Annotated in this window: 56 protein-coding genes, 4 tRNA genes, 2 pseudogenes and 1 riboswitch (2 of these 63 cut by a window edge); of the genes and pseudogenes, 41 read left to right on the top strand and 21 right to left on the bottom strand. The window is 71.5% G+C overall.

Annotation, left to right across the window (positions count from 1 at the left end; genetic code table 11):
* The 3 genes from ACZ61C_RS37015 to ACZ61C_RS37005 all read left to right on the top strand — a co-directional run.
* On the top strand, positions 1-427 hold the 3' end of the coding sequence (locus tag ACZ61C_RS37015; protein ID WP_465312559.1) for a PucR family transcriptional regulator. 782 nt of this gene lie to the left of the window's left edge; only the last 427 of its 1209 coding nucleotides appear in the window; its start codon lies beyond the left edge, outside the window; it ends in the stop codon at positions 425-427.
* A 153-nt stretch (positions 428-580) separates the two neighbouring features.
* Positions 581-2911 carry a molybdopterin cofactor-binding domain-containing protein gene (locus ACZ61C_RS37010; protein WP_465312558.1) on the top strand — a complete coding sequence of 777 codons (2331 nt, stop codon included), beginning with the start codon at positions 581-583 and terminating at the stop codon, positions 2909-2911.
* 9 nt (positions 2912-2920) lie between these two features.
* Positions 2921-3397, top strand: a complete 477-nt coding sequence (locus ACZ61C_RS37005; RefSeq protein ID WP_465312557.1) for a (2Fe-2S)-binding protein — start codon at positions 2921-2923, stop codon at positions 3395-3397.
* 34 nt (positions 3398-3431) lie between these two features.
* Here the strand turns inward: ACZ61C_RS37005 and ACZ61C_RS37000 are convergent, their stop codons facing one another.
* The 7 genes from ACZ61C_RS37000 to ACZ61C_RS36970 form a co-directional block, all read right to left on the bottom strand.
* A complete protein-coding gene (locus tag ACZ61C_RS37000; protein WP_465312556.1) occupies positions 3432-4013 on the bottom strand; it encodes a carboxymuconolactone decarboxylase family protein in 582 nt (193 codons plus the stop codon).
* Complete coding sequence (locus ACZ61C_RS36995; RefSeq protein ID WP_465312555.1) at positions 4000-4320, bottom strand: hypothetical protein; 321 nt, start codon at positions 4318-4320, stop codon at positions 4000-4002. Before ACZ61C_RS36995 ends, ACZ61C_RS37000 begins: the two co-directional genes overlap by 14 nt.
* A gap of 43 nt (positions 4321-4363) precedes the next feature.
* Positions 4364-4858 carry an SRPBCC family protein gene (locus tag ACZ61C_RS36990; RefSeq protein WP_465312554.1) on the bottom strand — a complete coding sequence of 165 codons (495 nt, stop codon included), beginning with the start codon at positions 4856-4858 and terminating at the stop codon, positions 4364-4366.
* A gap of 78 nt (positions 4859-4936) precedes the next feature.
* Positions 4937-6151, bottom strand: coding sequence for an RNA polymerase sigma factor (locus tag ACZ61C_RS36985; RefSeq protein ID WP_465312553.1), 1215 nt, complete (start codon positions 6149-6151; stop codon positions 4937-4939).
* Positions 6148-6513: a YciI family protein gene (locus tag ACZ61C_RS36980; RefSeq protein ID WP_465312614.1), complete on the bottom strand. Its 366-nt coding sequence runs from the start codon at positions 6511-6513 to the stop codon at positions 6148-6150. The genes ACZ61C_RS36985 and ACZ61C_RS36980 overlap by 4 nt, the downstream gene beginning before the upstream one ends.
* An 88-nt stretch (positions 6514-6601) precedes the next feature.
* The gene (locus tag ACZ61C_RS36975) at positions 6602-7753 is read right to left on the bottom strand and encodes a hypothetical protein (RefSeq protein WP_465312552.1); all 1152 of its coding nucleotides are present in this window, start codon (positions 7751-7753) and stop codon (positions 6602-6604) included.
* A 46-nt stretch (positions 7754-7799) separates the two neighbouring features.
* A complete protein-coding gene (locus tag ACZ61C_RS36970; protein WP_465312551.1) occupies positions 7800-8135 on the bottom strand; it encodes a twin-arginine translocase TatA/TatE family subunit in 336 nt (111 codons plus the stop codon).
* Between the two features lie 170 nt (positions 8136-8305).
* Between ACZ61C_RS36970 and mobA the strand changes: the two genes are divergently transcribed.
* The 3 genes from mobA to ACZ61C_RS36955 all read left to right on the top strand — a co-directional run bounded on the left by mobA (position 8306) and on the right by ACZ61C_RS36955 (position 10661).
* Entirely contained in the window at positions 8306-9154 is an 849-nt protein-coding gene (gene mobA / locus ACZ61C_RS36965; RefSeq protein ID WP_465312550.1) for a molybdenum cofactor guanylyltransferase, read from the top strand.
* Positions 9155-9622: 468 nt separating this feature from the next.
* Complete coding sequence (locus ACZ61C_RS36960) at positions 9623-10180, top strand: hypothetical protein (RefSeq protein ID WP_465312549.1); 558 nt, start codon at positions 9623-9625, stop codon at positions 10178-10180.
* 40 nt (positions 10181-10220) lie between these two features.
* Positions 10221-10661, top strand: coding sequence for a hypothetical protein (locus ACZ61C_RS36955; protein WP_465312548.1), 441 nt, complete (start codon positions 10221-10223; stop codon positions 10659-10661).
* Positions 10662-10669: 8 nt separating this feature from the next.
* On the opposite strand, the gene ACZ61C_RS36950 is transcribed toward ACZ61C_RS36955, so the two are convergent.
* Complete coding sequence (locus ACZ61C_RS36950; RefSeq protein ID WP_465312547.1) at positions 10670-11278, bottom strand: helix-turn-helix transcriptional regulator; 609 nt, start codon at positions 11276-11278, stop codon at positions 10670-10672.
* A 135-nt stretch (positions 11279-11413) separates the two neighbouring features.
* The gene (locus ACZ61C_RS36945; RefSeq protein ID WP_465312546.1) at positions 11414-12121 is read right to left on the bottom strand and encodes a TetR/AcrR family transcriptional regulator; all 708 of its coding nucleotides are present in this window, start codon (positions 12119-12121) and stop codon (positions 11414-11416) included.
* 96 nt (positions 12122-12217) lie between these two features.
* Between ACZ61C_RS36945 and ACZ61C_RS36940 the strand changes: the two genes are divergently transcribed.
* Entirely contained in the window at positions 12218-13339 is a 1122-nt protein-coding gene (locus ACZ61C_RS36940; protein ID WP_465312545.1) for an FAD-dependent oxidoreductase, read from the top strand.
* 12 nt (positions 13340-13351) lie between these two features.
* Here the strand turns inward: ACZ61C_RS36940 and ACZ61C_RS36935 are convergent, their stop codons facing one another.
* Positions 13352-14863 (bottom strand): FAD-dependent oxidoreductase, encoded by a 1512-nt coding sequence (locus ACZ61C_RS36935; protein WP_465312544.1) that lies wholly within the window; start codon positions 14861-14863, stop codon positions 13352-13354.
* 215 nt (positions 14864-15078) lie between these two features.
* On the opposite strand from ACZ61C_RS36935, the gene ACZ61C_RS36930 reads away from it, so the two are divergent.
* The 4 genes and pseudogenes from ACZ61C_RS36930 to ACZ61C_RS36915 all read left to right on the top strand — a co-directional run bounded on the left by ACZ61C_RS36930 (position 15079) and on the right by ACZ61C_RS36915 (position 17330).
* Positions 15079-15870, top strand: coding sequence for a hypothetical protein (locus ACZ61C_RS36930; RefSeq protein WP_465312543.1), 792 nt, complete (start codon positions 15079-15081; stop codon positions 15868-15870).
* Between the two features lie 45 nt (positions 15871-15915).
* Positions 15916-16191, top strand: a pseudogene (locus ACZ61C_RS36925) (ArsR/SmtB family transcription factor); the annotation flags it as partial.
* Between the two features lies 1 nt (position 16192).
* Positions 16193-16798, top strand: a complete 606-nt coding sequence (locus tag ACZ61C_RS36920; RefSeq protein WP_465312542.1) for an SRPBCC domain-containing protein — start codon at positions 16193-16195, stop codon at positions 16796-16798.
* Between the two features lie 40 nt (positions 16799-16838).
* Positions 16839-17330: an SRPBCC family protein gene (locus ACZ61C_RS36915; RefSeq protein WP_465312541.1), complete on the top strand. Its 492-nt coding sequence runs from the start codon at positions 16839-16841 to the stop codon at positions 17328-17330.
* Between the two features lie 144 nt (positions 17331-17474).
* Here ACZ61C_RS36915 and ACZ61C_RS36910 read toward each other — a convergent pair whose 3' ends face one another.
* Positions 17475-18236 carry a class I SAM-dependent methyltransferase gene (locus ACZ61C_RS36910; protein ID WP_465312540.1) on the bottom strand — a complete coding sequence of 254 codons (762 nt, stop codon included), beginning with the start codon at positions 18234-18236 and terminating at the stop codon, positions 17475-17477.
* A 748-nt stretch (positions 18237-18984) separates the two neighbouring features.
* On the opposite strand from ACZ61C_RS36910, the gene ACZ61C_RS36905 reads away from it, so the two are divergent.
* A complete protein-coding gene (locus ACZ61C_RS36905; RefSeq protein ID WP_465312539.1) occupies positions 18985-20388 on the top strand; it encodes a glycosyltransferase family protein in 1404 nt (467 codons plus the stop codon).
* Between the two features lie 102 nt (positions 20389-20490).
* Here the strand turns inward: ACZ61C_RS36905 and ACZ61C_RS36900 are convergent, their stop codons facing one another.
* From ACZ61C_RS36900 to ACZ61C_RS36890, 3 genes are all read right to left on the bottom strand, one after another.
* Positions 20491-21375, bottom strand: a complete 885-nt coding sequence (locus tag ACZ61C_RS36900; protein ID WP_465312538.1) for an NmrA/HSCARG family protein — start codon at positions 21373-21375, stop codon at positions 20491-20493.
* 77 nt (positions 21376-21452) lie between these two features.
* Complete coding sequence (locus ACZ61C_RS36895) at positions 21453-21878, bottom strand: MarR family winged helix-turn-helix transcriptional regulator (protein WP_465312537.1); 426 nt, start codon at positions 21876-21878, stop codon at positions 21453-21455.
* An 86-nt stretch (positions 21879-21964) separates the two neighbouring features.
* Entirely contained in the window at positions 21965-22798 is an 834-nt protein-coding gene (locus ACZ61C_RS36890; protein WP_465312536.1) for an SCO6745 family protein, read from the bottom strand.
* Positions 22799-23164: 366 nt separating this feature from the next.
* Positions 23165-23311, top strand: a riboswitch (adenosylcobalamin (AdoCbl) riboswitch).
* Between the two features lie 60 nt (positions 23312-23371).
* Between ACZ61C_RS36890 and ACZ61C_RS36885 the strand changes: the two genes are divergently transcribed.
* The 10 genes and pseudogenes from ACZ61C_RS36885 (at position 23372) to ACZ61C_RS36840 (ending at position 34216) form a co-directional block, all read left to right on the top strand.
* Positions 23372-25924 (top strand): hypothetical protein, encoded by a 2553-nt coding sequence (locus ACZ61C_RS36885; protein WP_465312535.1) that lies wholly within the window; start codon positions 23372-23374, stop codon positions 25922-25924.
* Positions 25925-25928: 4 nt separating this feature from the next.
* Positions 25929-26792 carry a hypothetical protein gene (locus ACZ61C_RS36880; RefSeq protein ID WP_465312534.1) on the top strand — a complete coding sequence of 288 codons (864 nt, stop codon included), beginning with the start codon at positions 25929-25931 and terminating at the stop codon, positions 26790-26792.
* A complete protein-coding gene (locus ACZ61C_RS36875; protein ID WP_465312533.1) occupies positions 26789-27742 on the top strand; it encodes an ABC transporter substrate-binding protein in 954 nt (317 codons plus the stop codon). The genes ACZ61C_RS36880 and ACZ61C_RS36875 overlap by 4 nt, the downstream gene beginning before the upstream one ends.
* A complete protein-coding gene (locus ACZ61C_RS36870; RefSeq protein ID WP_465312532.1) occupies positions 27742-28869 on the top strand; it encodes an energy-coupling factor transporter transmembrane component T in 1128 nt (375 codons plus the stop codon). The genes ACZ61C_RS36875 and ACZ61C_RS36870 overlap by 1 nt, the downstream gene beginning before the upstream one ends.
* On the top strand, positions 28866-30458 hold the full coding sequence (locus tag ACZ61C_RS36865; protein WP_465312531.1) for an ABC transporter ATP-binding protein: 1593 nt from the start codon (positions 28866-28868) through the stop codon (positions 30456-30458). The genes ACZ61C_RS36870 and ACZ61C_RS36865 overlap by 4 nt, the downstream gene beginning before the upstream one ends.
* The gene (locus tag ACZ61C_RS36860) at positions 30455-31312 is read left to right on the top strand and encodes an ECF transporter S component family protein (protein WP_465312530.1); all 858 of its coding nucleotides are present in this window, start codon (positions 30455-30457) and stop codon (positions 31310-31312) included. The genes ACZ61C_RS36865 and ACZ61C_RS36860 overlap by 4 nt, the downstream gene beginning before the upstream one ends.
* On the top strand, positions 31309-32328 hold the full coding sequence (locus ACZ61C_RS36855; protein ID WP_465312529.1) for a peptidase: 1020 nt from the start codon (positions 31309-31311) through the stop codon (positions 32326-32328). Before ACZ61C_RS36860 ends, ACZ61C_RS36855 begins: the two co-directional genes overlap by 4 nt.
* Before the next feature lie 91 nt (positions 32329-32419).
* The gene (locus tag ACZ61C_RS36850) at positions 32420-33286 is read left to right on the top strand and encodes a hypothetical protein (protein WP_465312528.1); all 867 of its coding nucleotides are present in this window, start codon (positions 32420-32422) and stop codon (positions 33284-33286) included.
* A 137-nt stretch (positions 33287-33423) separates the two neighbouring features.
* Positions 33424-33696, top strand: a pseudogene (locus ACZ61C_RS36845) (citrate/2-methylcitrate synthase); the annotation flags it as partial.
* Positions 33697-33784: 88 nt separating this feature from the next.
* Positions 33785-34216, top strand: a complete 432-nt coding sequence (locus tag ACZ61C_RS36840) for a citrate/2-methylcitrate synthase (protein ID WP_465312527.1) — start codon at positions 33785-33787, stop codon at positions 34214-34216.
* 286 nt (positions 34217-34502) lie between these two features.
* Here ACZ61C_RS36840 and ACZ61C_RS36835 read toward each other — a convergent pair.
* The 4 genes from ACZ61C_RS36835 to ACZ61C_RS36820 form a co-directional block, all read right to left on the bottom strand.
* A tRNA-Val gene (locus ACZ61C_RS36835) sits at positions 34503-34577 on the bottom strand.
* A gap of 1 nt (position 34578) precedes the next feature.
* Positions 34579-34649 (bottom strand) — tRNA-Cys (locus ACZ61C_RS36830).
* 24 nt (positions 34650-34673) lie between these two features.
* Positions 34674-34746: transfer RNA gene (locus ACZ61C_RS36825), tRNA-Gly, on the bottom strand.
* Between the two features lie 112 nt (positions 34747-34858).
* A complete protein-coding gene (locus tag ACZ61C_RS36820) occupies positions 34859-35284 on the bottom strand; it encodes an SsgA family sporulation/cell division regulator (protein ID WP_033293569.1) in 426 nt (141 codons plus the stop codon).
* A 390-nt stretch (positions 35285-35674) separates the two neighbouring features.
* Between ACZ61C_RS36820 and ACZ61C_RS36815 the strand changes: the two genes are divergently transcribed.
* The 14 genes from ACZ61C_RS36815 (at position 35675) to ACZ61C_RS36750 (ending at position 47444) form a co-directional block, all read left to right on the top strand.
* A tRNA-Val gene (locus tag ACZ61C_RS36815) sits at positions 35675-35746 on the top strand.
* An 826-nt stretch (positions 35747-36572) separates the two neighbouring features.
* On the top strand, positions 36573-38102 hold the full coding sequence (locus tag ACZ61C_RS36810; RefSeq protein ID WP_465312526.1) for a sugar transferase: 1530 nt from the start codon (positions 36573-36575) through the stop codon (positions 38100-38102).
* A 218-nt stretch (positions 38103-38320) separates the two neighbouring features.
* A complete protein-coding gene (locus tag ACZ61C_RS36805) occupies positions 38321-38935 on the top strand; it encodes a malonic semialdehyde reductase (RefSeq protein WP_465312525.1) in 615 nt (204 codons plus the stop codon).
* A gap of 140 nt (positions 38936-39075) precedes the next feature.
* Positions 39076-41103, top strand: a complete 2028-nt coding sequence (gene thrS / locus ACZ61C_RS36800; RefSeq protein ID WP_465312524.1) for a threonine--tRNA ligase — start codon at positions 39076-39078, stop codon at positions 41101-41103.
* Entirely contained in the window at positions 41100-41642 is a 543-nt protein-coding gene (locus tag ACZ61C_RS36795; RefSeq protein WP_465312522.1) for an HIT family protein, read from the top strand. The genes thrS and ACZ61C_RS36795 overlap by 4 nt, the downstream gene beginning before the upstream one ends.
* Before the next feature lie 63 nt (positions 41643-41705).
* The gene (locus ACZ61C_RS36790; protein WP_465312521.1) at positions 41706-42227 is read left to right on the top strand and encodes a MarR family winged helix-turn-helix transcriptional regulator; all 522 of its coding nucleotides are present in this window, start codon (positions 41706-41708) and stop codon (positions 42225-42227) included.
* Positions 42228-42316: 89 nt separating this feature from the next.
* Positions 42317-42943, top strand: a complete 627-nt coding sequence (pgsA, locus tag ACZ61C_RS36785; protein ID WP_465312520.1) for a phosphatidylinositol phosphate synthase — start codon at positions 42317-42319, stop codon at positions 42941-42943.
* Positions 42940-43857: a phosphatidylinositol mannoside acyltransferase gene (locus ACZ61C_RS36780; RefSeq protein WP_465312519.1), complete on the top strand. Its 918-nt coding sequence runs from the start codon at positions 42940-42942 to the stop codon at positions 43855-43857. The genes pgsA and ACZ61C_RS36780 overlap by 4 nt, the downstream gene beginning before the upstream one ends.
* An 18-nt stretch (positions 43858-43875) precedes the next feature.
* A complete protein-coding gene (locus ACZ61C_RS36775) occupies positions 43876-45021 on the top strand; it encodes a glycosyltransferase family 4 protein (protein ID WP_465312613.1) in 1146 nt (381 codons plus the stop codon).
* Positions 45018-45500: an NUDIX hydrolase gene (locus tag ACZ61C_RS36770; RefSeq protein WP_465312518.1), complete on the top strand. Its 483-nt coding sequence runs from the start codon at positions 45018-45020 to the stop codon at positions 45498-45500. The genes ACZ61C_RS36775 and ACZ61C_RS36770 overlap by 4 nt, the downstream gene beginning before the upstream one ends.
* Before the next feature lie 2 nt (positions 45501-45502).
* Entirely contained in the window at positions 45503-45760 is a 258-nt protein-coding gene (locus tag ACZ61C_RS36765; RefSeq protein ID WP_465312517.1) for a hypothetical protein, read from the top strand.
* A 31-nt stretch (positions 45761-45791) separates the two neighbouring features.
* Positions 45792-46061 carry a hypothetical protein gene (locus ACZ61C_RS36760; protein ID WP_465312516.1) on the top strand — a complete coding sequence of 90 codons (270 nt, stop codon included), beginning with the start codon at positions 45792-45794 and terminating at the stop codon, positions 46059-46061.
* A gap of 12 nt (positions 46062-46073) precedes the next feature.
* Positions 46074-46583, top strand: coding sequence for an XdhC family protein (locus ACZ61C_RS36755; RefSeq protein WP_465312515.1), 510 nt, complete (start codon positions 46074-46076; stop codon positions 46581-46583).
* Between the two features lie 57 nt (positions 46584-46640).
* A complete protein-coding gene (locus tag ACZ61C_RS36750) occupies positions 46641-47444 on the top strand; it encodes a class I SAM-dependent methyltransferase (RefSeq protein WP_465312514.1) in 804 nt (267 codons plus the stop codon).
* A gap of 66 nt (positions 47445-47510) precedes the next feature.
* On the opposite strand, the gene ACZ61C_RS36745 is transcribed toward ACZ61C_RS36750, so the two are convergent.
* On the bottom strand, positions 47511-49619 hold the full coding sequence (locus ACZ61C_RS36745) for an elongation factor G-like protein EF-G2 (protein WP_465312513.1): 2109 nt from the start codon (positions 49617-49619) through the stop codon (positions 47511-47513).
* Positions 49620-49749: 130 nt separating this feature from the next.
* Here ACZ61C_RS36745 and ACZ61C_RS36740 point away from each other — a divergent pair, with 130 nt between their 5' ends.
* The 3 genes from ACZ61C_RS36740 (at position 49750) to pdxS (ending at position 53229) form a co-directional block, all read left to right on the top strand.
* On the top strand, positions 49750-51201 hold the full coding sequence (locus ACZ61C_RS36740) for an FAD-binding oxidoreductase (protein ID WP_465312512.1): 1452 nt from the start codon (positions 49750-49752) through the stop codon (positions 51199-51201).
* A gap of 30 nt (positions 51202-51231) precedes the next feature.
* Positions 51232-52215 (top strand): DUF5937 family protein, encoded by a 984-nt coding sequence (locus tag ACZ61C_RS36735; protein WP_465312511.1) that lies wholly within the window; start codon positions 51232-51234, stop codon positions 52213-52215.
* Positions 52216-52305: 90 nt separating this feature from the next.
* Complete coding sequence (gene pdxS, locus ACZ61C_RS36730; RefSeq protein WP_465312510.1) at positions 52306-53229, top strand: pyridoxal 5'-phosphate synthase lyase subunit PdxS; 924 nt, start codon at positions 52306-52308, stop codon at positions 53227-53229.
* A 4-nt stretch (positions 53230-53233) separates the two neighbouring features.
* Here the strand turns inward: pdxS and ACZ61C_RS36725 are convergent, their stop codons facing one another.
* A complete protein-coding gene (locus ACZ61C_RS36725; RefSeq protein WP_465312509.1) occupies positions 53234-53569 on the bottom strand; it encodes a cupin domain-containing protein in 336 nt (111 codons plus the stop codon).
* Between the two features lie 71 nt (positions 53570-53640).
* On the opposite strand from ACZ61C_RS36725, the gene ACZ61C_RS36720 reads away from it, so the two are divergent.
* Positions 53641-54576 carry a GlxA family transcriptional regulator gene (locus ACZ61C_RS36720; protein ID WP_465312508.1) on the top strand — a complete coding sequence of 312 codons (936 nt, stop codon included), beginning with the start codon at positions 53641-53643 and terminating at the stop codon, positions 54574-54576.
* On the opposite strand, the gene ACZ61C_RS36715 is transcribed toward ACZ61C_RS36720, so the two are convergent.
* Positions 54573-55136, bottom strand: a complete 564-nt coding sequence (locus tag ACZ61C_RS36715; protein ID WP_465312507.1) for a helix-turn-helix domain-containing protein — start codon at positions 55134-55136, stop codon at positions 54573-54575. The genes ACZ61C_RS36720 and ACZ61C_RS36715 overlap by 4 nt on opposite strands.
* A gap of 70 nt (positions 55137-55206) precedes the next feature.
* Between ACZ61C_RS36715 and ACZ61C_RS36710 the strand changes: the two genes are divergently transcribed.
* Positions 55207-55446 carry the 5' end (the start) of an AzlC family ABC transporter permease gene (locus tag ACZ61C_RS36710; RefSeq protein ID WP_465312506.1) on the top strand. The gene runs 453 nt beyond the window's last position, so only the first 240 of its 693 coding nucleotides appear in the window; it begins with the start codon at positions 55207-55209; its stop codon lies beyond the right edge, outside the window.

Raw genomic sequence — 55446 nt, 5'->3', positions numbered from 1 at the left:
CGTCTCACTGGTCGTCGACGGGCTCGCCGCCGTGCACACCGCCTACCGCCAAGCGGTCCTGGCGATGCGGACCGTGCCGCCGGGCCGGACCAGCGTCGTGTGCCTGGCCGAACGCCTGCCCGAAGCCTTGCTGCTCAGCTCGCCGGAACTGACCGATTCGCTGCTGCAGACCCGGTTGGGTGGCCTGCTGGACCTGGGTGGGGACGAACGCGGTCTCCTGCTGGAGACCCTCGCGGTCTGGGTGGGCACCGGCGGGTCGGCGACACGCTCGGGGCAGGCGCTGCACTGCCACCGCAACACGGTGCTGAACCGGATCCACCGGATCGAAGGACTGATCGAGCAGCGGCTCACCGGCGGGGAAGTGCCGTTGGAGCTGGCGCTGATCGTGCGCGCGCTGCCGTTCCTCCCGCCACCGCGCCTGCCCTGACGGGCGCGGGCTGTGCACGGTGCACAACGGCACTAGGCCAAACGTAGGCACTCGGGGCATTCTTTCGGCGCCGTGATCTGTGTAACACTCCGGCCGGCGGCGTCCCAGCCCCGCACTTCTCCGACACCGTTGTTCGAGAGGAACCAGCCGCTCATGGCCCACCACGTCCCCGCCGCGCAGCCACCCGAACCCGAACCACGCAGCTTGGGCCGTCGCCGCTTCCTCGGCTTCGTGCTCGCCGCGCCGACGCTCGCCGTCGCCGCGCAGCTGGGCGCCGCCGAACTCGCGCCGGGGCAGGCCGAGGCGTCGATCCCGTCCCTCCCGCAGCCGGAGGACATCTTCGACCTCGGCGACCTGCAGAACCTCGCCGCCCTCCCGACCTCGGGCCTGGTCACCGTCGGTGTCGGCACCGACGGACGCGCGTCCTTCGCCGTCCCGCGGGCCGAGGTCGGGCAGGGGATGACCACCGCGGTCGCGATGATGATCGCCGAGGAGCTCGACCTGCCGCTGGACCGGATCGACGTCACCCTCGCCGACGCGCGGCCCGAGCTGCTGATGAACCAGCTCACCGGCGGGTCGAACTCGATGCGCAGCATCTACACCCCGGTCCGCACCGCCGCCTCGATCGCCCGGCAGCGGCTGCTCGCCGCGGCCGCCGCGCAGTGGGGCGTCCCGGTGTCGCAGCTGACGACGTCGGCCGGGACGGTCCGGGACGCCGGCGGCCGGCAGGCCGGGTACGGCTCCCTGTCGAAGGCCGCCGCGTCGGCCACGACGATCAGCGTGGTCGCCACCTTGAAGGCACGCTCGGAGTTCAAGGTCCTCGGCACCCCGCAGAACCGGGTCGACGCCCACGCCGCGGTCACCGGCCGCAAGCAGTTCACCCTCGACGTCGACGTCCCGGACGCGCTGCCGACCATGGTCGCGCGGCCACCGACGATCAACGGAACGCCGCGGACGATCGCCAACGCCGCGCAGGTCAAGGCGATGCCCGGGATCACCGACGTGGCCGCGATCTCGCACGGCGTCGCGGTGCGCGGCCGCACGTTCGGCCAGTGCATCGACGCGATCCGCGCGCTGAAGGTCACCTGGGGACCGGGCACGGTGGACGGTGAGTCCGACGCGACCGTGCTCAAGAAGCTCAAGGCCGCGCAGCTGCCGATGGCCGTGCCCGGCCTGCTCGACCAGTACATCGACGCGGAGTTCACCTTCGCCGCCGCCAGCAACAGCCCGCTGGAGACCGGCGCCGCGATCGCCGACGTCCGGCCGGACCGCGCGGAGATCTGGTCGTGCCTGAAGGTGCCGATCGTCGCGCAGGAGGACATCGCCAAGCAGCTGGGCCTGCCGCAGGACGCGGTGAAGGTGCACGTGACCCAGGGCGGCGGCTCGTTCGGCCGGCACCTGTTCCACGATGCGGCCGCCGAAGCGGCGGAGGCGTCTCAGAAGATGGGCAAGCCGGTCAAGCTGATGTGGTCGCGCACCGACGACTTCCGCCAGGGCCGCATCCACCCGATGTGCGTGTCGCGGGTACGGGCCACCTACCTGCTGGGCAACGTGATCAGCTTCGAACAGCGGCACACCAGCGTCCAGACCGAGTTCAGCCACGGGCTCGGCGAGATGCTGACGGCCTTCGCGTCGCGGCTGCCGATCGCCGGGAACCTGAGCTTCGCCGAGTCGATCTTCCTGCTGACCCAGTCCTCGCCCTACAACTTCGGCGTGACCACCCAGCTGCTCAACGAGATCCCGCTGAAGTTCAACACCGGCAGCATGCGCAACATCTACTCGCCCAACGTGGTCACCGCCGAGGAGCTCGTCGTCGACCAGCTGGCGAAGAAGTTCGGCAAGGACCCGGTCGCGTTCCGCCGTGAGTTCCTCAAGGACACCCGGCTGCGCGCGGTCCTGGACAAGGCCGCGCAGGTCGGGAACTGGGGCCGGGCCATGCCGGCCGGCACCGCACAGGGAATCGCGCTGCACTCGGAGTACCGCGGCGCGATCGCCGTACTGGTCGAGATCGACTGCCGCCCCGAGACCGTCAACCGCAAGATCCCGGACGCCGTCACCGGTCCGCGGGTGACGAAGGCGCTCGTCGTGGTCGACCCCGGGTTCGCGATCAACCCGCGCGGCCTGGAAGCGCAGATGATCGGCGGGCTCAACGACGGCATCGCGATGTGCCTGACCTCGAGCGTGCACATCAAGGACGGCATCCCGCTGGAAGGCAGCTGGGACAACTACTTCTACACCCGGGAGTGGAACACCCCGCCCGAGACGCAGGTCGTCGTCATGCCGAACACGTCGACCAGCCCCAGCGGCGCCGGTGAGCTCGCGGTCGCGCCGTCGTTCGCCGCGGTCGCCTGCGCCTACGCCCGGGCGGTGGGCAAGATGCCGACGTCGTTCCCGATCAACCACGGCACGCTGAGCTTCGAGCCGTTGCCGCTGCAGCCGTCCACGCCGCCGTCGCCCACCGACGGCCTCGACCACGCCTACTAGGAGCCAGCCGTGCCGCAACACACGTTCAAGGTCAACGGCCGGCAGGTCACCGTCGACGCCGACGACGACCTCCGCCTCCTGTGGGTCCTGCGCGACCTGCTCGGCATCACCGGCCCGAAGTACGGCTGCGGGCTCGACGTCTGCAAGGCGTGCACCAGCCACATCAACGGCAAGGCGTTCAACCCGTGCTCGGTGCGGGTCGCCGACATCAAGGACACCGACGAGATCACCACGATCGAAGGCCTGCCCGCGACCGTCGGGAAGGACCTGCACCCGATGCAGGAGGCGTGGCTGCAGCTGGACGTCGCCCAGTGCGGCTACTGCCAGCCGGGCCAGATCATGGCCGCGGTCGCGAAGGTCAAGCAGGCGACCGCCGCGGGCCACGCGATCACCGACGCCGACCTCGACGAGATCCGCAACATCTGCCGGTGCGGCACCTACGCCAGGATCCGGGAGGCGATCCAGGCGGGGGCCCGGAACATGTGACCGGGGACGGGGTTGCCTGCCTGGCAACAGCTGCTCAGGCGTAGCCGCGTTCGAGCATCATGCCGGCGGCCTTGTCGAACTCGGCGTCGGTCGGGATCGCGAAGCCCAGTGCGTTGGCGTAGCGGGTGATGATGCCGAACACGGCCGCGACCGCGGCCGCGTCCTCGAGTTGTCCCCGGGTGGCACCCGCGGCCAGCGCCGCCCGGACTTGGTCGCCCTGCAGGTCATCGGGGCTCGCCGTGATGGTTTCCAGAACGGCGAGCGTGGCGCGCAGGGACTCCGAGATGGGCGCGGTGTGGTAGTCGGCGAGGACCGCGTCCGCCACGGCCTTGTCCATCCCGTGCACGGCGATGGCCCGGTGCGCCCCGATGCAGAAGGGACTCGAGTTCCACTGGGCGACCATCGCGGCCATCAGTTCCCGCTCCGCCACGGACCAGTCGCTCGGTCCGCGCATCACGTCCTGCGTCCACGTGCCGAGGGCCGTGCCGACGAAACCCTTGTGGTAGAAAACAACCCGGGCCGCGTCCGGGAGACGCGCGCCCAGCGCCAGGGAGATCACCCGGATCAGCAGCCTGCTGCGGAGACCGTCACCGCGTTCGACCTCAGGCAGGCGCATCGGTCGCCTCCTCGATGACCCGGGTAGCGGTGTCCCAGCGAGCCAGACCCGCTCCGACGCAGGCGGACATGACGACTTCGAACGCTGCTTTGTCGCTGCCGGAAGCCTGCCGGACGGCGGCGACCTCGTCGTCGGTCACCCGGTAGGAGGCGACACCGATCTGCCGGGCCAGGGCGTCGTACGGTTCGGCCACCGGCGGCCCGCCCGCCGCCCGGGCCGCGACCGCGGTCCGGAGCGCGGAATCGGTGACTCCGGTGTTGCTCACCGCCGCGCGCAGTTCTTCCGCTCGATCGCGGTGTGTGCTCATGTGGCCTCTCCGCTGTTGCCAGGGTCAGGGGACGGTATCCGCTTCAGGCCTCCGCGGCATCCCGTCGCGTTGCCGCGCGGAACCGGTCGAGGTACCGCGGCCAGCCCGAGCCGGAGCCGAGGCTCGTGAAGCTTTCCCAGCCTTCGCCGTGCCGGTCGAGGTGGTGGTGGTCGAGGGCGACCCGGGTGCGGCCGGCGCCTTCGGCGGTGAACCGGATCTCCACCTCACTGGTGTGGCCGGGATCGGACTCCAGCTGCCAGCGTGGGCTGATGTCCCAGCTGAGGACCAGCCGCTCGGACGGCTCGAAGGCGAGAACCCGCGCCCAAGCGCACCGGCTGCCATCGGTGCCCACGTCGTACACGCTGCCGCCGGCCTGGGGCTCGAAAACCGTCCGCTCGATCGGCACCGCGAGCAGGTTGTGCTCGCGCGGCTTGACCTCGTCGAACCGTTCGGTGAACACGCGGAAGGCCTGCTCGACGGGAAGGTCGACAACGGTGTCGGCCTGAACCGAGGTGGCGGCCGGTGACGTGCTGCTCATGGGTGTGTCCTTTCGGCGAGTCGTCGGTTGACTCACCAGAGGACGAACGGCCGCCCGGCTTCTCGACGGCTCGTCCCGTCAGGTTTCCTGGATCCGGCCGGCGAGATAACGCCGGTCGGCGAGGGTGGTGGCGAGGTCGTGGGCACGCCGGTACGCCGCGGCTGCTTCGTCCGCGCGGCCGAGGCGACGCAGGAGATCGGCGCGAGCCGCGTGCAGCAGGTGGTAGCCGTCGAGACCCTCGATCCGGTCGACCAACGCCAGCCCCTCGGCCGGGGTGGTGGCCATCGCGACGGCCACGGCGTGGTTGAGGGCGACCACCGGAGACGGCGTCAACCCGAGCAGCTGCTCGTACACCGCGGCGATCGCGGCCCAGTTCGTGTCGGCAGCCGTCGGCGCCTGGGCGTGCAGGACCGCGATGGTCGCCTGCAGCACGTACGGCCCGGGCGCGCCGAAGCGCAGGGCCCGGTCCAGCAGGCCGACGGCTTCGGCGATCTCGGCGTGGTCCCAGCGTGCGCGGTCCTGGTCGTCGAGCAGGACCAGGTCGCCGGTCGGCGCGTACCGGGCGGCCGAGCGCGAGTGGTGGACCAGCAGCAGCGCGACCAGGGCGAGGGCTTCCGGTTCGTCGGGCATGAGGGTGGCGACGAGCTTGGCGAGCCGGATCGCCTCTTGCTGCAGTTCGCGGTACTCCGGCTGGTCGCCGCCGGCGGTGTAGCCGCGGGTGAAGATCAGGTAGAGCACGGTGAGGACGCCGGAGAGCCGCTCGGGCAGGAGGCGGTCGGCGGGGACTTCGAGGCTGATTCCCGCGTCGCGGATCTTGCGTTTGGCCCGCACGAGCCGCTGGGCCAGGGTCGGTTCGGCGACCAGGAAGGTCCGGGCGATCTGGCCGGCGGTCAGGCCGGCCACGGCTTGCAGCGTGAGCGCGACTCGCGCCTCTTCGGCCAGGGCCGGGTGGCAGCAGGTGAAGATGAGGCTGAGCCGCTCGTCGCCGATGCCGGGAAAGCGATCTTCGTCGAATTCCACGGTCGTCACCTCCGGTGGTTCGCCGAGCTGCGCGAGCTTTTCGCGACCTCGGCGGGCGCGCCGGAGCCGGTCGATCGCGGCGTTGCGGGCGGCGGTCAGCAGCCAGGCGACCGGGTCGTCGGGCGGCTGGTCCCACTTGCGCAGGGCGAGCGCGCACGCGTCCTGCAGCGCGTCTTCGGCGAGTTCGAAGTCGCCCAGCACGCGGACCAGGGCGGCGAGCATCTTGGCGCGGTGTTCGCGGTAGGTCTCCTGCAGGACGGGCGCGGCCGTCATGCGCCCGTCGACGCGCGGTGGTCGAGGTCCGGGACCCCGGCGATCGGGCGGACCTCGATCGTGCCGTCCGCGGCCATGGGACAGAGCGCGGCCAGCTCGAGGGCTTCGTCGAGGGTGCGGCAGTCCAGGACGTAGGTGCCGCCGAGGTGCTCGTGGGTCTCGGGGAACGGGCCGTCGGTGATCAGCGTCTTGCCGTCACGGACGCTGACGGTGGTGGCGGTGTGCTCACCCTGGAGGGGGTGGCCGGAGACGAACGCGCCCCGCCGGCGGCATTCCTCGGCGAAGGCGTTGACCCTGGCCAGTGCGTCGGGGAAGGCCGGGTCGCCGGGTTCGGGGCGATGGCAGTTGTAGATCAGCAGCATGTACTGCACGTGGCCTCCAGCTCGAGCTGTGGTGCTGTCGTCGAAGAGGATGACGAACGGATCGACCGTAACTCGACACCCCGGCCGCTCACGGGTGCCGGATCAGGCCGGCCGGTGCGGGAGTCAGCGGGAACCACGTGTCCCGCCGCAGGATCCAGGTGCCGTCCGCGGTCGGGTGGGCGGTGCCGAGGTTGATGACCGCCGCGGTGCCGGGGAACCCGCCGGCGACGATGCGGTCGCCCTCGCGCAGCACGCCGGGACCGGCGGTGAGCGTGGTCAGCTCGCCGGGGCCCGTGGCGAGGCCGACCGGGCGATCGCTGGTCGCGGTCCGGGCGCTCAGCCCGGATGTCCGCAGCGTCGTCAGGTCTGTGCCGGCCGAAGCGGTGGGCCCGCCGCTGGTGACGACGCCGATCAGCCCGTCGTGGACCGTGAGCAGGTCACCCGGTTGCGCGTCCGCCGCACCGGTGACGGTGAAGGTGCCGTCGAGACGGGGGTCCGCGGTGACGGTACGAGTGGCCGGGTCGTCGGCTGCCGCGGCCAGGGCGGCGATGCCCCGTTCTCCGCGGTCGCCGAACGCGAGCTCGGTGTTCCATGCGGCTGCCTGCGGCGGCAGGGCCACAGTCAGCAACCCGTTGAGGGGCGAGCCGGCGGTGGCCGCGATCTCTTGCTCGACGGCGCTGGTGCTGTACCGGGCGCCGGGCATGCCTGGCGCGACGAGGGCGGCCGCCCAGCTCGCCGGGGGCTGATCCCCGGGCGCGGGTCTGGAGACGACGAAGCCGTAAGCCGCCGGGACGGGCGCGCTCGTGGAGACGGTCAGCTGGGCTCGCACCGTCACCGTCGTGGTGCCGGTGGTCGACGGCGCGGTCATGAAGCCCAGCGACGTCCTTCCGGTCGCGTCGGTGCGGCGCAGGACGACCAGAGTGGCGTTCTGCCCGCCGAGCGGCCCGGCGTAGAGCACGGCGGCTTCTGATCCGGGCGCGGCTGCGAGGCTGGCGTTCGCCCAAGCCAGTTTGGCGCGGCCGACCAGCGCGGTGTCGCCGGCCAGGGGGCCACGCGCGGGCCACTGGGTCACCGCGATGGGCTGGGCCGTGGCTTGATCACCGTCGAAGGCCGTCGCGAGCGCGGCGCCGCCACCGGCCGCGACGACCGCGGCCACCGCGACTCCCGTCACGGTCCGCCGCCGTCGTAGCGCCCGCGCCTGCAGGACCCGATGCGCGACCGAGGCGGCCTCGCCGTCCACGGAACGGATGGTGTCGTCGATCTTGACCGCGGTCCTTTCGGTTGTGTCAGGTGGCTTCCATGTCCACACCGGCTGCCCGCCCGGTCGGCGGCACCGGGGCGGGGACCGGCTCGTCGGACGGCGGGTCCAGTATCAGCCGTGTCAGGGCAGTGCGGGGACTGAGTGCCCGGAGCTGGTTGAGCTCGCCGAGCGGCTTGCGGAGCTGCTCGAACTCCGGGCCGACCTCGCCGCGGATCTGCTCGTGGGCGTTCGCGAGGGCGTCCTTGGCCTTCTGGGTGGTCTTGCGGACGGTCGCGATCGCGCCGGGAAGTCGTTCCGGTCCGAGGATGAACAGCGCGGCGACCAGCAGGACGAGCAGGTGCTCCGGGCTGAGTCCGAACATCGTGACCTCCGGTCGCGGGTACAGGGCGGGCGATACCCGAGCCAGTCGGCGCTCTTCTCGTTCGAGGCCGCTGGCACAGCGGATGGGTCGGGGCCGGCGCCGCTGCCGTCCGCGGAGCCACGGATTTTCCCACACGCACTTTGAGCCGGCGCGCGGATAGCATCGTCGGCATGCAGACCGCGGCCGGTGTTGTTCTCGCGGGTGGGCGCTCCACCCGCATGGGACAGGCCAAGGCCGACCTCGAATGGCACGGCTCGACGCTGCTCTACCGCACCACCGCCCTGCTGACCCGGACGCTCGACGGCCCCGTGGTCGTCGTCGCCGCGCCCGGGCAGGAGCTGCCCGCGCTTCCGCGCGGCGTGCGCGTCGTGACCGATCCGGTTGAAGGCCTCGGGCCGATGCAGGGCCTCGCGGCCGGATTCGCGGCCGTTGCGCAGGAGGCGCCGGTCGCGTTCGCGTGCTCGGTGGACATGCCGTTCCTGCACCCGGCGTTCGTCCGCCGCGTGCTGCGCGGGCTGGCCGACACCGGCGCCGACATGCTCCTGCCGGTCGCTCGCGGGTTCCGGCAACCCCTCGCCGCGGGCTACCGCGCCGAGCTGGCCGGGCTGATCGCGAAACTGGTGACCGAAGGCGATCTGCGTCCCGGCATGCTGGCCAAGCACTGCACCGTGGCGAAGCTCGAAGAGGACCAGCTCCTCGACGACAGCGCCCTGGAGCGCGACGACCCGACGCTCGAATCCGTCGTGAACGTCAACACCCCCGAGGACTACGCGGCGGCCCGGGCCAGGCCACCGGCCGAGGTCACCATCGAATGCTTCGGCTCCCTGGCCCGCGGCGACGGCCATTGCCCCCGCCGCGTCCCCGCGGCGACGCTCGGCGCGGCCGCCGAAGCGGCCGAACTCACCCTGGACCGGCACATGGTGGCCGCGCTGAACGGCGACCGGGTGACCCGGGACCCGCTGCTCCCGCTGGTCGCCGGCGACGCCGTGGCGTTCCTGCCGGCCGACGCCGGCGGCTGACCAGGCCTGGACAAAGCGCTGTCCTATGTGGAAAAGTTGTTCGGTCCGGACGCCGACATCGCGGTCGTCCGGCTCGTCCACCGCGACCAAGGCCTGCTCGTGGCATCAGGCAATCCGCCACTGTGGACGCTGCTTGAGAATGCGGATTTCCGACAGAGGCGGAGAAACTCGGAGTAATGCCCGATACTCCGTCCGCCGGGAGCGACCACGTGCGTGGTCGGTGCGACACCGAAACCGCCTGCGCCGCCGAAACCGGCGGACTTCGGTCCGGCACCTCGGCACCTCCGCCGGTTACGCGGGGCTCGCGGTCGGCGCGGTCGGCCTCGGCCTGGCGAGGTTCGGTGCTGGCTACGTCCTGATCGGGGGAGCGGTGCCGGTCGCCGATGTCACCGCCGCACCCGCGCCGCGCACGTATTCTCCCTATGGGGCGGGCGATCGTCTGCTGAGACGAACCGATCGGACGTGGGCATGACCGGGTACGGCCGGGACCGGGAACGCAGGCGGCGCACCCGCACGGTGCTCGGCGCCGGTCACGTCACGGCGTTGACGGCCCTGCTCGGTCTCAAGACCGGCTGGGTCCCGGCGGCGGCCACCCTGCTCGGCCTCCTCGCACTGGTGTACGTGGTGTTCTCGCTGATCGCGTGGCGGGACACCCGCGCCGAGCGCCGACGACGTGCCGCGGGGCAGCCGCCGTCGTGGTCGGCTCAGCTGCCGGTGCCGGTCGCCCAGCTCCTCGGCGCCAAGGCGCCCGGCCGTCACGCCCGCCGCGCCGACGAGGTGGGTGAGCTGCTCGGCCGGTTGTCCCTCCGAGACGGCGAACTGTGCTGGGAGCCGCGAAAAGCAGATCGCGACCGTGGCGTCGGCCCGCTGACGTTCGACCGGTCGTGGACAGCGGAGGTCGTCCCGCTTCGGGGCCCGGGAGACCAGGGCTGCCTGACGCTCACCTCCTCCGAGGGCACGGCGGCGGACCTCTGGATCCGCCATCCGGCGGACCTCCGCCAAGCCTTGACGGCGCTCGTCCGGTAGCTGTCTCGGCCACAGCTCGGTCTCCTGCTAGCTTGCTCGGGTGAGTCTCCTCGACGACGTGGCCGAACGTGACGGCTGGCGGTGCTGGGTCTGCGACGAACCCGTCGACCCGGACATGTCGGTCAACGATCCGCGCGGGCCCAGCGTCGACAGCCGTACCGCGGACCGCAAAGCCAAGATCGCCGAACGGCTCGCGCACCGCGGGTGCAACACGCGCAAAGGCGCGGTCAAGGTGGTCATCGCCTGGCCGGACCGCCTGCACGTGGTCGAACCCGCGCCGCTGAGCACGGTCGCCGGCCGGCTGGAGCGCAAGGGCGGCCGCGAGATGGTCGCGCGGTGCCCGACCGAAAAGGACGCCCGGGAGGCGGCGGACTGGCTGGTGGACCGGTTCTCCCGGCTGCTGCCCGGGCTGCCGGTGACGGCCGCGGTCGAGCCGGGCGGCGGTCAGTTCCTCGTCATCTTGGCCGCCGGCCGCCGCTGAGCGGGGCGTCAGCCGAGCCAGCCCGCGTCGGTCGCGACGCGGATGCTGTCGACGAGCGAGCGGGTGCGCAGCTTCGTCTGGATCGCGGTCAGGTGGTTGCGGATGGTGCCGGGCGCCAGCCCGAGCGAGGTGGCGATCTCCTTGGGCGGGCTGCCGGCGGCGGCCGCGGTCAGGACCTCCTGTTCCCGAGGAGTCAGCGGGCTTTCCTTGACCGACCAGGCCGACAGCGTCAAGCTGCTGCTGACGGCGCGCTGTCCGTTGCCGACCGTGGTGATGACGTCGTGCAGCCGGTCGACCCCCTCGTGCAGGAAGACCACTCCGCGCGGTTTCAGGCTGAGGATCTCCTGCGCGTCCTGGCTGGACAACGACGACACGAGGAAGATCAGCCGCTTGCCGTGCGATTCCGGCCGGGGCGAGGGCGGCGGGCGGTGCCGGTCGGCCTCCCGCGGGTGGAGGACGAAGACCAAGCCGTCGGCGGCGGCGAGCGCGGCGCGGGCGAGTGCGAGCTGCCCGAAGCCGAACACCCGCTCCGGGTCGAAGTCGTACGTGCAGGCGAGGAGCGCCGCGATCGCCGCGCGATCGATGCTGTCCGGGCCGATGAGTACGGCGTGCTTCATGGCGGCTCGCAGGGGTTTGCTCTTTAAGGTCTGTTTACTTGATCACGGTGACGGAACTCTACGTGCCGGTACCCCGCGCCGTATTCACCCTTGAGGGTGAAGGTGGATCAAGTGAACGATCGTCGGCGTCCGGGCCTATGTGGACGAACGCTGTCGCGGCTTCCCGGACGGCGCAGCGACTTCCGGCCGCAGGTTGTCCATGAGCCGGCCGAGGGCGAACCGGAAGCGGTCGTCACCGGTGCCGGAAATCAGCTCCGCTGCGTGGCGTCGCGTATGCGGGAACCTCTCGGCGGGCAGTGCGGAGAAGCGGTCCAGCAGCTCCTCGGGGCCGAGCACCCATTCCTGGTCCTGGTGCCGGCGTCGGTGCTCGACCAGTGACCGCTCCAGGGTGTACGCGCTGACGTAGAGCGACAGCGCGTCGCGGGCCCAGCCGGCCGTCCTCGGCTCGATGCCGGCGGCGAGCAGGATCGCCAGGATCCCTTCGCCGACCCGCAGCGTTTCCGGGTGCGTCGGCACCATGGCCAGCGCCGCGCGCGAGACCCCGGGGTACCGCAGGTACAGGTCGCGGATCTGCGTGTAGACCCCGGCCAGCTGCTCGCGCCAGGAAGCGGGGTCCGGTTCGGGGAGCACCACCTCGGCGTAGAGCCTGCCGATCAGCAGGTCGTCGATGTCGCCCTTGGTGACGATGTGCGCGTACAGCGACGACGGACCCGTGCCGAGCACGGCGGCGACCCGGCGGATGGTCAGCGCGTCGTACCCCTCGGTGGCCACGACTTCCAGGGCGGCGTCGGTGATCCGGTCGACGGTGATCGGCTTCCGGCGCTGGCGGGGCTCGGCGGGCATGGCCGTCACTATAGCTTGACACGATCTTAGTTCGTCAGATAGAACTTAGATCGTCAAAACGAACTTAGTTCGTTCCGATCGTCTGGAGGTAGCCGGATGCGAGTGTCCGTTGTCGGGGCCGGCCTGGGAGGGCTGGCTCTCGCGCAGGGTCTGCGTGGCGCCGGGATCGAAGCCGACGTGTTCGAGCGTGACCCGGCGATCGCGGCGCGGTTCCAGGGCTACCGGCTCGTGCTGAACCCGGCCGGTTTCCAGGCGGTGCGCGACTGCCTGCCGGCGCGCTGGCACGCCCTGCTGGACGAGATCGTCATGGAGGCCGCCGCGGAGCAGCTGATCCTGGACCCGCAGCTGAACGAGATCGGCAGGCTCGGCGCGGGCCGGACCGGCCTCGTGGTCGACCGGCAGGTGCTGCGCCACCTGCTGACCACCGGCCTCACCGTGCACACCGACGCCGCGTTGACCGGCTACGACACCCTCGCCGACGGCACCGTCCGAGCCCGGTTCGCCCGCCGCGACCCGGCCACCGCCGACCTGCTCGTCGGAGCCGACGGCGTCAACTCCGCGGTTCGCGGCGTGCTGTCGCCGCGGACCACCCCGGCCGACACCGGCGTCCGGTTCGTCATCGGCCGCACCCCGCTGACCGGCGAGTTCGCCACCCTGGCCAAGGCCTACGGTTCGAAGATCACCGGTGACGGCGTCAGCCTGCTGCTCGGCGCGATGCGCTTCCGGACTCCGCCGAAGCAGGCCGCCGAGCACCTGGCCCCCGAAGTCACGCTGCCCGACATCGGCGACTACGTGCGCTGGGCCATGATCCTGCCGCCGGACGGCTCGCCGGCGGGCCTGACCGCGCAGGACGCCGTGCTGTCCCATGTGGACGGTTGGCACCCGGAGCTGCGGGCACTGGTCGAACAGGCCGACCCGGACAACAGCACGCTGCTGTCCATCCGGGTGGTCCGGCCCGGAGCGCGCTGGGCGCCCGGGCCGGTCACCCTGCTCGGCGACGCGATCCACGCGACGTCCCCGACCGGCGGCAACGGCGCGAACACCGCACTGCGCGACGCCGACCTGCTGCGCCGCTGCCTCATCGAGGCCGGCGAAGGCCGCCAGGACCTGCTCGACGCGGTCGACGGCTACGAGCGGCAGATGTTCGAGTACGGCGCCGAAGCCGTGCGCAGCAGTCTCGAGAAGCTGCCCGCCTTCGTCCCTGAAGCAAGTCGCTAGGAAGGGGTCACATCAGACGCTCGCCTCGCCGAACCAGCGCCGGGCGGCTCGTTCGAAGGAGCCGCGATCGGGCACGTGCTCTCCGGTCCAGGCGACGACCCCGTCGGGGCGGACCAGGAGCGCACCGAGGCCGAGGTCGTTTTCCGCGGTTCCCGCGGCGTACCGCAGCTCGCTTTCCCATCCCGCCGCGGAAGCACGCAGGTGCTGGTCGGGGCTGAAGTCGAGCGCGGCGCCGCGGCCGTCCCGCATGAGGTCGGCGAGGCTCGTGCCGTCGTCCAGCCGGAAGTCCGGCGCGACGCGGCCGACCAGCGGCCGGTCGTCGCCGAGGTCGTGGCGGGCCGACATGCCGGAAAGCTTCTCGAACACGTAGGTCGTCCCGTTCCGGGTCCGGAGCAGGTCGCGCAGCACGCTCTGGACGGCCTGGGCGTGCGGATCCGGCCGCATCGACGCCACCTGGGCCCGCGTCCAGCCGAGCGCCCAGGCGCCGACCGGGTGGCGCTCGCGGGTGTAGGTGTCGAGCAGCCCGTCCGGGGCCTGGCCGCGCAGGGTCGCCGCGAGCTTCCAGCCCAGGTTGGCGGCGTCGCCGATGCCGGTGTTGAGCCCCTGCCCGCCGAGGGGCGAAACGATGTGCGCGGCGTCGCCGGCGAGCAGGACGCGGCCCCGCCGGTAGGTCGTCGCCTGCATCGCGCGGTCGGTGTAGCTCGAGGCGAGGTGGACCTCCGTCAGTGTCACGTCGGTGCCGGAGACGCGCCGCAGCACTTCCTGGAGGTGTTCGCGGGTGACCTCCCGCGAGCGGTCGAACGCGCCGCCGTCGAAGTCCATCACGCCGATGTGCCCCTCCGCCGCCATCCGGATGTACATGCCGCGCGGCGTCGGAGTGAACCCCGGCCTCAGCTTTTCGACGTCGGGGATGGTGGCGAGGGCGACGTACCCGGTGAACTGCGGCTCGGTGCCGGTGAACTCGAAGCCCGCGAGCCGGCGCACCGCGCTGCGCCCGCCGTCGCAGCCGACGGCCCAGCGCGCCGGGTACTCCCGTGCGCCGGCGCGCACGACGACGCGCCCGTCGTCCTGGGTGAGACCGTCCACGGCGACCCCGCGGCGGATCTCGACCCCGAGCTTGGCCGCCCGCTCGGACAGCACCGCTTCGACCGTGTCGAGGCTGGTCATGACGGCGTCCGGCACCGAGCCGGGCAGCCGGAACGGCAGGGCGGCGAGGTCGACGTCGGCCGCGTCGAGCACGATCCCGGCGAAGTGCCCCGCGAACCGCGGCCGAGCCGGGTCGTCGTCTTCGGCGGCGCCGAACGCGGGACCGGCCTCGGTCAGCAGTGGCTCGAGGAGCCCGCGCCGGTGGAACGCCGCGACGGAAGCGGCGAACAGCCCGCGCCGCCCGAGCGGGGCCGTCCGCCACGGCGCGCCAGGCTCCGGCTCCCGCTCGAGAACCAGGACCGAGCAGCCCGCGAGGCCCAGTTCGCAGGCCAGGAACAGCCCGACGGGCCCGGCGCCCACGATCACCACGTCATGCATGAGAAATCCCCTTCCGCTCACCGGATCTCGGCGACCGGTTCAGGCTGCGGCGGGCCGCGCTCAGGGCGCGCACACGGCGCTGGCACGGGGGTGTCAGGCGCGCACAGCGCTGACGCCGGAGAGGGCGCGCGGGCTCCGGAGCGGGCAGGATGGGGTGCGGGGGAGTCGTGCTCGCCGGACGCACGATCCCTTTCCGGCCCGAGGATTGGACGCAATTGGGACGCTCGTCGGTGTTCACCTTCCAGTACATCGCCATCGACACCGAGGCCGGTGTCACGCCGGAAGAGTTCGAGTCTTTCGTGCGTGCCGAAGGCGTTCACCTGCCCTTGTACCCGGGGTGGCGGTGGACTCTGCTGCGCGGGTTGCGCGGCGAGCGGACCGGCCAGTACCTGATGCTGTACGAGATCGAGAGCGCCGAGCAGCGCGACCGCTACGTCACGGCCCGGGGTGAGCAGACCGAGCAGGCCCGGCTGTTCTGGGCGCAGCACCCGGAGGCGGAGGCGGTGCTGGCGCGGTGGCGGCGGCTGGGCACGTTCGCCGGGCTGCCGACGTTGTTCACCGACTACCGGCTGCTGGCCGACAACCCGCGGAGCACGGTCACGCCCGGCCCCCGCTACCGCGACCGCCCGGGGGAGGAGCCCGTCGCCCGGGTCGTCGGGATCCACAACCTGGCGTTGCGCGCCGGCGTGACCGAGGAGATGTTCGACCGCTTCATCGCCGAGAACCACCACCGCATCGACGACTACCCGGACTGGCGGTTCCACGTGCTCAAGGGCGAGCGGGGCAACCGCCTCGACCAGTACGTGATGATGATGGAGATCGCGAGCCTGGACGCGCTGGACGTGTTCTACCCCGAGCCCGACATCGCCACCGGCGAGGCGGCGGAGTTCGCGTCCGCCCATCGTGACACCAAACAGATGTACGAGGAGTGGAAGCAGCTGGCCTCGTTTTCCGGCTCACCGCAGATCTACACGGACTACCTCGCCGTCGCGGAGAATCCCGCGTAGTCCCGCACGCCAGGATATCAGCACTGGCTTATATAAGGCAGATGTGGCGCGATCACGGAGGTGATCCGGGCCGAGTTCGCGCTGTCGCAGCCGGCTGTCTCCCAGCACCTGCGCGTTCTGCGTGAGAGCGGATTCGCGTCGGTCCGGGCTGAGGGGGCTCGCCGGTTCTACGCCGTCGATCCCTTGCGGCTGAGGGAGGTTGACGTGTGGCTGGACCGGTTTCGCGGGTTCTGGGACCAGCGGCTCGATGCCCTGGGAACCGAGCTGGCCCGCGGCAGACGCGCATCCCGGACCTCGGGTGCCGGCGAGAAAGGACCATGACATGAAGGACGTGCTCGACGAACTGGCCGCTGCCCGCCGGGCGATGGGCACATCGACCCTGCCCGCCGGCGACGCGTACACCATCGAGCTGCGGCGTCGCTACGACGCGCCGGTCGAAGACGTGTGGGACGCCATCACCGACCCCGAGAGACTGGGCCGCTGGTTGAAGCCGGTCACCGGGGACCTGCGGCTCGGCGGGTCGTTCGTGCTGGACGGCGGTGAGCACGGCGAAATCCTCCGGTGCGACCCGCCGCGGCGGCTGCGGGTGTCGTGGCTCTTCGGACCGGACGCCGACGAGTGGCCGGGGACGAGCGAGGTCGAGGTACGCCTGTCCCGGGCCCGGCCGGGGACACCGAGCTCGAACTGGTCCACGCGGCAGCCGTCGGGGAGCCCCTGTTCCCCACCTACGGCCCCGGTGCCGGCGGTGTGGGCTGGGGCCTGCATCTCCTCGCCCTGGCCGGGTTCCTGGCCGACGGCGAGACCCTGGACCACGAGGAGTTCCGGACTTTGCCCGAGGGGCGCGAGTTCGCTCGGCGCAGCGCCGCGGCATGGGGCGAAGCGCACCTGGCGGCCGGCGCCCATCCGGATCACGTGGCGGCCGCGGTAGCCGCCACCACCGCGTTCTACGCGCCCGAAGGGAACGCGCGATGAAGTACACCACCTCGATCGAGATCGCCCTGCCCCGCGAGAAGGTGGTCCAGCTGGTCGCCGACCCGGCGCACCTGCCGAAGTGGCTGCGTGGCCTGGTCCTGCACGAGCCGGTGAACGGGGTGCACGGCCAGGTCGGCACCACCTCGCGAGTCGTGTTCCAAACGGGGAAGCGGAGGATGGAGGCCACCGAGACCATCACGCGCCTGGAACCTGCGGACCTGCACGCGGTTCCCAGTTCGGTCGTGGTGCACTACGACCGCGAGATCGTCGGCGAGGGGATGTGGCAGGCCCAGCGCGACCGGATCATCGCCGCCGGTCCGGGCACGACGCTGTGGGAGAGCGAAAGCGAGTTCCGGTTCGACGGGTTGCCGATGCGGCTGATGGGGCGTCTGATGCCCGGCGCCTTCCGCAAGCAGTCGCGGCAGCACATGCAGGACTTCAAGGCGTTCGCCGAGCAGGGGACGGACGTCCGCCAAGAGACGAACTGATCTGTCACTCGGTGGAGAGCGCGATCGCCTACGACGTAGGCGTTGCCGCTTCTGCTGAAGGGCGACCTCGCTGACTGTCAACGCGGCAGGAACGGTCCCCGCAACGGCGTTCCACAGGCTCCACGTGGCGCAGTCCAGCCGGACTCATCGGAGTACCTTGCTCGCGACCACCATGTAGTTCTCGGCCTCAAGATCGAATGTGCTCAGTTCCCTCTGGAGTCCGACCCGGTGCAGCTCGACTTCGAGTTCCTCGTACCGGTAGGGCCAGCAGGACAGCAGTTCCGAGCGGACGAGAACCGACCCGGTCACATCGACTTGCGCGATCGCGATCTCGATGTGGTGCTCCTCCTCCCAATGCTGCGCGATCTCCCAGCGGTAAACCACGACGGCATCGCGACCGTTCCGGCGGACGAGCCGGTCACCGATGTCCAGCCGGGAACCCCTGGCCCTCACGAGTTCCCAAGTGCGGGATGTGAGTACCAAGCGCCCGCCAGGGCGCAGAAGCCGTGACATCGACTCCAGAGCAGCACCTCGGCCTGTCGCGCCCGCGGCATGGTGGAGCGAGTTGCCGACGCAGAACACCATGTCGAACGTGTTGTCCTGGAAATGGCCGGGTAACTCTTCCCAGTTCGCCCGCACGGCCCGGACGGATGCCCCGAACTCCTCGGACAACTGTGCGGTCCGACGAACCATCGCCTCGCTGGCGTCGGTTGCGACGACCTGCATGCCACGACCGGCGAGGCCGACCGCCAGCTGTCCGGTTCCGCACGAACAGTCGAGGACGTGAGCGTTCGGCGGCAGCAGATCGAGGACGTCGCCGAACGACGCAGCGAACTCGGCCGGAGGCAACTTCGCCTCCGAGATGAGCCATTCGTACACCTCGGCAAGCACGTCATAATCTGTCACGACTATCACCTCCGTCGCGCGGCAGACTCACGGTGGGACACAGTCCATCAGCGGAGCAACCCGGGCACCAATGGTTTTCGCAAGGATGGCTCCGACGGTGTTCGTGGGTTGTCAGCGCCCAAGTGCCGCTCGGTCCTTGACAACCAGTTGCTGCGTGGCCGAACGCCTCGTGGCGACGGCTGCGATGGCCTTGCGGGCGGCGATGCGGCTCTACGAGCTGGGCCTGGGCATGCGAGGGCGTTTATTGCGGTGCTCTGCAAGGAGTCGATGGAGAGCCATCGGGAGCCGAACGACGCGGCACCTTGGCGACGGCGGTCAGGAATACGACGCGTCGCGCCCATGCCATCGTCGCGCTGCCCTCGGTCCGCCGAGCGGTCCTGTGTGGAGCGACGGCACCCGGCTGCGCGCGGACGTGGTCAGCCGGTGCACCGGATCCGCCCGGCCCTGTTCCACCTCGCGGACAGGTTAGGCGAGTAGCACGTCGAACCCGGGCGCCGCGTTTCAACGGCGCATCGCCGGCACCTTTCCCAGGGATGTGCAGGTTCAAGATCGCTGCCCGCTCTGCTTGCCGCTGGTCCGGCGAGCCGTAGTCGGCATCCGCGCCTACCTCGAAGACGTCCCGTTCGGTTCGCCCGGCCGGGCCGAGCATGCGTGGCGCCGTCCCGTCCCGATCGGCGGTGTGCCGGGGACTGTGGTGGCATGGGGACCGAGTGACCGGACGAACGGGAGGCCAGGAGTGGGGCAGAAGATGCGCTGGGCTGTTGTCAGCGGAGACGGGTTGCCGGTCAGCGGGCTGCTGACGATCTTCCGCAACATCGTCGACCGGGCGCGCGCGGCGGACCTGCTGGAGTTCCCGGTCACCGCGGACCTCGGCTATTCGTGGCGGGCGGACAAGCAGCGGTTCTTCCCGCGTGGCCTGCCGGGCGCGGAGTACCCGTCGTGGCTGCGGGTCTCCGACGCGGTTCCCGTGCCGATGGACCCGGCGCCGTGGATGGAAAAGCTCGACACGCTCCGCCGGACCGTGGCCGCGCCGGAGGAGCTGGACGAGACCGAAGCCGCCGCTTTGCGGCGCGAGATCGAGATCTACAGCGCGTACTACGAGGAGTACTTCTACGACTGGTTCACCGAACACGACGTCGACTGGGTGGTCGCGATCAACCTCACCCTCTCGGACGCCGTCCCGGTCACCACGGCGCTGCACCGCGCCGCGGCCCGCCGGTGGGCGGGGGACCGGCCCGGCGGAGTGCTGTACTGGGACCACGACCTGTTCGGCAGCTGCGCGATCTTCGAGGACGGCAAGCGTTTCTACCCCGCCGCGCCCAACGACTTCACGCCCGTGCCCGGCACCACGGAATCGGACCGCTGGGCGGTGGTGTCGCCGGCGCTGCTGACCGAGGCGCAGAAGTACCCGTCCGAGCTCGAGCCGGAGCTGCTCACCAACGTCCTCCCGCTGGTCCCGGACGGCCCGCTCGAGTCCCGCCACCAAGAGTTCCTGGCCGAACGCGACATCGAGCCGGGACGCCCGGTCGTGCTGGTGCCTGTGCGGGTCTTCGCGGTGAAAGGGGTTGAGATCTCGGTGCGGGTGTTCGCCGGAGTGCGTGAGGAGTGCGCGCGTCTCGGTGTCCCCGACCCGGTCCTGCTGGTGTTCGGCAGCCTCGACGAGGAGCCGGGGTACGCGGAGGTGGTGCGCGAAGCCGTGGCGGAGACGAGCACCGCCGACGCCGTCCGGTTCCTCGACGGGGTCCCGATTTCGAGCCACCGCGACAGCAGCGGCACGTGGCGGCTGGACGAGATCGACCTGCTGCGGGTGGCGCGAGCCTCGCACGGCGCGGTGCTGTTCACGCCGAGCTGCGTCGACGTCGAGACGGTCGGGCTCGGGCCGGCCCTCGCGGCGCTGGCGGGCATCCCTTGCGCTGTAACGCCTTACGACGCGTTCGGCGCGCACTTCGGCCCCGGCTTCGCCCGCGTCGAGGTGGACCCCGAGGAACCGCGCCCGGCCGGCCGGGAACTGGCGCGGCAGCTGTCGGCCTTGCGCGAAGGCGACGAGTCTCTGGCTGTGGTGATGCGGGCCAACTTGGCGCGGGTGGAAGAGCGTTTCCCGGACGGCCCGTGGACGGCTTTCCTGACCGCGATGGCCGACGGAACAGCCTGACACCGTGAAAGCGGGGCATGCCGGATCACCACCGGGTAGCGGCTCCGGGTTCGCGAACATCCGCTCCGCTGCCATCCCCGGCTGCAGGCAGTTCCCCGGTGTTCAGCTCATGCGCGTCGGTGCGGGCGCGCTCCAGCCGCTGGAGCGGATCCACTCGGCCAGGTCCCAAGTGGCGGGCTCGATCGCCCGCACTGCTGCGAGGTCCGACGGGTGTTCGGACGCCTCGGCGAACTGGCGGAACATCGCCTTGTCGAGGTCGTTGCCGAGGACGCTCAGTGGCAGGGCCTCGTAGCGCGCCGGGAGCCCGGCGTGTGCGCCGAACGCGGCGGCGATCCGGCTACCCGTCAGCTCGTCGCCGACGACCTCGACTGCTCCGCTCGGCACGTCCGCCGTGCCGAGCAGGATCGAGGCGGCGACCCGGCCGATGTCCTTGATCGAGATCATCTTCAGGGCGATGCCGTCCGGCAGCGGCAGCCTCAGCACGATCGTTCCGTTCTCCAGGCGCGGCGCCATCACGGTCGCGAAGTTCTCCATGAAGGCCGTCGGGCGAACCATCGTGGCCCGCAGGCCGGAAAGCTTCAGGTATTCCTCGATCCGGTGCTTCGAGTCGTGGTGCGGCACGCCCGTTTCGCGATCCGCCCCGAAAACCGAGTTGAACACGACGTGCGGCACGCGTGCCGCGGCCGCCGCATCGACGAGGGCGGTGCCCACTCGGATTTCCTCCTCGATCTCCTCGAGGCTGTTCGCCTCCGGGGTCATGAAGTAGAAGGCAGCAACCGACTCCAGCGCGGCGGCCGTTGACGCCGGGTCGTCGATCCGGATGGCCGACAGTTCGACGCCCCGGGCGGCCAGCGCCCGCGCCCGCTCGGACTCGGGGGAGCGGACGAGGGCCCGCACCCGCGCTGCTCGGGCGAGTAGCGCGTCGACGACCGCCCCGCCCTGTTGCCCTGTCCCACCGAAGACCGCGATCGTGCCGTTTTCCCGCATGTCGACCACCTCTCATCAGTTCATGTCGTGAACCATATTAGTTCACGGCATGAACTGATGGCAACCTGCGCGGTGAGTCAGGGCGAGGCGGACCCCGGGACGCCCGCCGCGTCCACGATGGCGGTGGCGACGCGTTCGAAGTCGCGCTGGTCGTCGGCGTCGAGGTTCTCCGCGATGTCGGGGAGGCGCTTGGTCGTCTCGGCGTAGATGGCTTCGGCGAGCACCTTCCCCGTGGGTGTCACGCCGAGCATGATGACCCGCCGGTCCTGCTCCGAGTTCGCCCGGCTGACGAGTTCGCGCCGCTCGGTGCGGTCGACGAGCTGGCTCAGCGCGTTCTTGGTCATGCCGAGTGAGCTGGCGAGGTACGCCATCCGCTTCGGCTCGTCTTTGATCGCGCACAGCAGCGTGGCTTGCGTGGGGGTCAGGTCGTATTCGGCGCAGATCTCCGCGTACCTGCGCTGGATCAGGACCGAGAGCCAGAAGAGCTTGTCGCCGTAGTCCACGCCCGCCTCCTGTCTCCCGATGCTGAACGTCCAGCCTACCGGCCGCGGGCCGGCCCGCCCGACGTTCAGGTCTGCGCTGTCCACCGCTACATCGGGAACTTCGCCCGGAAGGCAGCCGAGATCGGTTCGAGGTCGGCGACGAGGCGGTCGAGATCGCCGGGGCTCAGTGCGTGGTACGGCGCCTCCGCGAGCCGGTCGGTCAGTGCTTCGACCCGTTCTTTCGTGGCCCGGCCGGCGGCGGTGAGCCGGCCGTCGGGTCCGACGAGGTCGCGGGCGCGCATGCCGTCGATGACCGCGTCCAGCTGCGCGGCGGGGAGGTGCCAGACGCGGCCGAAGTCCTTCGCGGGCATGTCGACGGACAGGGCGTGCAGCACGTGGGCTTCCGTGCCGCCGATGCCCTCGGTCAGCAAGGCGACGGTGTGGCCGTCACCGCGGTGCTCGCGCAGCAGCGTGGCAGCGTGCCACAGCCGCGCGACCGGCTCGTGCGGCGCCGGGAGCGCGCGCAGGGCGGCGTAGAGGGCGCGTCCCTCCACCGGTGCGCTGGCCGCCGCCTTCAGCAGGAGGTCGCCGGCGCGGGCGACGGCGGGGTCGTCCGCGAGGTCGCCGAGGATCCGCCGCATGCCCGTGACGCAGCCCCGTTCGCGGGCGGCCAGCGCCGCTTCGGGGGTGGTCAGGTCCCACACCCGGGGGAGGTGGCGGGCCACCTCCCCCGGGGCGAAGTTGTAGAAGATCGCGTGGACCACCTCGGCCGGCGCCGTCCGGCCGAACGGCGCGGCCCGTCCGGCGAAGTAGGCGTCCCACGGGTTGCGCAGTCCCAGCGCCAGCAGGGCCTCGTCCGCCTCGTCGGCGAAGTAGGGCACCAGGCCGATGGGCTCGACCAGGTCGTACATGCGGCGGGCGACGGGTTCCGGGTGCGACATCTCGTCTCCTGTGGGTTCCGGCGGCGCCCCTCATGGCGGCCGCTCACCTCCTCCACGAACGGCTCACTCCCGATTCGACACCCGGCTTCCACCCGATTTCAGGACGAGTTTGCCGCCGGCGGTCCGGTGAGCAGGCGTACTGGACGCCGTCGAGCTGTATGACGGCGATCGGCACCGCACGCGGATTGCCTGTCGTGCGGACGGCGACGGTCAGCACCCGCAGCGCGTGGCGGCCGTCGGTCCTGTGGGGCGGATCACCGAAACGGATCGGCGGCCCCTGACGACACCCCAGACGTCAAGCCGACGTGAGTTTGCCGTTCCCGTCCGGCTGACCAGGTGTTACTGTCGGTTCGTTTGGCCAGTACAACTTCATGATTTTTCTGCCCGTGGCAGGGGAAGCCGGTCGAAGTCCGGCGCTGTCGCGCAACCGTAGGTCACCTTGGGTGACGAGTCGGGTTACCTCCTCGGGCAGGTGTTGTCGAACCGCTGTCGCGTAAACAGTGAGTGACGCCCGGCCCTGAGGGTCGGTCTCTCTCGTGGTGCGCGCCGGCGTCTGGGGAGAGGAAAGAGCAGGTGGCCGGCAAGCGGTTCAGGCCCGTCGCGGCCTTGGCGTCCGCCATCGTCGTGTTCGCGGTGGGCTCGTTGACCCCGGCTTTCGCCGGTGATGTCGCTGCTTCGAAACCCACGTCGACGTGGCTGGCTGCGCAGCTCTCGCCCGAGGGGACCCTGCAGAACCCGCTCGGCGGGGAGCTGCCCGACCACGGCTTGATGATCGACACCCTGTTCGCGATGTATGCCTCGGGTGACGGGTCCCTGGCCGCGCCGATCGTGAAGTACCTCGACGACGACCATCACGCGACCGACTACTACACGTGGGACGGCCTCGTCCCGGGCCAGGGCTACGACGCGATCATCACCGGTGGTGCCGCGGCGAAGGTGCTGGTCGCGGCGGAAGTCGCCGGGCGCGACCCGCGGAACTTCGGCGGGCACGACATGGTCGCCGAAACCCTCGGCACGATCATGCGTTCGGGCGTCGACAAGGGCCGCGTCAGCGACTACTCGAAGAACCCCGACTTCAAGGACTTCGTCAGCAACAACGCCAACATGTTCGGCCAGGCTCTGGCCGTGATCGGGCTGGCGGGCGCGGGCCTCACTGACCGGCTCGCCATCGACACGATGCTGAAGCAGCAGTGCTCGGAGGGTTACTTCCGGATCTTCTTCGGCCTCATCCCGACCGCCGAGACCGGCGACCAGGTGACCCCGGACGGCCACAAGATCTCGACCTGCGACGAGGGCAAGCCGTTCGACCAGTCGGCACCGGACGGCGACACGACCGGCGTCGCGCTTTCGGCGATGCTCGCCGCCCGCGACGCCGGCGCGGCGGGCCTGGACGCGCCCATCACCAAGACCGTCCGGTGGCTGAAGGCGCACCAGACCGCGACGGGCGGTTGGGGCGGCGGTGTCGGGACAGAAGCGGCCAACACCAACAGCACCGGCCTGATCCTCCAAGCGCTCGCGGACGCCGGGTGCGTGGACGCCGCGATGACCTCGGGGACGGCGTTCCTCAAGTCCGCGCAGGTGACCGCGGCCGACTCGGGTAACCGGCTCGCGGACCAGCTCGGCGCGATCGCCTACACCCCGGCGGAGTACCAGGCGGCGCGGGCGAACGGGATCGGCGGGCTCGACACCTGGATCCGCGCGAGCGCCCAGGCCGCGCTCGGCCTGTCCCAGGTCGGGTTCCACGACCTCACCCTGCGACACGCCCCCGTCGCGAGGCGACCTGACCCCGGCTGCCTCCCGCCGCCACCTCCTCCGCCCTCCGGTGAGAAGCCCCCGGCGACCGGCGGCCCCGCCGCGACTCCGCCGGTCAGCAAGAAGGCCGGCACCCCGGCCGTGCGGCCCGGTTCATTACGCGGCACCGTGGTGACGCCTCCCGGCGCGCCCGCGCAAGTCGCCGGTCCGACCCCGGCCGACCGCCTCGGCGGCTACCTCGCCGGACGGCTGGTGGACGGCGACCACGTCGAGGTCAGCCAGGACGGCAAGACCTTCGTCGACTACGACCTCACCGCCGACCTCGTGCTCGCCCTGCGCACGCTGGGGCAGCAGCCGGACGCCGTGGCTCGTGCCTCGCGCTTCCTGCTGAACCCGGACTCGATCGAGGCCTACGCCCACGGCGCCCCCTACGAGAAGGGCGCGGCGAATTACGCCGAACCCTTGGCGAAGCTGCAGACCATCGCGCGATTCCTCGAAGCCGGCGAGCAAGACCTCACGCCGGTCACTGCCCAGCTGACCCAGGACCTCACCGCGCTGCGGACCCCGGCCGGCGAGTTCACCGACACCGGCGAATTCGCCGACGGCACCCATTCCCTCCAACGCCACGCCTGGGCGACCTTGGCCACCACCGCGGGCGCGGATCCGGCGGCGGCAAAGGCTGCCGTCGACGCGCTGGTGACGCACCAGTGCGCGGACGGTCTCTTCCCGGCCGCGTTCACCACGGAGCCGTGTGCCACGGGGGACCTGGCCGCGACCGCCGCCGCGGTCCAGGCGTTGAACGCCGAGCCTCGCACGGTGAGCGAACCGGTCAGCGCCGCGGTCGGAATGCCGGGCAACGCCGCACCGGCCGCCTGGACGTCCGGACACCGGCGCGCCCTCGAGTCCGCCGCCGCGGCTCTGACCGCGCGCACCCGCACGGACGCCACGATCTCCGGCACCGACGGACAGCCGGATCCCGCGCTCACCGCGGTCGTCGCCGGAGGCCGCCAGGCAGCCGGACTCGACGCGAGCAAGGCCGCGCAGGCGCTCGGTGCGCTCGTGCTGGCCGACGGCGGGCTGCCGAAGGCACCGGGCGGGCCGAGCGACCCCGGTGTGAGCATCGCGTCGGCTCCCGGGATCGCCGGCCGGACCTGGTTCGATGCTGACGGCTCCCCGCTCGTCACCGCCGCGCGGCTGCCTCTGACCGATCAGCCGCCGGCTGCCGGACACGGCCCCGCCATCGCGCAGTCGGCGACGAGCACGTCCGCGGTCTGGCTGGCGGCCCGTTTCTCGGGCGCGGTGGTCCTCTTCGTCTTCGCGCTGGCCTTGGGTCTGCGCCACCTCGTCCACCGCACATCACGCACCAGGGGGTAACACCATGAGACGCATTCCTTCGCTGCTCGCCGGGCTCGCCGTCCTGGCCGGTCTCGTCGTCACCGCGCCGACGCCCGCGTCGGCGGTCGATCCGACCAAGGGCTACAACGGGATCTGCACCGGCAACGACGCCCTCACCGGCGTCACCGTCGTCATCGACTTCCAGGAGCTCAACGGCAACGGCGGAACGGCAGCCCCGACGATCACCCGCTGCTCGCCGAACGCCACCCCGGGCACCGACCGCAACGGTATCCAGGCCCTGCAGGACGCCGGAATCGCCGTTGCCGGCGTCGCGCAGTGGGGCCTGGGATTCGTGTGCCGGCTGGAGGGACGGCCGTCGGCGACCGAGCCGATCCCGGTCTCGGGCAACCCGACCTACAAGGAAGCCTGCGTGCGCACCCCACCCGCGGGCGCGTACTGGTCGTACTGGAACGCCACCGGCGCGAACACCACCTGGACCTACAGCAGCTACGGCGCTCTCAACCGCAACGTCGTTCCGGGCGGTTTCGAGGGCTGGTCGTTCTCGCTGAACAAGTCCGCCAGCACTAACCCGGAGCCGCGAGTGACGCCGCGCAACTCGGCGGTCAACGCCACCAACCCCACGGTGAGCCTTTCGGTCGACGACCTGGACCGCAAGATCACCCTCGGCCAGAGCACGACGCTGACCTGGACCTCCACCAACTCCACGACGCTCACGGCGCAGTCGGTGTCCCCGGCCACCGGCGGCGGCTCCTGGACCGGCTCGCTGGCGGTGCCGGGCGGCACGAAGTCGATCACTCTGACGGCCAAGGGCACCTACGTCTACACGATCAAGGCGACCGGTACGGGCGGCACGGTGTATTCGACCGCGTCGTTGACGGTGCAGTGATCCGACGCGCAGCCGGCGTCGCGGCGGCCACCGTCCTGGTGGCCGCCCTGACGCCGGGCACCGCCCAGGCCATCGACCAGAGCAAGGGCAAGCCCGGCTTCTGCACCGACGGCGCCGGCGTCACGGTCGTGATCGACTTCCAGCAGCTCGGCGGCACGACGATCGTGCGCTGCGACCCGCAGACCGGCCGCGGCACCGGGCTGGACGCGCTGAAGAACGCCGGGTTCCAGATCGCCGGGGTGCAGCGGTGGGGTGAAGCGTTCATCTGCCGGATCGAGAACCGGCCGTCCGCGGTCGAAGAGATCCCGGTCAAGGGCAACGAACACTACAAAGAGACCTGTGTGGACACTCCGCCGGCGGCGGGGTACTGGTCGTACTGGCACTCGGGGAACAACTGTGCCTGGGAGTACAGCCAGTGGGGCGTGAAGAACCGCGACTTCACCCCGGGCGGGTTCGAGGGCTGGTCGTTTTCCCTCAACGCGACCGCAGACTCCAACCCGGTCCCGCGGATCGCCCCGGTCCGGCCCGGCAGCGCCGGCGAGGGCTGCACGACCGCGGCCGAGCCGGTGCCGACGTCCGATGACCTCAACGAAAAGCAGCCGGGCAGCGTCGCCGGGGGACAGCGGGGCGGCGGCACCGCCGCCACCCCTGGCGCACCGGCCGGAGGAACGCAGACGGCCACGCCGGGGCAGCCGGGTGAGGATCCGGCGTCCTCGCGGGCGTTGCCGCCGCCGAAGCCGCGGCCGGGCGGCGGCGCGCAGGGCGCGCCCGATCCCGCGAAGAACGTCGCGTTCACCGGCGGTGAGAGCGCGCCGGACGTCAACCAGGCGATCAAGGAGCAGGCCGGAGCCAGCGACTACGCGCCCTGGGTCGCCGGGGGAGCGGTCGTGCTGCTGGGCGCGGCGGCGTGGTTCACCGCCCGGCAGCGCAAACGCGCGCGGGAAAGGTGATGCTCGCTTCCTGGTTCCTGCCCCGCGACCTGCACCCGGCGGCGTGGTGGGTGTGGGCGCTCGGGCTGGCCGTCGCGGCCGGCCGGACGACGAACCCGTGGCTGCTGCTGACGATCTGCGCGGTGCTCTGCTACGTCGTGATCGCGCGGCGGGCGGACGCGCCGTGGGCGATGGCGTTCCGGATGTACGCCTACCTGGCCGCGGTGATCATCGGGGTGCGGGTGTTCTTCCGGATCGTCTTCGGCGGCGCCGAGGGCTCGACGATCATCCTGCGCCTGCCGGAGATCCCGCTGCCCGCGTGGGCGGCGGGCATCCGGCTGCTCGGCGACGTCTCGGCCGAGTCGGTGCTCGGCGGGCTCTACGACGGCCTGCGACTGGCGACCATGGTGCTCTGTCTCGGTGCGGCGAACGCGCTGGCGAACCCGAAACGGCTGCTCAAGGCCATGCCGCCGGCGCTGTACGAGATCGGGACGGCGGTGATCGTCGCGCTCTCGGTGTTCCCGCAGCTGGCCGAAAGCGTCCAGCGCGTGCACCGCGCGCGGAAGCTGCGTGGCGGCGCGAAGGGACGGCGGTTCCGCGCGTTGCACGCCGTGATCATCCCGGTGCTGGAAGACGCGCTGGACCGGTCGTTGCAGCTGGCGTCCTCGATGGACTCCCGCGGCTATGGCCGGGCCGGCGTGGTGAAGGCCCGGGCGCGGCTGCTCACCGGAACGCTGATGATCACCGGGCTGATCGGTATCTGCGTCGGCGTCTACGCCACGCTTGACGGCTCGACGCCGCGGTTCCTGGCCACACCGTTCCTGGCGGTGGGGCTGGTGCTCGGCCTGATCGGCTTCCGGACCGCCGGGACCCGGGTCCGGCGCAGCCGCTACCGGCCGGACCGCTGGCACCCGGCCGAGTTCGTGACCGCGGCGAGCGGAATCGGCGTGGCCGTGGTGCTGTTCACGACGTCCAGTGTGGACCCGACGAACCTCAACCCCTCGCTCAGCACGCTGTCCTGGCCGCTGCTGTCCTGGCTGCCTCTCGCGGGCGTGCTGCTCGGCGTGCTCCCGGCCTTCCTGACCCCGCCGCCCGCGCTGCCGTTCGAGGCGGAAGCGGTGCCCGAGAAGGAGAAAGTCCCCGCATGATCGAGCTGGACCACGTGTCCTTCTGGTACCACGGACAATCGGAGCCTGTCCTCGCCGACGTCTCGTTGACGATCGGCGAAGGCGAGCTTGTGCTGGTCGCCGGCCGGACCGGGTCGGGCAAGTCGACGCTGCTCGGCACGTTCAACGGCCTGGTCCCGCACTTCACCGGCGGCCACCTCGAAGGCACGGTGTCGGTCGAGGGCGTCACGACGCGCGAGCGGCCACCGCGGGAGTTCGCGCACCTCGTCGGCGTCGTCGGGCAGGACCCCTTGGCGGGGTTCGTCACCGACGTCGTCGAGGACGAACTGGCCTACGGCATGGAACAGCTCGGCCTGGCGCCGCAGGTGATGCGCCGCCGGGTCGAGGAAACCCTGGACCTGCTGGGCATCGCCGAGCTGCGCCGCCGTCCACTTCGGACACTCTCAGGTGGTCAGCAGCAGCGGGTCGCGGTGGGTTCGGTGCTGACCATGCACCCGAAGGTCCTCGTGCTCGACGAGCCGACGTCCGCATTGGACCCGATCGCGGCCGAGGAGGTGCTCGCGACGCTGGCGCGGCTCGTGCAGGATCTCGGCACCACTGTCGTGCTGGCCGAGCACCGGATGGAACGGGTGATCCCGTTCGCCGACCGCATGCTCTACGTCCCGGGCGACGGCAGCGTCCTCGACGGGACTCCGCCGGAGGTGTTGCGGACGTCGCCGATCGCGCCGCCGATCGTCCGGCTCGGGCGGCTGGCCGGGTGGGACCCGCTGCCGATGTCGGTGCGCGACGCCCGTCGCGTCGCGAAGCCCTTGCGCGACCGGCTCGGACCGGCGGAAGCCGCGCCTGCCGCGCCCGTCGCCGAGCCGGTGCTCACCGCGTCCGACGTGGTGGTGCGGTACGGGCCGGTGGTCGCCGTCCGCGGCCTCGACCTCGACCTGCGGCCCGGCCGGGTGGTGGCGATGATGGGCCGCAACGGCTCCGGGAAGTCGTCGCTGCTGTGGGCGTTGCAAGGCTCGGGCCCCCGGCAGGGCGGCAAGGTGCGTGCCGCCGGCGTCGATCCGGGGGAGCTGCCGAGCGCGAAGGCGCGCAAAGTCGTCGGCCTGGTGCCGCAGACCGCGAGCGACCTGCTCTACCTCGAGTCCGTCGCCGCCGAATGCGCCGCGGCCGACGCCGAATCCGGTGCCGAACCCGGCTCCTGCCGGGGCCTGCTCGACCGGCTCGCCCCGGGTATCGACGACGGCAAGCACCCGCGTGACCTGTCCGAAGGCCAGCGGCTCGCGCTGGTGCTGGCGGTGCAGCTGTCCGCGTCGCCCTCGATCATGCTGCTCGACGAGCCGACCCGCGGCCTGGACTACACCGCCAAGGCCGCGCTCGCGGACATGGTCGCCGCGATGGCCGCCGAGGGACGCGCGGTGGTCGTGGCCACGCACGACGTCGAGTTCGTCGCGACGATCGCCGACCGGGTCGTGGTCATGGCGGAAGGCGAGATCGTCAGCGACGGCTCGACCGCCGACGTGCTCAGCGGCTCCCCGGCCTTCGCGACGCAGGTCGCCAAGATCCTCGGCGGCGGCTGGCTGACCGTCGCCGAAGTCGAAGCGGCCGTCTCGTGATCCGTCACTGGGGGCGCGCCGACCAGGCCGTGCGCGTCGGCCCGCGGTCGGCCGTGGTGCTCGGCTTGGCGTCGCTGGCCGGGTTGATGATGTTCGTCTGGCCGTTGTTGGTGCGCGTCGAGCCGCAGAGCATGCAGCACGGGCCGGACGCGCCGTTCATCTTCTTCGGCATCCTGCCGATCCTGATCGTCATCGTGCTGGCCGAGCTGTCCGAAGGCGGCATGGACGCCAAAGCCCTCGCCATGCTCGGCGTGCTGTCCGCGGTCAACGCGGCGCTTCGGCCACTCGGCGCGGGGACCGCGGGCATCGAGACGGTGTTCTTCATGCTCGTGCTGGCCGGACGGGTGTTCGGCGCGGGGTTCGGGTTCGTGCTCGGCTGCACGTCGCTGTTCGCCTCGGCGCTGCTGACCGCGGGGGTCGGGCCGTGGCTGCCGTTCCAGATGCTGTGCTCGGCCTGGATCGGCATGGGCGCCGGCCTGCTGCCGCGGAAGGTGACCGGCAAGGCCGAGATCGTGATGCTCGTCGGCTACGGCATCGTGGTGGCGTACCTGTTCGGGTTCCTGATGAACCTGTGGTTCTGGCCGTTCATCACCGGCGCCGAAGTCCCTTACTACCACGGGCACATCTCGTACGTCCCGGGCGATCCGGTGCTGGAGAACCTGCACCGCTTCGCCGTCTTCACGCTCTTGACGTCGACCGCGGGCTGGGACACCGGCCGGGCGATCACCAACACCGCGGCGATCCTCGTCCTCGGCCCCGCGGTGCTCGCCACCCTGCGCAGGGCGTCGCGCAAAGCCTCCTACGGCGTCGCACCGAGCTTCGCCGAACTCCCGATGGAAAGGCAGAACCAGTGAAACTCCGGATCCTCACGGCCGCACTCGCGCTCACCTTGGCGTTCCCGGCGGTCGCCTCGGCCACCCCCGCACGGCAAGCCGCCGACGACGCCTCCGGCTGGCTCGCCAGACAGCTGGTCGACGGCGACCACCTCGTCACCGTCTTCGGCGGCGTGGCCTACCCGGACACCGGCCTGACCATCGACGGCATCTTCGCTTTCGCCTCGGCCGGCGTCGCGAACACCGCCGCGGGCCGCGCGACCACCTACGTGGCCAGCAACCTGGCCGGCTACATCGGCGACGGCGTCACCGAGTCCTACGCAGGCGCGACCGCCAAGGCTGCGCTGGCCGCGGAAGTCCGGGGCCTGAACCCGGCGTCGTTCGGCGGCACTGATCTGCCGACGCGGCTGCGTGCGTTGCTCACCCCGTCCGGACGCTTCTCGGACAAGTCCGCGTTCGGCGACTTCAGCAACGCCTTCTCCCAGTCCCTGGCGATCCTCGCGCTCGACCGCACGCCGGGCCACGCGCCCGCGTCGGCGGTGAACTTCCTCGCGGGCACCCAATGCGCGGACGGCGGCTTCCCCCTCGACCTCGCCGCAACACCGTGCGTGAGCGACACCGACTCGACGGCGATGGCGGTCCAGGCGCTGCAGGCCACCGGCCGAATCGGCACGTCCCAACAGGGCCTGACCTGGCTGGCGGGCAAGCAGCAGGCCAACGGTGGCATCTCGGTCGGGACCGGCGACCCGGCGGTCGCGCCGAACGCCAACACGACCGGGCTCGCGGGCCAGGCGTTTCGCGCGGGCCTGCGGCTCGCGGCGGCTCGGAAGGCCAAGACGTTCCTGACCGGCCTGCAGGTCGGCTGCGCAGCTGTTCCGGCGAACCGGGGCGCGATCGCCTACGACGCCACCGGCTACAACGCCGACACGGTCGTCCGCGCGACCACGCAGGGAATCCTCGGCCTCGGCGGGCGCGGGTTCGCCCAGCTGACCTCGGCCGGTTCGTCGGCCGCCGAGCCGGTGCTGGTGTGCGCGTGAGGCGGGTCCTGGCCGGCTGGCTGGCCGGGCAGCTCACCGCCAGGGCACGCTGGAGAACCCGTTCGGCGGGCCGCAGCCCGACTACGGCCTGATGATCGACACGCTGTTCGCCCTGCACGCAGCGGGTCACGACGCGCAGGCGCACCGATCGCGACCTATCTCGACGAGAAGCGGCACGCGACCGACTACTACACCTGGGACGCACTGGTCCCGAACCAAGGCCACGATCCCGCGCTCCGGTCCGGACAAGGGCCGGGTCAGCGACTATTCGAAGAACCCGGACCTGGCCGACATGGTGAGCAACAACGCCAACATGTTCGGCCAGGCGCTCGCGGTGATCGGGCTGGCCGGCGTCGGCGAGAACGACCGGCTCGCCATCGACACGATGCTGACCCAGCAGTGGTCCGAGGGCTACTTCCGGATCTTCTTCGCCCACGACCCCACCGGCCGGCGGATCACGACCTGCGACGAGGGCAAGACGGCCGGGGCCTCGGCGCCGGACGACGACACCACCGGGCTGGCGCTCTCGGCCCTGCTCGCGGCCCGTGACGCCGGAGCCACCGGGCTCGGCGTGCCGATCGCTCGCGCGGTGTCGTGGCTGAAAGCCCACCAGACGGCGAGCGGCGGCTGGGGCGGCGGGGTCGGCACCGAAGCCGGGAACACCAACAGCACCGGCCTGGTCGTGCAGGCCCTGGCCGACGCGGGCGGGGCGGGCCAAGCGGTCGGCCGAGGATCGGCGTACCTCGAGTCCGCGCAGGTGAACCGGAAAACGGATCGCGCCAACGCTTTGCGCGAGGAGATCGGAGCGATCGCCTACACCCCGGAGGAGTACGTGGCCGCGCGGGAGACCGGGATCGGCTCGGTGGACACGTGGATCCGGGCCGGCGCACAGGCGACGCTCAGGCTCGCTCATGTCGGCTTCCACGACTTGACGCGGAACTGCGTTCGACACCCGTGAGCCCGCGGCCGCCGGACCACCGCCCGGTCCGGCGGCCGGGGCTACGATCCGGGACATGACCTCGTCCCGCGACGACCTGATCGAGCTGTCCGGTTTCGCCTGGCACCGGCTGCGCGGGCGCATGGACGGGCTCAACGATGTCTGCACCCACCATCCACAAGGGACTCGCCGGGGTCGTCGTCGACACGACCGAGGTGTCGATGGTCAACCCCGACACGAATTCGCTGACCCACCGCGGCTACCCGGTCCAGGAGCTCGCCGCGCAGTGCAGCTTCGAAGAGGTGGCCTACCTCCTCTGGCACGGTGAACTCCCGACGCCCGGCCAACTCGCGGCCCAGAACTCGGCGGAACGAGCCCACCGAGCACTGCCGAACGACCTCGTGCTGACGCTGCTCTCGTTGCCCGCAACCGCGCACCCGATGGACACGCTGCGCACCGCCGTCAGCGTCCTCGGCGCCCACGAAGGGCCCGCTGCACGGTGGCGCGAACGAGGCCGTGATGGCGACGTTCGAGGAGATCGGCATTTCGGGCAACGCCGAAGCCTGGTTGGGGAAAGCGCTTGCCGACAAGCGGAAGATCATGGGGTTCGGCCACCGTGTCTACAAGAAGGGCGACTCCCGCGTCCCAACGATGCGCAAAGCGCTGCAGGAGGTGGCCGAGCTGCGCGGCGGACATGAGCTACTCGACTTGTACGAGGCCCTCGCCGAGGCGATGTACGCGGCCAAGGGGCTGCACCCGAACCTCGACTACCCGGCCGGGCCGGCGTACCGCCTGATGGGCTTCGACACGCCGGTGTTCACGCCGGTCTTCGTCGCTGCCCGGATCACCGGCTGGACGGCGCACATCATCGAGCAGCTGTCGTCCAACAGCCTGATCCGTCCGTCGAGCACCTACCGCGGCAAGCCGCAGCGAGCGATCACCCGGTCATGAAACGCTCAGCTGCGCAGAACGCCCGCGCGATGACCGACTCGTCAATCGCGGTCGCGGCCCTCGCCGAGGGGATCCTCGGAATTCTCAGCCGCGCTGGATGCCCTGGAAGAACATTGGTTGCGATCTGTGGCGTCGCGGTACCCGGGGGAGTGGGCTGTCCTGGTGTCCTGGTGCCCGCACCTGCGGTCCCGGCGGGTCTGGAGCCCGGCCCGGGGCCCGTCGCCATCTGACGACTGAAGCCCTGCCCCTCCGAGGAGGGACAGGGCTTCTGACCTGCAGTTTCAGGTGGTGCGCGATACTGGGATTGAACCAGTGACCTCTTCCGTGTCAGGGAAGCGCTCTCCCGCTGAGCTAATCGCGCGAGGTGGAGACGGGATTCGAACCCGTGTACACGGCTTTGCAGGCCGTTGCCTCGCCTCTCGGCCACTCCACCGTGCCAGGCCTCGAGAGCCTATCGAGCGGATGACGGGATTCGAACCCGCGACCCTCACCTTGGCAAGGTGATGCGCTACCAGCTGCGCTACATCCGCACTCCGCAGCTCCAGGTGGTGGAACCCCCGTCGCCGTGGTGTGGGAAAACCATATCGGACCCCGAAAACGGCTTCGACACCGGGGTGTCACTCAGCCGTTGCGGGCTCGTCATCAGGCCAGATCGTGCGGGATGAGGTGGGTGAGCGCGTCGTCGACGTCGACCCACAGGTGCTCGTTGCCCGGGAGGACCACGTCGTACGTGCGGTCGAGGAAGTCGGCGAGCTCCTGGGCCGACGCCTCGAACATGGCGTGCCCGGAGGGCGAGTTCAGCTCGATCAGCACGGACTCGGGGTCCTCGACCGAAGGGCGGATGCGGACGTCCCCGTCACCCGCGTCGGCCAGGAGGCCGTCCGCGAGGAGGTCACGCGCGTACACCCACTCGACCCAGCCGGCGCGGCCGGTGCGGAAGGCGGCGACGACCGCGTACGGGTCGCGTGTGTCGTAGCGCAGCTCCACCTTCACCGGAACCGCGGGAGTCCGCGGCGCCAGCAGGTCGAAGACCGCCGTCGAGCGGAGCGTCACGTGATCGTTGCGCATCGTCCTACCCTTCGTCTCCCTTCCCGGCCCGGCCCGGCCGAGGGCGTCACCACTGGGACGCATCGGGAGGCCCGATCCGTCGCGGATGCGCCACAGATCACCCGTACGGACTCATGGCCCCCGTCTGTCACCCCGTGATCACCCGCGGCGCGCAGCAGACCGGCGTGCCCCGCGGGACCCACGCCTCCATACTGCGCGGTTTAGTCGCCGGGCGATAGCACCGTCGCACGGATGTCGAACGTGGTGTCGGGCGGCCCCCGGCCGCCACAACCCCGGCTAGCTCGGGGTTGTTCGTTCCGTACTCGCCGGTAAGCGGAGTGTGGTCGACGAGGACCACCCGTTTGCAGGCGTCCTGAAGTAGTGCGCTACAGTTGTCTGAACACCCCGAGCGGGCGATTAGCTCAGGGGGAGAGCGCTTCGTTCACACCGAAGAGGTCACTGGTTCGATCCCAGTATCGCCCACCCGAATCGCAGAAGAGCCCTGCTTGCGAAATGCGCAAGCAGGGCTCTTCTCGTTGTGCCCTGGGGGCTGAGCCCTGCCGGTAGCACGCCCCCGGACCCCCAGGTCGGGTCACCTTTTCGATGCGTCCGCCAACCGGGACGTCTCAGGTCCTCCAGCGGCGCCGCGAAGCGGAGTGAACGGTCCGTTCGGATCCTGCGTATGTGCTGACGAGGGTTGTTCGGGCGTCCTGTTCGGAGCCGTGGGCACCTTCCTCTGAAACCTGCCGTTGCGGCCGGCTTCTGTCGCACCGAACCTTGCTGGAGGTCTGCATGTGATCCTCGGCACGCCTTGTCACCGCAGGGCGTGCCGACGGGGTGTCGCGACGTGTGACGGAAACGCCGCGCGTGACGACTTGATGATGAGTGTCACGCTGTGATCATCCCGTGGCGGCACGGAGCCGGATCGCGGCCCGTCCTGGTCCACTGTGGACCGCCTCGGCGCCGCAGTGTCCACAGTAGATCCGCGGCGGGCCGTTCGGCCGTTCGGAAGCACGTGGTCCACCCGAGTGCGGGTACCGTCTTTTTTGGCTACATTCCGTGATTTTTCCCGGGATACGCTTTATTACGCATCGTCATCATCTTGTTATCTTGCGGCCATTTTCTGGCGGGGAAGACGCGCAGCATGTGGCTGGAAATCGTTGTAACGATGCTGAGAGAGTCGCCGATACCTTGCCTTGTGAAGCCTCTGCGGGCACTGCGCGACCACTGAGTTGTGATGACTCTCCGAAATCACATTCGGTGACGCTGCGTACCTGCGAGATCAACCGATCCTGGTCCGGGAGGTCAGATGGAAGAGTCGGTGCGGCCTTCGTACACGGTGAGCCAGCCACCGCCGCACATCGACCTCCAAGCCATCCCGCGCCCCGCCCAGCGGGACGAGCGCCCGGCCGCCGAACCGGCCGGGACGCCGTCCCCCAAGGCGTTGCCGGCGGCCTGGGAAGCGAGGTACAGAGCCTGGGTCATCGGCAGCGACGTGTTCATCACGCTGCTGGTGATCGCGATCAGCGCGTTCGTCATCGATCGTGTTGCCCCGCACGACATGCACGCCTTCGGGACGATGCTCGCCATCTTCGTCTCGCTGCCGGTGAGCCGGGCGTGGAGCTCGCGGGTGCTCGGTGAAGGCGCGGAGGAGTACCGCACCCTCGGCCGCGGCTTCATCACCGCGGCCGTCCTGGTCGCCCTCGGCGGCCTGCTCTTCGGCGCGCTCGAGGTCCAGGTCTGGGTGTTCGTCGTCGTCCCGGCGATCGCGCTCGTCGCCTTCCCGCAGCGCTACCTGCTGCGCCAGGTGCTGCACCGCAAGCGTGCCAAGGGACTCTGCCTGCTGCCGGTGATGGCCGCGGGCAGCCCGGAGACCGTCGCCGACCTGATCGCGCGCACCCGGTCCGAGGTCCACGTCGGGTGGCGCGTCGAGGCGGCCTGCACGTTCACCGGCCACGGCGCCGACCGCGACAGCGGCGAGATCGACGGCGTCCCCGTGGTCGGCCGGCTCGAGGAGCTTTCCCGGCACGTGCGCCGCGGCGGCTACCGCGTCGTCGCCATCACCGCCGACCAGTACTGGAGCCCGAAGCGCCTGCAGCGCCTGGCCTGGGACATGGAGGGCACCGGCGCCGAGATGGTCGTGGCGCCCGTGCTGATGGAGGTCGCCGGGCCCCGGCTCAACGTCACCGGCGTGCTGGGGATGCCGCTGCTGCGGGTCACCGCGCCGATGTTCACCGGCGGGCGCCGCGTGGTGAAGGAGGTCGTCGACCGCGCCGGCTCGGCGCTGCTGCTCACGATGATGTCCCCGCTGCTGCTCGTCATCGCGCTCGCGATCAAGCTGAACGACCGCGGCCCGGTGATCTACCGCCAGCGCCGCGTCGGCCGCGACGGCGCCGTGTTCACGATGCTGAAGTTCCGCACGATGGTCACCAATGCCGACGAAATCCGGAAAACGCTCGAGACGGCGAACGAAGGCGCGGGTCCGCTGTTCAAGATGAAGCGCGACCCCCGTATCACCCGTGTGGGTGGTCTCCTGCGTCGATATTCGCTCGACGAACTGCCCCAGCTGTTCAACGTCGTCTCCGGGAAGATGTCGCTCGTCGGCCCGCGGCCGCCGTTGCCGGAGGAAACGGCGAAGTACGCGCCGGACGCCCGGCGCCGGCTGCTGGTGAAGCCGGGGCTGACCGGGCTGTGGCAGGTGAGCGGCCGGTCGGACCTGACGTGGGCGGAGAGCATCCGGCTCGACCTGCGCTACGTCGAGGACTGGTCACTGGCCCTGGACCTGGTGATCCTCTGGAAGACCTTCCGCGCGGTGATGGGCGGGCAGGGCGCCTACTGACCCGTTCGCACCGCGCGCCGCGCACCACGGCCGCCGATCCCCGCCGCAGGGGTCGGCGGCCGTGCTCGTGGTGGTGAAATCCGCGTGAGGCGATGCACCTTTCTCAGGGAAAGTGACGTTGTGATCCACTTCACCGCCCCGAAGTAGTTGAGCGCGAAATAGTTCAACGCTCAACCTGGTTCCTCCTGGTACCGACCCACGGAAGGAACCACAGCCCCATGACCACCTTTGCCGAGCAGACCGAAGCCCTTCAGCTGCCCTCGGACGTGCAGAACCTGCTGTTCCGCGAGGCGCGCACGGCCAACAGTTTCAGCTCCGAGCCGGTGACCGAGGAGCAGGTCCGCGCGATCTACGACCTCGTCAAGTGGGCCCCGACGTCGATGAACACCCAGCCGCTGCGTGCGCTGGTGCTGCGCACCGCCGAGGCGAAGGCCCGCCTGCTCCCGCACATGGCCCCGGGCAACCGGGACAAGACCGAAGCCGCCCCGCTGACCGTCGTGCTCGCCGCGGACGTCGACTTCCACGAGAACATCCCGCAGGTCTTCCCGCACGCCCCGCAGGTCAAGGACAACTTCTCCGACGAGCAGGGCCGCGTCGAGTTCTCGAAGCTGAACTCGCTGCTGCAGGTCGGCTACTTCATCATCGGCGTCCGCGCCGCCGGCCTGGCCGCGGGCCCGATGACCGGCTTCGACGCCGCCGGTGTCGACGACGAGTTCTTCGCCGGCAAGAAGTGGCGCTCGCTCGTCGTCGTCAACGTCGGCAAGCCGGGCGAGAACCCGTGGTTCGACCGCCTGCCGCGGCTGGACTTCGACCAGGTCGTCGAGACCCTCTGAGCGCCACCCCCTGATCGGGCAGGCCGCTTCCGGAACCGGAGGCGGCCTGCCCGTGCGTTCGCGGACGCGCGTGAGGCGCGCGCGGGCCGCCGACTAGCATCGACGGGGTCATCTTTCTCACTGAAGTTCGAGGAGCCATCGTGTCCCAGTCGCCCCCCGTTTCCCCCGTGGCCGCCTCCCGCGTGGTGGTACCGGCGGGCACTACGGCGGGCTCGGCGGTCCGCGAGGCCGGCCTGCCGACCAAGGGCGAGGAGACGGTCGTCGTCGTGCGCGACGCCGAGGGCAAGCTCCGCGACCTCGCCTGGGCGCCGGAAACCGACACCGAGGTCGAGCCGGTCGCCGCGAACACCGAGGACGGCCGCAGCGTCATCCGCCATTCGGCGGCCCACGTGCTCGCCCAGGCCGTCCAGCAGCAGTTCCCGAACGCCAAGCTGGGCATCGGCCCGCCGGTGAAGGACGGCTTCTATTACGACTTCGCCGTCGACACTCCGTTCACCCCCGAGGACCTGCAGGCGCTCGAAAAGCGCATGAAGCAGATCGTGAAGGGCGCTCAGCAGTTCTCGCGGCGCGTTTTCGACTCCGTGGACGAGGCGAAGAAGGAACTGGCGGACGAGCCGTTCAAGCTCGAGCTGGTCGACCTCAAGTCCGAAGTGGACACCTCCGAGGTGATGGAGGTCGGCGAGGGCGAGCTCACCATCTACGACAATCTCGACCCGCGCACCAAGGAACGTGTCTGGAGTGACCTCTGCCGCGGTCCGCACGTGCCGACCACCAAGTTCATCCCCGCGTTCAAGCTGACCCGCGTCGCCGCCGCGTACTGGCGGGGGAGCGAGAAGAACCCGCAGCTGCAGCGGATCTACGGCACGGCGTGGGAGTCGGCCGAGGCGCAGGACGCCCACCTCGAGCGCATCGCCGAGGCCGAGCGCCGCGACCACCGCAAGCTCGGCGCGGAGCTGGACCTGTTCTCCTTCCCCGAGGAGATCGGCTCCGGCCTGCCGGTGTTCCACCCCAAGGGCGGCATCATCCGCCGGGAGCTGGAGAACTACTCGCGTCGCCGCCACGAGGAGGCCGGCTACGAGTTCGTGAACACCCCGCACATCAGCAAGGGCGAGCTGTTCCACACCTCCGGCCACCTGCCCTACTACGCGGACACCATGTTCCCGCCGGTGCAGTTCGACGAGGAGAACTACTACCTCAAGGCCATGAACTGCCCGATGCACAACCTGATCTTCCGCTCGCGCGGGCGGTCCTACCGCGAGCTGCCGCTGCGGCTGTTCGAGTTCGGCACCGTCTACCGCTACGAGAAGTCCGGCGTGGTGCACGGTCTCACCCGCGTGCGCGGCCTGACGATGGACGACTCGCACATCTACTGCACCAAGGAGCAGATGCCGGGCGAGCTCCGGTCGCTGCTGAAGTTCGTCCTCGACCTGCTGGCCGACTACGGCCTCTCCGACTTCTACCTCGAGCTGTCCACGCGTGGTGACTCCGACAAGTTCATCGGCGAGGACTGGGAGTGGGAGGAGGCCACCGAGACGCTGCGGCAGGCCGCCGTCGACTCCGGCCTCGAGCTGGTCCCGGACCCGGGCGGCGCGGCCTTCTACGGCCCGAAGATCTCGGTGCAGGCCAAGGACGCCATCGGGCGCACCTGGCAGATGTCGACCATCCAGCTGGACTTCAACCAGAACAAGCGGTTCGAGCTCGAGTACACCGCGCCGGACGGCACCCGCCAGACGCCGGTGATGATCCACCGCGCGCTCTTCGGCTCGATCGAGCGGTTCTTCGGCGTGCTGACCGAGCACTACGCGGGCGCGTTCCCGGCGTGGCTCGCGCCGGTGCAGGTGGTCGGCATCCCGATCACCGCCGACCAGGTCGGGTTCCTCGAAGACGTCGAGAAGGCGTTGCGCGCCAAGGGGATCCGCGCCGAGGTCGACGCGAGCGACGACCGGATGCAGAAGAAGATCCGGACGCACACCACGCAGAAGGTGCCCTTCATGCTGCTCGCCGGTGCGAAGGACGTCGAGGCGGGCGCGGTGTCGTTCCGCTTCCGCGACGGCGGTCAGATCAACGGTGTGCCGGTGGCCGACGCCGTCGCCGCGATCGCCGGCTGGATCGAGCGCCGCGAGAACGCGTCGCCGTCGGCCGGGGCGCTGGAGACGGTCGTTCGGTGAGTGACGGTCCCGAACTCGTCGAGCAGCAGGGTGTCGGGGTCCAGGACGCGTTCCACCGCCTTTGGACCCCGCACCGGATGGCCTACATCAAGGGCCAGGACAAGCCGGAGGACGACGAAGACACCGGCTGTCCCTTCTGCCGCATCCCGTCCCTGGACGACAAGACGGGGTTGATCGTCGCGCGCGGCGAGACGGTGTACGCCGTGCTGAACCTGTACCCGTACAACCCCGGGCACCTCATGGTGGTGCCGTACCGGCACGTCGCGGACTACACCGACCTGACGGTCGAGGAGACGCGGGAGGTCGCGGAGTTCACCCAGCACGCGATGAAGGTGATCCGCGCGGTGTCCGGCGCGCACGGGTTCAACATCGGCCTGAACCAGGGCGTGATCGCGGGCGCGGGCATCGCCGCGCACCTGCACCAGCACCTGGTCCCGCGGTGGGGCGGCGACGCGAACTTCATGCCGGTGATCGGCCAGACGAAGGTGCTGCCGCAGCTGCTGGGCGAAACGCGGGACCTGCTCGCCGACGCCTGGTGAAACGCTCGAATGCCGTAACCGGCAAAGCCTGATTGAGTGTTCAACCGCGAGTATGATGGGGGTATGTCCGAAACCCGATGGCTCAGCGACGACGAGCAGCGCGTCTGGCGTGAGTTCAACATGGCCACCCGCATGCTGAGCGCGCACCTCGAGGGTCAGCTGCAGCACGACTCGGGCATGCCGCACACGTACTACGAAGTCCTCGTGTCGCTCTCGGAAGCGCCCGGCCGCCGGCTTCGGATGAGCGAGCTCGCCGACGCGCGCCAGGCGTCGCGAAGCCGGCTCTCCCACGCTGTCGCGCGCCTCGAAGCGAACGGCTGGGTGCGCCGGGAGGCCTGTCCGACCGACAAGCGCGGCGCCTGGGCCGTCCTGACCGACGCGGGGTTCACCGCGCTCGAGGCCGCCGCGCCCGGGCACGTCGAGGCCGTCCGGGAAAGCCTCTTCGACCCGCTGACGCCGGAGCAGGTGACCGCGCTCGGTGAGATCAGCGCCGCGATCCGCAACCAGCTCTCCCCGAAGTGCGCCGCGGCGCAGGCCGCCGAAGAGGCGCGCGAACACGAGGGCGAGCTCACCAAATCGGGCTGACGCGGGGCGGCGCGTCGGGGTCACCGGTGCGGGTCGATAGGCTGCCATCGCCCACCCGACCCTCGTAGCCAGGTGCCTCAGACGAACCGATGCTCAATATCTTCGCGCGTGCCTCCGTTTCCCGCGTCACCGATCCGATCGGCCGGGCGCTGGTCCGCGTCGGGCTGACCCCGAACGCGATGACCGTGCTCGGCACGGCCGGCGCGGTCGTCTGCGCCCTGATCTTCTTCCCGACCGACCACCTGCTCTGGGGCACCTTCACGGTGTGGGGCTTCGCCATGCTCGACCTGCTGGACGGCGCCATGGCGCGGGCCCGCGGGTACGGCACCCCGTTCGGGGCGGTGCTCGACGCGACCTGCGACCGGCTGGTCGACGGCGCCCTGTTCGCCGCCATCGCCTGGTGGTGCTTCGTCGTCGACGACAACCGCCCGGCCGCCGCCGCGGCACTGCTGTGCCTGGTGCTCGCCCAGGTCATCTCCTACGTCAAGGCCCGGGCCGACGCCTCCGGCCTGCCCGTCGACGGCGGGCTCGTCGAACGCGCCGAGCGGCTGATCATCGCGCTCGTCGGCACCGGCCTGCACGGCTTCGGCATCCCGTACACCGTGGACGTGACGCTCTGGCTGCTCGCCGTGCTTTCGGTGATCACCCTGCTGCAGCGCACGGCCGGCGTGGCGAAGGCGGCCCGCGAGGCCGCCGCCGGGGAGCAGCGGGCATGACCAGGCTGACCGAGCGGCTGAGCGCCTTCGGCTACGCCGCGGGCTGGCGGCTGGCCGGCTGGCTGCCCGCCGGGTTCGGCAGCACGGTCTTCTCCCTCGGCGCCGACCTCGCCGTCAAGCGCGACAGCGGCGGCGTCCGGCAGCTGCGCGCCAACCTCGCGCGGGTCGTCCCGCAGGCCGACGCGGTCGAGATGGACGAGCTGACCCGCCGCGCGATGCGCTCCTACGCCCGGTACTGGCACGAGACGTTCCGGCTGCCGTCGATGGACCAGAAGGAGGTCAGCGAGAAGGTCGCGGCCTCGATCACCGGCGTCGAGAACCTCGACGCGGCGCTGGCCGAGGGCAACGGCGCGGTGATGGCGCTGCCGCACAGCGGGAACTGGGACATCGCCGGCGTCTGGCTGGCCGACTACCTCGGCGGGTTCACGACCGTCGCCGAGCGGCTGAAGCCCGAGTCGCTCTACCGCCGGTTCGTCGAGTACCGCGAGTCGCTCGGCTTCGAGATCGTGCCGCTCACCGGCGACAGCTCGGCGATGCGCGTGCTGCTTAAGCGGCTGCGCGAGAACAAGGCCGTCTGCCTCGTGGGAGACCGCGACCTGACCACCAGCGGCATCCCGGTGAAGTTCTTCGGCGAGCCGGCCCGGATGCCCGGCGGCCCGGCCCGGCTGGCCGCCACGACCGGCGCCGCGCTGATCCCGGCCGGCTGCTGGTTCACCGAGGACGGCTGGCAGATCCGGCTGCACCCGCGGATCCGCGTCACCGCGCGCGCCGAGGTCCCGGCCGCGACGCAGGCCCTGGCGGACATCTTCGCCGGCGACATCGCCGCCCACCCGGCCGACTGGCACATGGTGCAGAAGTTCTGGCCGGCCGACCTCGACGCCGGTGAGCAGCCCGACCTGGAAGAAGCGAGCTGAGGCGTGGCCACGCGTCCGATGCGGGTCGGGATCGTCTGCCCCTACTCCTTCGACGTGCCCGGCGGGGTCCAGGGGCACGTGATCGACCTGACGAAGGCGCTGCTCGCGCGCGGGCACCACGTGTCCGTGCTCGCGCCCGCCGACGACGACGCCGACCTGCCGGAGTTCGTGCACCCGGCCGGCAAGGCGCTCGGCATCCCGTACAACGGCTCGGTCGCCCGCCTCCAGTTCGGCCCGGTCTCCTACGCCCGGGTGCGCCGCTGGATCCGTGAAGGCGACTTCGACGTCCTGCACCTGCACGAGCCGGCCGCACCGAGCCTTTCGCTGCTGGCGCTGCTCATCGCCGACGGCCCGATCGTGGCGACGTTCCACACCGCGACGACCCGCTCTCGCACGCTCTCGGCGTTCCAGCCGGTGCTGCGGCCGCTGCTGGAGAAGATCACCGCGCGGATCGCGGTGTCCGCGCTGGCCCGCCGGGTCCAGGTGGAACACGCGGGCGGCGACGCCGTGGAGATCCCCAACGGCGTCGACATCGGCTTCTTCTCTTCCGCGACGCCGTTGCCCGGCTATCCGCGAGCCGGCGGCACGGTCGGGTTCGTCGGCCGCTTCGGCGAGCCGCGCAAGGGCATGGGCGTGCTGCTGGAGGCGCTGCGGCGGATCCTGCCGGAGTTCGAGGACCTGCGGCTCGTGGTGGTCGGCCGCGGCGACGAGGACCAGCTCCGCCGGGACGCCGGTCCCGAGCTGGCGCCGCACCTGGAGCTGCTCGGGCAGGCCTCCGACGAGGTGAAGGCCCAGGCCCTGCGCAGCGTCGACGTCTACTGCGCGCCGAACACCGGCGGGGAGAGCTTCGGGATGATCCTCACCGAGGCGATGGCCGCCGGGACCGCGGTCCTGGCCAGTGACCTCGACTCGTTCCGGCGGGTGCTCGACGACGGCCGCGCCGGGATGCTCGTCGAGACCGGCGACCCGGCCGCGCTCGCCGACGGGCTGCGTGAGCTGCTCGGCGACCCGGCGCACCGGGTGTCGCTGGCCGCGGCGGCGGGCGAGCGCGTCACGATGTACGACTGGTCGGTGGTCGCCACGCAGGTGCTGCGCGTCTACGAGACGGCCGTCGCCGCCGACCCGCGGCGTGTCGCGGCGCCGGAACGGGAGCTCGCCCGGTGAGCGTGCTCGGCTGGCTGCTCCCGGTGCTGGCGCTGGTCGTCGTGCTGGGCGGGCTGTTCCTGCTCGCGACGGCGAACCGGCTCGACCGGCTGCACGTCCGCACGGACGCCGGTTGGGCCGCCCTGGACGCGGCGCTGGCCCGCCGGGCGGTCGTGGCGCGGGCGGTCGCGGTCGTGCTCGGCGACACGGCCCTGCGGACGTCGGCCGAGCGAGCGGAAACGGCGCCCCGGGCCGACCGTGAAGGCGAGGAGAACGAGCTGACGCTGCACCTGAGCCGCGTCGACCGTGCGGGCCTGGCGCCCGAGCTCGCCGAGGAGCTGACCGACGCCGAGCACCGGGTGGTGATCGCCCGGCGCGTCCACAACGACGCCGTGCGCGACACGCTGCGGCTGCGGCGACGGCGGAAGGTGCGGTACTTCAAGCTGGCCGGCACCGCGCCGCTGCCCGAGTACTTCGAGTTCGCCGAGCCGGAGGTCTGAGCGTGGGCTGGTACGTCGTCGTCGAGGAGCAGCGCGGCGCGGGTGACGGCCGGAGCTGGTCGCTGTCGGAGACGTTCCCGGTCGAGGGCCAGGTCATCGCCGAAGCCGAGGCCCTGCGGCTCGCGCGGGAGTACCAGCCGGCCTACCCGTGGTCGCCGAAGTCGCGGAAGGTCCTGCGGGTCGCGGGCGGTTACCTGGTGATCGTCGACGGCCGGACCTCGACGTTCCACTTCCGGCTGACGGTCGGCGAAGAGATCTGAACCCGGCGGCCCCCGCGCGCGTCGGAGGGGTATGAGCGCGACGTGGTGGGTGGTCATCGAAGAGCAGGGCGGCCTGGGTGACACCCGGGGCTGGGGCGTCGCGGACGCGACGCCGTACCCCGACCGCGTCAGCGCGGAGGACGACGCGTACCTGCTCGCCAAGCAGCACCGGCCGCCGCGGCCGTCGTCCCCGCAGAGCCGGCTGGTGCTGCGCGTGACCGACGGGTACCTGGTGCTGGTCAAGGGCAAGACCGACCTGTGGCAGTTCCGCGTCACGGTGGGCGAACAGGCCGGCGGCTGACAGACTGGCGGCATGAGCGAACCCGAGGCCTGCGACGTCGCCCACGGCACGGCTCCGGCGGACCCGGACACGCGGACGCTGGTGGCGGTGTTCGCGTCCCCGGTGTCGCGGTACCTGCTGAAGTTCGCGCGGGACCTCGGTTTCCACGTCGCGCTGTTCGAACCGGACGCCGCGCGGGCGACCGACGTGCCGGACGGCTTCGACGCCGTGACCACGCTCCCGGAGCTCGACGGCACCGCCGACGTCGTGGTCACCGACCACCACCGGCCGGAGCTCGGCGACGTCCTCAAGCTCGCGCTCGACCAGGCGCCGCGGTGGATCGGCGTGCTCGGCAACCCGCGTCACCCGGGTCCGCACGTGGCCGCGTTGCAGGGGCTCGGCGTGGCGGACGCCGAGATCGCCCGGGTGCACCGGCCGGTCGGGCTCAACATCGGCTCGCGGACCCCGCCGGAGATCGCGGTGGCGACGCTGGCCGGTCTGCTGGCCGACCACAACCACCGCCCGGGTGGTTTCGCCTTCTGACCGCCTCGCCCCACTGGCGGTTCCTCACCGCCGGGGCGGATCCATAGCGTCGGTCCTATGGTGACTGCGGCCCAGGCTCGGGCGAAGTACGACCGGATCGCCGACCGGTACGAGGAAATCTTCTTCTACGTGGGGGATGTCGGCGCGCGGCTCGCCGCGTTCGCCGGTCCGCGGCCGGGCGCGCGGGCGCTGGACATCGGGGCCGGCCGCGGCGCGGTCGCGCGCGCCCTGCTGGCGCACGGATGCGTGGTGTCGGCGATCGACGCGTCGCCGGAGATGGTCGCCCGGCTGGCCGCCGACCACCCGGAGCTGACCGCCCGGACGATGGACGCGGCCCACCCGGACTTCCCCGACGGCGCGTTCGACTTGGTCACCGCCGGGTTCGTCGTGCAGGTCCTGGACGACCCGGCGGCCGTGCTGGCCGAGGTCCGGCGGGTGCTGGCGCCCGGCGGCACGGTCGCGCTCTCGCTGGAACGGCAGTCGGTGGGGCAGCTGGGCTGGTTGCAGGATCTCAGCGTCGAGTTCTTCTCGCCGGACGCCGCCGCGGAGCCGGAGCCGTCGCCCGAGCCGTCGCCCGGTGCGGGGCCGATGGACGCGGACGGCCTCGACGCGCTGCTGACCGAGGCGGGGTTCACCGGCCTGGCCCGGGAAGAGGTCGAGATGCCGTTGCCGCTGCGAGGCCCCGACGCGCTGTGGGAGTGGCTGCAGCCACGCGGCGGAACCGAGCTGGTCGCCGCCCTGGGCGAGCGGGCCGGCGAGTTCCACGCGCGGTTCTTGGACGGCGCCCGGACGATGCAGGAGGGCGACACGATCGTCCTCGACTTCGCGGCCACCCTGCACCGGGCCCACCGCCCGGCCTGACCGGACGACACGGCGACCGGCTCCGGCCCCGCGCCGTGTCGTCCGTTCAGGTACGCGTGTCGTCCGTCAGTGGACCGCCATCCCTTCCGGCATCGGCTCGAACCGGGCGTGGTGGCGGGTGAACGTCGCCGTGCCGGAGGTCATCGAGCGCAGGTCGATGAGGTAGCGGACGAGCTCCGTCGCCGGGACCTCGGCTCGGATCAGCGTCCGCCCGCCCTGGCCGGCTTCCGTGCCCAGCACCCGGCCCCGGCGGGAGGAGAGGTCGCCGAGCACGGTGCCGAGGTGCTCGTCCGGCAGCCGGATGGTCACTTCTTCCAGCGGCTCCAGCATGGTGAGGTGCCCGGTCGCCGCGGCCTCCCGCAGCGCCAGCGCGCCGGCGGTCTGGAACGCGGCGTCGGAGGAGTCGACGCTGTGCGCCTTCCCGTCGACCAGCGTGACCTTCACGTCGACGACCGGGTGCCCGTCGGCCAGCCCGCGCTGCAGCTGAGCCCGCACGCCCTTCTCGACGCTCGGGATGAACTGGTGCGGCACCGAGCCGCCGACGACCTTGTCGACGAACTGGAACCCGCCGCCGCGCGGCAGCGGCTCGACCACGATGTCGCACACGGCGAACTGGCCGTGCCCGCCGGACTGCTTCACGTGCCGGCCGTGGCCCTTGGCGGGCTTGCCGAACGTCGTGCGCAGGCTGATCTTCACCGGTTCGGTGTCGACGTCCGCGCCGCCCGCCCGCAGCCGCGAGAGCACGACGTCGGCGTGGGCCTCGCCCATGCACCACAGCACCAGCTGGTTCGTCTCGGCGTTGCGGTCGAGCCGCAGCGTCGGGTCGCCGGCGACCAGCCGGGACAGGTTGCGCGCCAACGTGTCCTCGTCGCTGCGGGTCTTCGCGACGACGGCGACCGGCAGCAGCGGCTCCGGCATCGCCCAGGGTTCCATCAGCAACGGCTCTTCGGGCGAGGAGACGGTGTCGCCGGTCTCCGCCGATCCGACCTTCGTCAGCGCGCAGAGGTCACCCGCGACGCAGTAGGGCACCTCGCGCAGGTTCGCGCCGAGGGGGGAGTAGAGGTGCGCGACGCGCTCGTCGGCGTCGTGGTCCTCGTGGCCGCGTTCGGCGAGGCCGTGCCCGGACACGTGCACCGGCCGCTCGGGGCGCAGCGTCCCGGAGAACACCCGGACGAGGGACACCCGGCCGACGTAGGAGTCGACGGCCGTCCGGACGACCTCCGCGGCGAGGGGGCCCGCGGGGTCGGCGGTGATGGCCGCGTGCGCCCCGCCGTCCGGCGTGGTGACGTCCGGCGGCTCGTGCTCCAGCGGCGAGGGGAACGCCCGGACGATCCCGTCGAGCACCTCGGCCAGGCCGATCCCGCTGGTCGCGCACACGGGGATGACCGGGTGGAACGACCCGCGCGCGACGGCGGTCTCGAGGTCGGCGATGAGCGTCTCCTCGGGGATCTCCTCGCCGCCGAGGTAGCGGTCCATCAGGGACTCGTCCTCGCTCTCGGCGATGACCCCTTCGATCAGCTCGTTGCGGGCTTCGGCCATCCGCTCGAGGTCGGCCGGGTCGGGTTCGCCCACCTTCGGCGGATGCCCGGCGGAGTAGTCGAAGTACCGCTGGGTGATCAGCCCGACCAGGCCGTCGCCGGCGGGCAGGTAGAGCGGCAGGACGCCGGCGCCGAACGCGGCCTGGCAGGCGGCGATCTCGGCCATCGGGTCGGCCCGGTGGTGGTCGAGCCGGGAGACGACGACCGCGCGCGGCATGCCGACCGCGGCGCACTCCTCCCACACCGCGACCGTCGCCGCGTCGACCCCTTCGGCCGCGCAGACGACGAACAGCGCCGCGTCGGCCGCGCGCAGCCCGGCCCGCAGCTCCCCGACGAAGTCGGCGTACCCCGGCGTGTCGATCAGGTTGATCTTGTGACCCCGGTGCAGCACCGGCGCGACCGAGAGGCCGACCGAGCGCTGCTGGCGGACCGCGGCCGGGTCGTGGTCGCACACCGTCGTTCCGTCGACCACCGAGCCCGCGCGCGGGACGGTGCCGGACGCCGCGAGGAGCGCCTCCGTGAGGGTCGTCTTCCCCGAGCCGGACGGGCCGACGAGCACCACGTTGCGGACCTTCGCGGGGTCGTCCACAGCGACGGCGGCCCCGGTGTCGGCGTTCTTGGCTTGTTTGTCGGCCATGACGACTCCTCGGCGAACGGCTGGTGTACGTGATGTGTCCTCGATCACACACCCGCTACCCTGGTCACGGCAAGGCACGGGTCCCGGGACCAGCCGAATGCCCGGGGGAGCAGGGGCAAGGGGGAGTTTCATGACGGTGGACAGGCGGACCTTCCTGCGGATCTCCGGGGCGGTTCCGGTGGCGGGACTGGCGGCGGGGTGGCCGCCTCCGGACGATTGGGAGCGGCTGCGACGCCGGCTGGCCGGGCCGTTGTTCCGGCCGGGCGACGCGGGTTACCCCGAGGCCAAGCAGGGCTTCTTCACGATGTACGACGCCCGGATGCCGGCGGCCGTCGTGGGCGCCACGCGGGTCGAGGACGTTCAGGCCGCTGTCGGCTTCGCGGCGCGGCACCGGCTGCCCGTCGCCGCCCGCAGCGGCGGGCACAGCTATCCCGGGTACTCCACTGTGGACGGCGGGATCGTGGTGGACCTGAGCCGGTTCTCGGCGATCGAAGCGCGCCCGGACGGCCGCGCGGTGATCGGGGCCGGGGCCCGGCTGGGGCCGATCGCGACCACGCTCGCGGCGGCGGGCCGGGTGCTGCCGGCGGGCAGCTGCGACACGGTCGGCATCGCCGGGCTCGCCCTCGGCGGCGGCGTCGGTGTCCTCGACCGGAAGTACGGCCTGACGTGCGACCACCTGGAAGCGGCCCGGATCGTCACGGCCGACGGCCGGCTGCGCACGGTTTCGGCGACGGCGGAGCCCGACCTGTTCTGGGCGCTGCGCGGCGGGGGCGGCGGCAACTTCGGGATCGTCACCGGGTTCACGTTCCGGACCGTGCCGATCGCCGACGTCGCCACGTTCGACCTCCACTTCCCGCCGGGCACGCAGACCGCGCTGTTCGCCGCCTGGCAGGACTGGCAGCCGGCGATGCCGGACGAGCTGTGGTCCGGGATGGGCCTCGGCGCCGACCACGCCAACCTCGGCGGCACGTTCCTCGGCCCGGCCGCGCGGATGAACGAGCTGCTCGACGACCTGATCCGCCGGGTCGGCACCCCGCCGGTCGAGCAACGGCGGCGGGTCATGGACCACGTGTCCGCGATGCGGTCGTTCGACGACCACGACTCACGGCCGGCGGTGGCCGCGAACCGGGGCACCTACGTCGGGACGTCGCGGATGCTCCTGCGCCGGGCCGCCGACCCGGCCGCGGTCGTCGAGGTGCTGACCGGGGTCCCGAAGGTCGACACCATCATCGACGCGGGCGGCGGCGCCATCGCGCGGGTCGGCGTCCGCGAAACGGCGTTCCCGCACCGGACGGCGCTGGCCAGCTTCCAGTTCCTGCACGGCGCGGAGCCCGAGAACGGCGGTGAGGACGGCGCCCGGCGCGCGGTGGCCGCCGTGCGCGACGGGCTCGGGCCGGAGTTCGGCGCCACCGGCTACGTCAACTACCTCGATCCCGAGATGCCGGACTGGGCGGAGGCGTACTACGGGGTGAACCTGCCGCGGTTGCGCGCTGTCGCCCGAAAGTATGACCCGCGAGGAATTTTCGCTTTCCCGCAAGGACTTTCCGCGCCCCACTCGACTGTCCACATCGGAGAGACATAGACTGCGCCGAACCCCACGCAAAGGAGGCGCGTGCTCGACCTGGCATTCTCCACAGAGGACCTGGCGCACACCCGGTTCGCGTTCTCGCCGGCGTGGGAGATCGTGGCGAGCGTGCGCGTCCTGAACCGGCCGGGGGAGCACGCGCTGCACCTGCCGTGGGTCAAGCGGGCGACCGCGGCGCTCGACGGCGCCGGCCTGGACATCACGCTGCTGCGGGAGCTGGTGCCGCTGCGGCACCTGCCCGGCTTCCTGGCCGGCACGCCGTCGACACCGCTGCCCGAGCTGGCCGACGAGCTCGCCGACCTGCGCGACGTGCCGGGCCGCGTCGTCCGGCGTGAGCTCGACGCGATGTCCGGGCCGCGCCCACCGGTGCTGAACCGCTTCCACCGCGACCCCGAAGCCGGGCTAGAGCGGCTCGCGACGCTGATGGAGCGGTACTGGGAGCTCGTGCTCGCCCCGGACTGGCCGCGCATCCGCGCGCTGCTCGAGGCCGACGTGCTGCACCGGTCCCGGCTGCTGGCCCACGGCGGCGCCGCCGAGCTGTTCAACGACCTCACCCCGCTGGTCCGCTGGCTGGACGGCACGCTCACGGTGGCGCACCGCCACCTGCACGCCGCCGTGCCGCTCGACGGGCGCGGCCTGGTGCTCGTGCCCTCGGCGTTCGTCTGGCCGCGCGTGTTCTCCAAGACCGACCCGCGCTGGCAGCCGGTGCTGCGCTACCCGCCGCGCGGGATCGCCACGCTCTGGGAGACCGGGACGGCCGTCGCGCCCGGCGCGCTGGCCGCCGTCATGGGCCGCGGTCGCGCGATGCTGCTCGCCGAACTGGCCGCGCCGGCGTCCACCTCGGAGCTGGCTCGCCGGACCCGGCTCAGCGCCGGCGCGGTGTCGCAGCACCTCGGTGTCCTGAAGGCCGCGGGCCTGGTCAACGGGCATCGTGCCGGACGTCACGTGCTCTACGCACGCACGGAGGCCGCGGAAGTCCTGGTCGCCGGGGTGCCGAAAGTGGACTCCTGAGATTGCCGCGCACTGGCCTGCCTGAAGGGTCCACCGCCGACCTACGCTCGGACCGGTAACCCCCGGTTCATCGTGTGGAAAGGCCCCGTCGTGTCCGAGCAGCAGCCCAGCCCCTCCAACGGCACCGTCCAGCCGGTCACCGGCACCGCCAAGGTGAAGCGCGGCATGGCCGAGATGCTCAAGGGCGGCGTGATCATGGACGTGGTCACCGCCGAGCAGGCCAAGATCGCCGAAGACGCCGGCGCGGTCGCGGTGATGGCGCTGGAGCGCGTGCCCGCCGACATCCGCGCCCAGGGCGGCGTCGCGCGGATGAGCGACCCCGACCTGATCGACGGCATCATCGAGACCGTCTCGATCCCGGTGATGGCCAAGGCCCGCATCGGCCACTTCGTCGAGGCGCAGGTGCTGCAGTCCCTCGGCGTCGACTACGTGGACGAGTCCGAGGTGCTCACCCCGGCCGACTACGCCAACCACATCGACAAGTGGGCGTTCACCGTCCCCTTCGTCTGCGGCGCGACCAACCTCGGCGAGGCGCTGCGCCGGATCACCGAGGGCGCGGCGATGATCCGCTCCAAGGGCGAGGCCGGCACCGGCGACGTCTCCAACGCCACCACGCACATGCGCAAGATCCGCGGCGAGATCCGCCGCCTGCAGTCGCTGCCGGAGGACGAGCTGTTCGTCGCGGCGAAGGAGCTGCAGGCGCCGTACGAGCTGGTGCGCGAGGTCGCGGAGAAGGGCAAGCTGCCGGTCGTGCTGTTCACCGCGGGCGGCATCGCCACCCCGGCCGACGCGGCCATGATGATGCAGCTCGGCGCCGAGGGTGTGTTCGTCGGCTCCGGCATCTTCAAGTCGGGCAACCCGGCCCAGCGCGCCGAGGCGATCGTCAAGGCGACGACCTTCTACGACGACCCGGACGTGCTGGCGAAGGTCTCGCGCGGCCTGGGCGAGGCCATGGTCGGCATCAACGTCGAAGAGCTGCCGGAGCCCCACCGCCTGGCCGAGCGCGGCTGGTGACGGCCTAACCCTCCGGGTAGAAGAGGAAGAGCGTGCAGCCCGTCGTGCTGGCGGGCACGTGCCACGACCCGGCCGGGGCGTGCAGGAACGTCCCGGCCGGATGGTCGCGGGCGCCGTCGTGGAACGTGCCCGCGACGACGTAGACCTCTTCCGGGCCCGGCTCGTGGACGTCGCGGCATGGCCAGGACGTGCCCGGGTCCATCTCGAGGACGTTGGCGTGCGCGCCGTTCGCGCCGGTCCACAGTGGACGCAGCCGGATCCCGGGGAAGAGCTCGCGGACGGGGGCGTCCTCGACGGACACGGACGTGTAGCCCTTCTGGGCGAGGATCTCGGGGTGCATGACCCCACGGTGCCGGGCGCTCGCGGGGCCGGGACAGCGTCAAGAAAGACACCCTGGGGTACTTTCCTGCCATGCATCGTGTGGTGGCCCTGGTGCGGCCGGTGCAGTCGACGTTCGAGCTCGGCATCGCCGCCGAGGTCTTCGGCACGCCGCGGGCCGTAGTGCCGCGGCACTACGAGTTCGACGTGTGCGCGGAGGTTCCCGGTCCGGTGCCGACGACGGCCGGATACGCGATGTCGGTGCCGGCCGGGTTGTCGGCTTTGGCTTCGGCGGACACCGTGCTCATCCCGGGCTGGGCGCCGGTGGAGGCGCCGCTGCCGGACGGCGTCCGCCGTGCGCTGCGGGCGGCCCACGCCCGGGGCGCGCGGCTCGTCACCATCTGCTCCGGCGTCTTCGCGTTGGCTCGCACCGGTCTGCTGGACGGCCGTTCGGCGACCACGCACTGGGCCCGCGCGGAGCAGCTGCAACGGGAGTTCCCGCAGGTGCGCGTGGAGCCGGACGTGCTTTACGTCGACCACGGCGACGTCGCGACGAGCGCCGGGGCGGGCGCCGGGGTCGACCTGTGCCTGCACCTCGTCCGGCAGGACCACGGCGCCGCGTACGCGGCCCTGCTCGCGCGGCACATGGTGATGCCGCCGCATCGTGAAGGCGGCCAGGCGCAGTACGCGCCGCCACCCGCGCCGGACTCCGACGCACTCGACGGCCTGCTCGAGTGGGCCGGCGCGCGCCTCGGGACGCCGTTGTCGGTCGACGACCTGGCCGCGCACCTGAACGTCTCGGCTCGCACGCTGGCCCGCCGGTTCGCCGACCGGCTCGGCACGAGCCCGGGCGCGTGGCTGCTGGCCCGGCGGGTGGCGGCGGCCCGGACCCTGCTGGAGCGGACGGACCTGCCGGTGGAGGCCGTCGCCACGCGGGTCGGCCTCACCTCGGCGGTCAACCTGCGACGCCGGTTCCGCGCCCAGGTGGGGACCACGCCGGGCGCCTACCGGCGGGCGTTCCGGGGCTAGAGGTACTCCGAGATCTCGACACCGTAGGTGCCCGGCTCGAGCGCCTCGAAGATGTGTGGGACGTCGCCGGGGTAGGAGATGTAGTCGCCCGGGTTCAGCTCCTCGGGGGCCTCCATGACGCCGACTCTGGCGCGGCCCGCGCACAGCACGATGTGCTCCATCACGCCGGTCATGTGCGGGTCGCTGCGCCGGGGAGTGCCCGGTTCAGCCCGGATGAGGTACATGTCCCGCCGCGCGGACGGGGGACAGGCCGACAGCAGCGTGCACGCGTAGTCGGCGTGTTCGGCGAACACCGTCGGGCCCTTGCCGGCCCGGATGACGCGGACCTTCGGCCGGTCGGGCTCGACCAGGCGTGAAAACGGCACGTCGAGGGCGACGCCGAGCGCCCAGAGCGTCTCGACGCTGGGGTTGCCGGTGCCGGACTCGAGCTGGGAGAGCGTCGACTTGGCCAGGCCGGCGCGACGCGCGACCTCGGTCAGGGACAAGCCCGCGCGGGTGCGTTCCCGGCGCAGTGACGCCGCGATGATCTCCAGCGGCGCGCCGGTGGTTTCCTGCGACATGTGCTGTTCGCTCCATCGGTCGTTCTGTTCGCCTTGACGAACACGGGGCCTTGTGTTCACCATAGAACACATGCGTTCGATATGGCGAACACTCGATCGGGGCCTCGCCCGTGACATCGGCCTGGTCTGCTTGGCCGATTGTCTCGTGGGGGTCTCCTACGGTGCCATCGCGGTGAGCTCGGGCTTCCCGTTCTGGCTGCCGATGCTGATGTCGCTGCTGGTCTTCGCCGGCGCGTCGCAGTTCATGTTCATCGGGATCGTGGCCGCGGGCGGCAACCCGTTCGCCGCCGTGCTGGCCGGGCTGCTCGCG

It is taken from the genome of Amycolatopsis sp. NPDC104587, from assembly GCF_055583645.1.
This window is presented reverse-complemented; position numbering and strand designations above follow the sequence as displayed.

Excerpts from the sequence above, each read along its gene's own strand:
- ACZ61C_RS37010 (WP_465312558.1), top strand. The coding sequence starts at position 581 with ATGGCCCACCACGTCCCCGCCGCGCAGCCACCCGAACCCGAACCACGC.
- ACZ61C_RS37000 (WP_465312556.1), bottom strand. The coding sequence starts at position 4,013 with ATGCGCCTGCCTGAGGTCGAACGCGGTGACGGTCTCCGCAGCAGGCTG.
- ACZ61C_RS36995 (WP_465312555.1), bottom strand. The coding sequence starts at position 4,320 with ATGAGCACACACCGCGATCGAGCGGAAGAACTGCGCGCGGCGGTGAGC.
- ACZ61C_RS36990 (WP_465312554.1), bottom strand. The coding sequence starts at position 4,858 with ATGAGCAGCACGTCACCGGCCGCCACCTCGGTTCAGGCCGACACCGTT.
- ACZ61C_RS36985 (WP_465312553.1), bottom strand. The coding sequence starts at position 6,151 with ATGACGGCCGCGCCCGTCCTGCAGGAGACCTACCGCGAACACCGCGCC.
- ACZ61C_RS36980 (WP_465312614.1), bottom strand. The coding sequence starts at position 6,513 with ATGCTGCTGATCTACAACTGCCATCGCCCCGAACCCGGCGACCCGGCC.
- ACZ61C_RS36970 (WP_465312551.1), bottom strand. The coding sequence starts at position 8,135 with ATGTTCGGACTCAGCCCGGAGCACCTGCTCGTCCTGCTGGTCGCCGCG.
- mobA (WP_465312550.1), top strand. The coding sequence starts at position 8,306 with ATGCAGACCGCGGCCGGTGTTGTTCTCGCGGGTGGGCGCTCCACCCGC.
- ACZ61C_RS36960 (WP_465312549.1), top strand. The coding sequence starts at position 9,623 with ATGACCGGGTACGGCCGGGACCGGGAACGCAGGCGGCGCACCCGCACG.
- ACZ61C_RS36950 (WP_465312547.1), bottom strand. The coding sequence starts at position 11,278 with ATGAAGCACGCCGTACTCATCGGCCCGGACAGCATCGATCGCGCGGCG.
- ACZ61C_RS36945 (WP_465312546.1), bottom strand. The coding sequence starts at position 12,121 with ATGCCCGCCGAGCCCCGCCAGCGCCGGAAGCCGATCACCGTCGACCGG.
- ACZ61C_RS36940 (WP_465312545.1), top strand. The coding sequence starts at position 12,218 with ATGCGAGTGTCCGTTGTCGGGGCCGGCCTGGGAGGGCTGGCTCTCGCG.
- ACZ61C_RS36935 (WP_465312544.1), bottom strand. The coding sequence starts at position 14,863 with ATGCATGACGTGGTGATCGTGGGCGCCGGGCCCGTCGGGCTGTTCCTG.
- ACZ61C_RS36920 (WP_465312542.1), top strand. The coding sequence starts at position 16,193 with ATGAAGGACGTGCTCGACGAACTGGCCGCTGCCCGCCGGGCGATGGGC.
- ACZ61C_RS36915 (WP_465312541.1), top strand. The coding sequence starts at position 16,839 with ATGAAGTACACCACCTCGATCGAGATCGCCCTGCCCCGCGAGAAGGTG.
- ACZ61C_RS36905 (WP_465312539.1), top strand. The coding sequence starts at position 18,985 with ATGCGCTGGGCTGTTGTCAGCGGAGACGGGTTGCCGGTCAGCGGGCTG.
- ACZ61C_RS36900 (WP_465312538.1), bottom strand. The coding sequence starts at position 21,375 with ATGCGGGAAAACGGCACGATCGCGGTCTTCGGTGGGACAGGGCAACAG.
- ACZ61C_RS36890 (WP_465312536.1), bottom strand. The coding sequence starts at position 22,798 with ATGTCGCACCCGGAACCCGTCGCCCGCCGCATGTACGACCTGGTCGAG.
- ACZ61C_RS36880 (WP_465312534.1), top strand. The coding sequence starts at position 25,929 with ATGAGACGCATTCCTTCGCTGCTCGCCGGGCTCGCCGTCCTGGCCGGT.
- ACZ61C_RS36870 (WP_465312532.1), top strand. The coding sequence starts at position 27,742 with ATGCTCGCTTCCTGGTTCCTGCCCCGCGACCTGCACCCGGCGGCGTGG.
- ACZ61C_RS36865 (WP_465312531.1), top strand. The coding sequence starts at position 28,866 with ATGATCGAGCTGGACCACGTGTCCTTCTGGTACCACGGACAATCGGAG.
- ACZ61C_RS36850 (WP_465312528.1), top strand. The coding sequence starts at position 32,420 with ATGATCGACACGCTGTTCGCCCTGCACGCAGCGGGTCACGACGCGCAG.
- ACZ61C_RS36840 (WP_465312527.1), top strand. The coding sequence starts at position 33,785 with ATGGCGACGTTCGAGGAGATCGGCATTTCGGGCAACGCCGAAGCCTGG.
- ACZ61C_RS36820 (WP_033293569.1), bottom strand. The coding sequence starts at position 35,284 with ATGCGCAACGATCACGTGACGCTCCGCTCGACGGCGGTCTTCGACCTG.
- ACZ61C_RS36810 (WP_465312526.1), top strand. The coding sequence starts at position 36,573 with ATGGAAGAGTCGGTGCGGCCTTCGTACACGGTGAGCCAGCCACCGCCG.
- ACZ61C_RS36805 (WP_465312525.1), top strand. The coding sequence starts at position 38,321 with ATGACCACCTTTGCCGAGCAGACCGAAGCCCTTCAGCTGCCCTCGGAC.
- ACZ61C_RS36790 (WP_465312521.1), top strand. The coding sequence starts at position 41,706 with ATGTCCGAAACCCGATGGCTCAGCGACGACGAGCAGCGCGTCTGGCGT.
- pgsA (WP_465312520.1), top strand. The coding sequence starts at position 42,317 with ATGCTCAATATCTTCGCGCGTGCCTCCGTTTCCCGCGTCACCGATCCG.
- ACZ61C_RS36780 (WP_465312519.1), top strand. The coding sequence starts at position 42,940 with ATGACCAGGCTGACCGAGCGGCTGAGCGCCTTCGGCTACGCCGCGGGC.
- ACZ61C_RS36775 (WP_465312613.1), top strand. The coding sequence starts at position 43,876 with ATGCGGGTCGGGATCGTCTGCCCCTACTCCTTCGACGTGCCCGGCGGG.
- ACZ61C_RS36760 (WP_465312516.1), top strand. The coding sequence starts at position 45,792 with ATGAGCGCGACGTGGTGGGTGGTCATCGAAGAGCAGGGCGGCCTGGGT.
- ACZ61C_RS36755 (WP_465312515.1), top strand. The coding sequence starts at position 46,074 with ATGAGCGAACCCGAGGCCTGCGACGTCGCCCACGGCACGGCTCCGGCG.
- ACZ61C_RS36750 (WP_465312514.1), top strand. The coding sequence starts at position 46,641 with ATGGTGACTGCGGCCCAGGCTCGGGCGAAGTACGACCGGATCGCCGAC.
- ACZ61C_RS36745 (WP_465312513.1), bottom strand. The coding sequence starts at position 49,619 with ATGGCCGACAAACAAGCCAAGAACGCCGACACCGGGGCCGCCGTCGCT.
- ACZ61C_RS36740 (WP_465312512.1), top strand. The coding sequence starts at position 49,750 with ATGACGGTGGACAGGCGGACCTTCCTGCGGATCTCCGGGGCGGTTCCG.
- ACZ61C_RS36725 (WP_465312509.1), bottom strand. The coding sequence starts at position 53,569 with ATGCACCCCGAGATCCTCGCCCAGAAGGGCTACACGTCCGTGTCCGTC.
- ACZ61C_RS36720 (WP_465312508.1), top strand. The coding sequence starts at position 53,641 with ATGCATCGTGTGGTGGCCCTGGTGCGGCCGGTGCAGTCGACGTTCGAG.
- ACZ61C_RS36715 (WP_465312507.1), bottom strand. The coding sequence starts at position 55,136 with ATGTCGCAGGAAACCACCGGCGCGCCGCTGGAGATCATCGCGGCGTCA.